Origin of the sequence: Plantibacter sp. CFBP 8798 (assembly GCF_014841195.1) — a bacterium.
Lineage (GTDB): Bacteria > Actinomycetota > Actinomycetes > Actinomycetales > Microbacteriaceae > Plantibacter > Plantibacter auratus.
Genome location: NZ_JACYTS010000001.1, coordinates 338551 through 395764 on the forward strand (window position 1 = coordinate 338551; position 57214 = coordinate 395764).

The window sequence follows — 57214 nt, forward strand, 5'->3', positions numbered from 1 at the left end:
TGCGTCTTCGGTCCCGCGGCGTTCGGCTCGTACCCGAGCCCGGCCAGGAGCGGTCCGAGGGCGAACGGGTCGACGCCTGCCATCGCTCTCGCGGCGAGGTCGATGATCGGCTTGGCGACGAGACCAGGGACGGCGGTGCTCCCGATGTGCTCGATCGCGTCGACACGTCCGTCGAGGACGTCCGAGAGTCGCGCCGCCTCGTGTCGGAACGCCGTCGCCCACGCCGTCCGGTGCGGGCTCAGCTCGATCATCGGATCGAGCGTACCCCGCGGTCGGTCCCCGGGCGAGGGACCGTCCCGGTCCCTGAGCCCACCCCGGTCCCTGAGCCTGTCGAAGGGCTGGGTGACGGCGGGGATCAGTCCGAGGGCGGCGGAGCGGTCGACTCGCGCATGATGAGCGTGGTCGCGAGGTCGGTGATGGTCGGGACGGCGGTGCCCCCGAGGTGCGCGAAGAGGGTCTGCACGGCGTAGGAGCCGGAGGCGATGTGCGGGCTGCGGATCGAGGTGAGTGCCGGTGTCGTGAAGTCCGAACCGAAGATGTCGTCGAAGCCGATGAGGCTCAGCTGGGTGGGCATCTCGACACCACGTGAGCGCAGCTCCAGCATGATGCCGATGGCCAGGAGATCGTTGTACGCGAGGACCGCGGTGGCACCCGTCTCGAGCACGGCCGTCGCTGTCGCCCTGCCTGCGGCCATGTCGGGCTGTGTCGACGGAACCCGCACCGTCTCGATGCCGCGCTCCGCGCACAGTTCCCGTGTCCGGCTCCACCGATGCCGCGACATCCAGGACCGACCGGGGCCGGAGACGAACGCGAGCCTCCGGTGCCCGAGCTCGGCGAGGTGGTCGATCGCCGCGGTGAGGCCCGGGTCGATGTCGGCGACGATGCTGTCGACGTCGTCGACCTGACGGTTGATCACGACGACGGGCTTTTCCTGGCCCAGCGCGCGCACGTCGTCGGGCAGAAGCCTCGAGGTCGCGAGGATGAGACCGTCGACCGACGGCATGAGCCGCCTGGCGGTCAGCAGCTCCATCTCCGCCGACTCCTTGAACTCCGCGAGCACGAGCGTGTAGTTGCGCTCGGCGGCCTCACGCTCCGCGCCGCGGACGACGTCGAAGAACATCGGGTTCGTGATGTCGGCGACGATGAGGCCGAGCGTGCCGGTGCGCCCGGTGGGGAGCGCTCGGGCGGCGGGGTTCGCGACGTAGTTGAGCTGCTTGGCGGCGTCGTGGATCTTCTGCGCCGTCTTCTCGTTGATGCGGCCAGGGCGGCTCAGCGCCCGCGAAACGGTCGACGGGTTGACGCCGGCGAGCTGTGCGATGTCGTAGATCGTCGCGGCACGTTTCGTCCTCGCGGCCCCTGCCGTGGGTTCGGGCGTTCCGGGCTCGGGAGCGACCGTCTCCGCGGATGCGTCAGAGGTGCTCATGGGGCCCGCTCCTCTCGATCGCCGCCCTCGGCGACCTGAGCCATCGTACTGCCGCGGCCTCGGCGTGCGGGTTCAGGCCGGCCTGGTCAGCGGGTCGCGACATCGAGTGCGTGGCTGGCCCATTCGTACGACAGGCGGTGCGACTCGTAGACGCTCTCGACGCTCGGGAAGTCGACCTCGATCATGAAATCCCCGTCGTAGTCCGCGGGCATCGCCGCGACGATCGCGTCGAAGTCGAGCACACCGAGCCCGGGTTCCGCCCACAGCCGCTTCGTCTGCGACGTCTCGTGGTAGCTCAGCGCGCCGTCCGCTGCGCCGTCGAGGTGATCGGCGTACACATCTTTGATGTGGATGCCGCCGACGCGGTCGCGGTAGTCGGTGATCATCGCGACCGGGTCCGCTCCCGCCCAGCGAAGGTGCCCGGTGTCGGGCCCGAACCCGATGAGGTCCGGTCCGAGGGTGTCGAGCAGACTGCGGATCTCGTGCTCGGTCTCGAAGACACCACCGACGTGCGAATGGTGCAGGGGGCGGATCCCCTCGGCGAGCAGGACCTCGCAGGTGCGACCGACGTTCTCGACGGCCAGGTCGAGGCGCTCCTGGGAGAAGTCGGCGCCGGTCGCCGGCGTCGCCATGCGCGCCGGGATCGCCATCGAGGAGATCATCGTGCGGTCGAGTCCGAGGGAGGCCTGGGCCGCCCCGAACGCCTTCGCCGCCTCGAGGACCTCGGCCAGGTCGACCGTCTCGTCGAACGCGCTGCTGAACAGGCTGAGCGACGGTGCGAGGCCGTAGCCGCCGATCCACATGCGGTACTCGTCCGCGGTCATGCCCTCGGGGATGTCGGCCTTCACCGCGGTGAACCCGATGCGCTGGAAGTCGGCGAAGGCCTCCTCGAACACCTCGCGGGTCTTGCCGCGCGCACTCCAGTACGGGATGGGGTTCGCCGCCACCCGGTTCGTCCGCCGGGCGCTCATCGTGACACCGCCGCAACGGCGTCGAGGCGGACCGGCTGGCCCGTGCGTGCGGATTCGTAGAGACCGGTGATGATCGAGATCGCCTGGCGGTTCTCGGCCAGCGTCACGCGGAGCGGCTCCTCCCCGCGGATCGCGGCGAGGACGTTCCGGTACTGGCGCAGGTGCGCGTCCGACATCTGTCCGGCGACGCTCGAGCCCGCCTGCGTCTCGTCGGCGAACTGCGCCGCCTGGTTCGTGTCCTTGCCCTGCGAGCCGAAGAAGGCCTCGGCGCGCTCCATCCCCGCGGGGGTGGAGTGGAAGTACGTCAGCTGGTCGTTCTCGATGACCGCGGAGCCGCGGTCACCGTGGACCTGCAGCCGCGCGACGAGGCCCGGGTAGACGGCCGTCGAGCCGTGGATGACGCCCAGCGCGCCGGATGCGAAGCGGACGACACCGACCGCGACGTCCTCGGTCTCGATGCGCTCGTGGGCGAGGAGCGCGGTGTAGCCGAAGACCTCGACGGGGCGTCCGAGGAGGGCGACCAGCAGGTCGACCGTGTGCACGCCCTGGTTCATGAGCGCGCCGCCGCCGTCGAGCGCCCACGTGCCGCGCCAGTCGCCGGAGTCGTAGTAGCTCTGCCCGCGCCACCAGTCGACCGATGCGATGCCCGAGGTGATGCGCCCGAGGTCTCCGCGTTCGGCGGCGGCGAGGACGATCTCCGTCGAGGGGTCGAAGCGGTGCTGGGAGATGACGGTCACGACGGTACCGGCGCGCTCCTGGGCGGCGATGATGTCGTCCGTCCGCGAGACGGTGACGTCGGCCGGCTTCTCGATGATGACGTGCTTGCCGGCCTCGAGCGCCTCGATGGCGAGGTCGGCGTGCAGACCGGTGGGCGTGCAGACGACGACGATGTCGGGGTCGGTCTGCGCCAGCGCCTCCGTGAGGGTCGTGAACGCCCGTCCGCCGCGCTCGGCGACGAGGGCCTCCGCCTTCGCGAGCTCCGGGTCGGCGACGGCGACGAGTTCCAGCTCGTCGCGCAACTGGTCGATGACGATGCCGTGCTGCTTCGAGATGATGCCGGCGCCGGCGATGACGATGCGGTGCGGTCGGGACATGCGGGGGTTCGCTCCAGTTCTGTGCGTGGGGTGCGTCGGTGTCCGTGCCGGCTCAGGCGAGCTGGCGGAGGTGCGCGAGGGCGGCCTCGAGCTCCGGTTCGAAGTCCTCGAAGAGGCACTCGACGGTGATGGGGCCGTCGTAGCCGCCGTCTCGGAGGGCCGTGATGAATTCGGTGAGTGGCCAGTCGCCCTGGCCGGGCGGCCGTCGTCCGGCATCGGCGATGTGGGCGTGTCCGATGCGGGCGCCGAGGGCCTGGACGACGGCGAACGGCTCCTCCTCCAGCATGATGTGGAAGAGGTCGGCGACGACGGGCACACGGTCGATCCCGAACTCGTCGAGGAAGGCGACCGTCTCCTCGAGCGAGTTGAGCAGGTTCGTCTCGTCACGGTTCAGCGGCTCGAGGACGATCTGCAGTCCGTTCCGCTCCGCCGCGTCGCGCGTCTCGACGACGACCTCTGCGAACCTCGCGCGGGCGGCCGCGACGTCCACCCCGGTGGGGATGGTGCGCGCCGTACCGCTCCCGAACACGATCTTCGCGCCGGGCTCCGAGACCGAACCGATGATCGGCATGACGGCGTCGAGGTACGCGGTGACGCGTTCCGTCGGGAAGCCGGGGTCGGCGAGCGACAGGTCGCCGGGGAACAGGATCGCGAACGAGCCGCGTCGGACGCTCACGTCGTAGTCGGGGTGGCGCGTCCACCCGGCTCCGTCGGCGACGACGAGGTTGCCGACGATGGTCGGTTCCGCGTAGTCGGCTCCGGACGCGAACGCACCGGGGATGCGTTCGGAGGGGACGATCACGCCGTACCCCGTGAGCGGGTGCCGCTGGGCGGTCGCGATGTCGATACGAACGCTGCTTGCCACTGCAATCTCCTGTGATAGCCGGGTCTGCTCCTCGCGTCGCTGACGCGTTCCAGTGGTCCTGGACCACGACGGTTCCGGTCGGAAGCGGGATCAGTCTCGCAGACGGTCGGCGTTCCGGCAAGCGATTGCCAGCAGGGTGTGGCAATCGGTTGACAGACGGAGGCCTCACCGTTTCAATGGAGGCGTGCCGACGACGCTGCAGAACGATCCAGACCGCCTCCTCCCCGCCGACCCCGGGACGCGCGACGTCGCCAGGGCGCTCTACCGCTCGGTCGAGGCCCTGCCGATCATCTCGCCGCACGGGCACGTGGATCCGGCGATCCTCGTCGAGGACACCCCGTTCGCGAACGCCACCGAGCTGTTCCTCCGGCACGACCACTACGTCACCCGCCTGCTGCACGCCGCCGGGTTCTCCCTCGCGGACGTCGGCGTGCCCGACCTCGCGGAGGGTGGTGCCGTCGCCGCGCCGCGGGACGCCTGGCGACGGTTCTGCGAGCACTGGCACCTGTACGCCGGCACCGCCTCCGGGTACTGGCTGAGCTCGATCCTCGGTGAGCAGTTCGGCGTCACGGAGCAGCCGGACGGAGCGAACGCCGACCGGCTCTTCGACACGATCCACGAGGCGCTCCAAGCGCCGGCGTTCCGTCCGCGTGCGCTGTTCGACCGCTTCCGCATCGAGGTGCTCGCGACCACCGACGACCCGATGGACGACCTCGCCGCGCATGCCGCCCTCGCAGCGGACCCCACCTTCAGCGGGCGCGTCCTGCCGACCTTCCGGCCTGACGCGTACCTCGATCCGTCGAAGGCCGGGTGGGCGGAGCGGGTCGCTTCGCTCGCCGCCTGGAACGGGACGCCGGAGGGCAGCTACCGTGGCTATCTCGAAGCGCTCGCCGGGCGCCGTCGCCACTTCATCGAGCACGGCGCGGTGTCGGCCGACCACGGTGTCCCGCAACCACTCACGCTCGAACTCGACGAGGCGGACGCCGCAGCGCTGTTCGACCGCGCGCTGTCGGGGACCGCCGATGAGGCCGATCTCGAGCGGTTCGCCGCGCACATGCTGTTCGAGAGCGCCCGGATGAGCGTCGAGGACGGCCTCGTCATGACGGTGCACCCCGGCGTGCACCGCAACCACCACGCGCCGACGCTCGCCCGCTTCGGACCGGACACCGGGCACGACCTCCCGGTCCGCACCGACTACGTCCGCCCCCTGCGTCCGCTGCTGGAGCGCTTCGGCACGGCTCCGGGGTTCCACCTCGTCCTCTTCAGCGTCGACGAGACGAGCTACTCGCGGGAGATCGCGCCGCTCGCCGGGTTCTACCCGAGTGTCTTCATCGGCGCGCCGTGGTGGTTCCTCGACGCGCCCGACGCCGTCCTGCGCTTCCGGTCCGCCGTGACGGAGACGGCAGGGTTCTCACGCGGATCGGGGTTCATCGACGACACGCGGGCGTTCCTCTCGATCCCCGCCCGACACGACATGTCCCGGCGCCTCGACGCGTCCTTCCTCGCGCGACTCGTGCGGGAGGGGCGCATCGACGAGGCGACGGCCGAACGCATCATCCTCGACCTCGTCGTCGAGCAGCCGCGACGGGTGTTCAAGCTGTGAGCACCGTGACGAACGTGGACAGCGCTGCCGGAGCGCCGGGGGAGCAGGCGGTCCAGCGTCTGTCCCGCGCGCGGCTGCCCGAGTTCCCATCGGCACCGGTCCGGATCGTCCACCTCGGACTCGGCGCCTTCCACCGTGCCCACCAGGCCTGGTACACCCAGCTCGTCGACCCCGATCACGAGTGGGGCATCGCCGCCTTCACCGGCCGGAGCCCGCAGGCCGCAGTCGACCTGGACGCCCAGGACTGCCTCTACACGGTCGTCGAGCGCTCGGCGGACGGCGACTCGGCCACGATCGTCGGTTCGATCGTCGAGGCGCGGGACGGCGCCGACGTCGCACGGCTCCATGACCTCCTCGCCGCTGAGACCACCGCCATCGTCACCCTCACCGTCACCGAGTCCGGGTACCGGCTCGATGCCGAGGGCAAGCCGGACGCGTCGGATCCGGCGGTCGAGCGGGACGTCACGCTGCTGTCGGACGCCTTGGACGGCGGGGCGGAACTCCGCGATGCCCGACCGACGACGACGCTCGGCAGACTGCTCCTCGGCCTCGAAGCCCGTCGTCGTGCCGGGGCCGGTCCGATCGCGATCCTGCCGTGCGACAACATCGCCGACGGCGGTGCACTTGTCCGTCGCGCGATGCTCGCCCTCGCCGACCGGGTCCGCCCGGAGACCGCTCGGTGGATCGCCGACGAGGTCTCGTTCGTCTCGTCCTCGGTCGACCGCATCACGCCGCGTCCCACGCCTGCCGACGAGGCGACGGCCGCGACGCTCACCGGATTCGCCGATGCCAGCCCCGTCGTCACCGAGCCCTTCACCGACTGGGTGCTGAGCGGCGACTTCCCTGCCGGGCGGCCGGCGTGGGAGTCCGCGGGTGCCCGGTTCGTCGACGACCTCGAGCCCTACGAGCAGCGCAAACTGCGGCTGCTCAACGGCGCCCACAGCCTCCTCGCCTACGCGGGCCCGCTGCGCGGTCATGTGACGGTCGCCGAGGCGGTCGGCGACGAGCAGTGCCGGGCCTGGGTCGAGGAGTACTGGGACGAGACGGAGCGTCACCTGCCGGCCGACCTCGGGCTGACGGCGTATCGCACCGCACTCCTGGAGCGCTTCGACAACGCGCGCATCGAGCATCGGTTGCAGCAGATCGCCCTCGAAGGGGTCACCAAGCTGCGGGTGCGGATCGTGTCGACCCTCCTCGCGGAACGGGCCGCCGGTCGGCCGGGAACCGGGTCCCTGCGCGTGATCGCCGCGTGGGTGGCGGCCGTCCAGGGCGACGACCGCCCGGGCGATGCGAGCGGTGCCGCGGTCGCCGAGGCACTCCGGTTCCACGGCCGGGAGCGGACCGCGGCGCTCGTGCGCCTGATCGATCCCCGCATCCTCGACTCGGAGCCGGATGACGGTTCCACGCTCGTCACCGAGCTGGAGCACCTGGTCGACGAGCTGACCGGACGCCCACGGAACCCCTGACACCCGCCGCTGCAGCCGACCCGCAGTCCGTCGGAACCACCCCGGCCACATCGGCCGCAACGCACGAAGGAGTAGTACCCATGAACATCGACAAGGCCGAGGTCATCGTCACGAGTCCCGACCGGAACTTCGTGACGTTGAAGCTCACGACCGACGACGGCCTGACCGGCCTCGGGGACGCGACGCTGAACGGGCGCGAGCTCGCGGTGGTGGCGTATCTGACCGAGCACGTCGTCCCGCTGCTGCTCGGGCGCGATGCGTCGCGGATCGAGGACACCTGGCAGTTCCTGTACCGCTCGGCGTACTGGCGGCGGGGTCCGGTGACGATGGCGGCGATCGCGGCGGTCGACATGGCGCTGTGGGACATCAAGGGCAAGGCTGCGGGCATGCCGGTGTATCAGCTGCTGGGCGGGGCGTCCCGGACGGGGCTGCTCGCCTACGGGCACGCGTCGGGCAAGACGAACGAGGAGCTGTTCGACAGCGTGCGCGAGCACCAGGCGCAGGGCTACAAGGCCATCCGGATCCAGACGGCGGTGCCGGGGCTGAAGTCGATCTACGGGATCGCCTCCAACGCCACGTTCGAGGGCAACACCGGTGTCCGGTACGACCACGAGCCGGCGCAGCGCGGTGGCCTGCCGAACGAGGAGGACTGGGACACCCGGTCGTACCTGCGTCACCTGCCGACGGTGTTCGAGGCGGTGCGGAACGAGTTCGGGCCGGAACTGCCGTTGCTGCACGACGGGCACCACCGGATGACGCCGATCCAGGCCGCGAAGCTCGGCAAGAGCCTCGAACCCTACGACCTGTTCTGGTTGGAGGATTGCACGCCGGCGGAGAACCCGGAGGCGTTGCGTCTCGTGCGGCAGCACACGACGACGCCGCTGGCGATCGGGGAGATCTTCAACACGGTGTGGGACTACCAGCAGATCATCCGCGAGCAGCTCATCGACTACGTCCGCAGCGCGGTCACGCACACCGGCGGGATCACGCATCTGAAGAAGGTGCTCGACTACGCCTCGCAGTATCAGATCAAGTCGGGCATGCACGGGCCGACGGACATCTCGCCGGTCGGGATGGCCGCCGCGATGCACCTGGGCTTGTCGATCCACAACTTCGGCATCCAGGAGTACATGAAGCACGGCGAGAAGACCGATGCGGTGTTCCAGCAGTCCTACACCTGGGAGAACGGCATGCTCCACCCCGGAGATGCGCCCGGCCTCGGTGTCGACTTGGACGTCGACGAGGCGGGCAAGTACCCGTACCAGCGCGCCTACCTGCCCTACAACCGTCTCGCCGACGGCACCGTCCACGACTGGTGATCCCTGCGGCCAGCGCGGCGCGCTGACCCGGCCGCGCCCCTGTGGCGTGAGTGCGCCCCTCCGGAGGCCCGCGCTCACGTCACAGGGGGCGCGCTCACGAATGCCTCGAAACAGGGTCAGCCCGCGAGGAGGGCGACGCCGATCACGACGACGGTCGCCGCGGCGATCCGGCGCACCGGTCGGCCCTCGCGGAGCACGAGCGCGCCGAACAGGCTGACGAGGATGACGCTCACCTCGCGCATCGGTGCGACGAGCGCAACCGGCGCCATGGTGATGGCGACCAGTACGAGGATGTACGACATCGGTGAGAGCACCCCGAAGGCGAGGATGCGCGGCCAGTGGGCGCGCAGGACCGCCGGCAGCTCGCGTGCCCGTCGCCCGAGCGAACCGGAGAACAGCACGACCTCGACCGCGGTGCAGCCGACCATGTACGCGACGGGCGAGGCGCCCCACGTGCGGACGGCGTGCGCGTCCCAGATCGTGTAGGCCGCGATCGCGACCCCGGTGAGGAGTCCGAAGGCGACTGCAGGGTCGAGGCGTCGTCGCGTGGCGCGTACGTCGACGGCGACCGGTGACGGGTCGCTCCCGCGGTCGACGAACCCGATCGCGACGACGCCGACGACGATCGCCGCGACGCCGAGGAGCGCGAGCAGTGACGGGCGCTCGCCGAGCAGGAGGACGGCGATGATCACGCTGATCGTCGGGCCGGTGCCGCGTGCCGTGGCGTAGACGGTGGAGAGGCCCCCGCTGGCGTAGCCGCGTTGCAGCACGAGCATGTAGACGTAGTGCAGCACGGCGGAGACCACGACGCCGATGGCGAAGCCGGCGAGGTCGTCCGTACCGAGTCCGCCCGTGAACGGGACGACGACCGCCCACAGCGCGGTGCTCGCCACCGCTCCCCACCAGAGGAAGGGCATGCCGATCCGGCTGACGCCGTGGGCGACGATGTTCCACGCCGCATGGCAGACCGCGGCGGCGAGGACGATGGTGACGGCGAGCAGAGACACGTGAGACCCTTCCGATCCTCGCGGGCGCGACGATCAGGGTCCTCCGGGCTTTTATCCTGTCAGATGACGGTCGTCGGCTGGCCGCCGACCGTGGCGCCGCTCGGACCAGTCGAGCTGTCGCTCCGGAACCCTAGGCGCTATCGCGCACCACGCTACCAGCCTCCCGGCGAGGCGTGTTCGCTCGCCCGAAGATGGGCGAACGAACGCTCGGTCGCCCAGAAACGGGCGAACGGCCTGCGTCAGTCGACGATCGCGATGGCGTCGATCTCGACGAGCATCTCCTCGCGCGGCAGGCCGGTGAAGACCGTGGTCCGGGACGGCAGCACGCCACCCTGCACGCGCGAGCCGACGAACTCGCCGTAGGCGTCGTTCATGATCGCGAAGTCCTCGCGCTTGGTGAGGTAGACGCGCAGCATCATGACGTCGTCGAAGGTCGCGCCGCCGGCCGCGAGGATCGCCTCGACGTTCTGGAGCGTGCGGGTGGTCTGCGCGGCGACGTCGCCCGGGAACAGGTACTCGTTCGTCGCCGGGTCGACGGGGCCCTGGCCGGAGACCTGGACGAAGTTGCCCTTGCGGACACCCTGGGAGAAGGTGTGCGCGGGAGCCGGGGCGTCGGTGGTGGAGATGGCGGTGCGGTCGGTCATGGGGGTGTGTCCTTCGGTTGGTGGCCCTTCGACAAGCTCAGGGGCCGGGGTGGGTGGTCAGGGACGGGGTAGGTGGCCCTTCGACAAGCTCTGGGACCGGATGGTGGGGCTCAGGGGCCGAGGTCGGCGGGGGCTCAGGGATGGGAGCGGCGGGAGGTCAGGCGGTCGCGGGGGCCTCGGCGGGCGCCGGCGGTGCGTAGCCGAGTTCGGCGGAGATCGCGGTCGTGGTGGCGAGGAGCTGCGGCAGGAGGGCGCGGACGCCGCTGTGGGGGAGCACCATCGTCGGGACCGAGATCGACACCGCCGCGGTGACCCGGCCGTCGGGCCCGAAGACCGGCGCGGCCACGCAGTTCATGAAACTCTCGTGCTCCTCGTGGTCCTCGGCCCATCCGCGTTCGGTCGAACGCTCGATCTCGGCGAGCAGGGCGTCGGCGTCGGTGATGGTCTTGTCGGTGTACCGCTCGAAGACGATGCCGGTGACGACGCGTCGACGCTCCGCCTCGTCGAGTCCACCGAGGAGGACCTTCGCGACCCCGGTCGCGTACAGGGAGGCGGGCAGGCCGACACGCGAGTACATGCGGAGGGGCTGACGGGACTCGACCTTGTCGATGTAGAAGACGGAACCGCTCTCGTAGGCGGCGAGGTGCACCGTCTGGCCCGTGGCCGCCCCGAGCGCCCGGATGTGCGGAGCGGCGACGCCGCGGACGTCCTGCTCGTCGAGCGCGGTCTGGGTCAGCTCGAACATCGCCCGCCCGAGGTGGTACCGGAACGACGCGTCGCGCGTGACGAAGCCGTGCTCCTCGAGCGTGTTGAGCAGGCGCAGCACCGTGGTCTTGTGCACGCCGGCCGTCGCCGCGAGCGCGTCGAGGGAGTTGGTGCCCGAGACGATCTCGCGGAGGAGGTTGAGGGCCCGGGACAGCGATTGACTCATGCGTCGATCATCCCGTGCGCGCCGACCGTGGTCCACGGCAGCGGGTGGTCCGCGGTGATCCGCCACGACGCCCATTCCTCATCGGACGCCTCGACGATGGTGTCCACGCCCTGCGCGTCGGGCACGAGCTCGGGGCGGTCGCCGTGGCAGATGAGCGTCGACGCCGCGACCGCGTGGCCGAGCCGCGTGCAGGCGGTGTCGGAGCGACCCGAGGCCAGGCCGGCGAGGTAGCCGGCTGCGAACGCGTCGCCCGCACCGACGGTCTCGACGACGTCGACCGACAACGACCGCACCTCGATGCCCGCCTCGGAGTCACGGTGGAGGGTGGTCGCTGCGTTCTCCTCGTCCTTGAGCACGATGCGCTGCAGGGTCGGCAGCTCGGCGAAGAGGCGGGCGGCGTCCGTGTGGCCGAAGAACAGCTCCGCTTCGTCGACGCCGAGGAACAGGACGGACGCCTGGTCGAGCAGGCGGTGCAGCGGGGCGGTCGAGCGACGCTCCCAGAGGCGCGGCCGGAAGTTGAGGTCGACGCTCAGGACGGTGTCGCGGGGGAGCGCGTCGCCCAGCTCGCCGACGAGCAGCGCCGTCGAGTCGGAGAGCGCCGGGGTGATGCCGGAGGTGTGCACGATGGCGGAGGCGGTGATGGCCGCCCGGGTCGCCTCGTGCCGCAGGGTGTCGGCGCCGAGCTGCGACGCTGCGGACTCGCTGCGGTAGTAGTGCATCCGCGGCCGACGGTCGCCGTCGGCGCTCATGACCGTCTCCTTGACGTAGAGGCCGGTGGGCCGGTGGTCGTCACGTTCGACGGCGTCGGTGAGGACACCGTCGTGCCGGGCCGTCTCGAGGATGTAGTCGCCGAACCCGTCGTCGCCGAGGCGCGAGATCCAGTGGGTGGGGACGCCCAGGCGCGCGAGGCTGGAGGCGACGTTGAACTCGGCACCGCCGACCCCCGTCCGGTATTCGCGGGCTTCGGCGACCGGGAGCTGGTTCTCGGGCAGGAGGACGACCATCGCTTCGCCGATCGTGCTCACGGTGGACGGTGACGTCGTCATCACGGTTCCCCTCGCGTCTCGGCCGGGTCCGGTTGACGGCCTGTGGACGCAATGCTAGAACAGATGTAGCGCCGGATGCAATGTACGTTGCAAGATGCGCAACGCTAGGTGCTTACGACGTCGGCGGGTGCAGCGCTCGATCGCGGAACGAGGAGTAGATGACGGACGACTTCGATGCCGGCTCGCTGGGCGTGCTCGACGGCAGCCTCAAGGGCTTCCCGCCGGCGTCCGTCGGGACCGACGCCGCCACGTTCCTCGCCGGTCGGCCGGCGCTGGCAGACTTCACGACGCCGCTCGTCACGCTCGACCGCTCGGCGGTCACCGACAACGTCGAGACCATGCGGCAGTGGTGCGACCACGCAGGAGTGGGCCTCGCGCCGCACGGCAAGACGACGATGAACCGCGCCCTGTGGCAGCGTCAGCTCGACGCGGGTGCCTGGGGCATCACCGTCGCGACCCCGTGGCAGCTCTCCGTCGCGCTCGACTGGTCGATCCCCCGCGTGATGTTGGCCAACGCCCTCGTGCAGCCCGAACACCTGCGCGCCGTCGGACGGTCCCTCGACAGCGGGGACGCCGAGATCGTCGTGTGGGCCGACTCCGTCCGAGCCGTGCAGATCATGTCGCGCGTGCTCGCCGAGCAGCCACCCCGTCGCCCCCTCCACGTGCTCGTGGAACTCGGTGCGCCGGGCGGCCGAACCGGAGCCCGGGACCAGGCCACCGCGCTCGAGATCGCCGAGGCCGTCGTCGCCTCGCCCGAGCTCGCGCTCGCCGGCGTCAGCGGCTACGAGGGGGCCCTCGCGCACCACGGCGACGACGGTTCGCTGCAGATCGTCCGCGACTACCTGGAGTCGCTCGCCGCTCTCCACGACGCGCTCCTCGCAGGCGGCCGGTACGACGAACGTGTCCGGACGCTCATCGTGACCGCCGGGGGCAGCGCCTACTTCGACGTGGTCGCCGAGGTCCTCGCCGGACTGCGCGACCTCGACGGTGCTCACGGACGCGCCGTGGAGGTGCTGCTGCGGTCCGGCGCCTACGTGACCCACGATGACGGCTTCTACCGCGGGATCACCCCGCTCGGCCGCCACGAGGGCACCGGCGACTTCCGCTCCGCGATCCACGGCTGGGCGACGATCGTCTCCCGCCCCGAGCCCGGCCTCGCGCTCGTCGACGGCGGGAAGCGCGACTTCCCGTTCGACGAGGGGCTCCCCGAGGTGCAGGGCGTCCGCCGCGCCGGGTCCGCCACCGTCGAACCGCTCCCGGGCGCGACGACCACAGCCATGAACGACCAGCACACCTTCGTCTCCCTGCCGCCCGGCAGCGACGTCGAGGTCGGCGACGTCATCCGCCTGGGCCTCTCCCACCCGTGCACCACCTTCGACAAGTGGCGTGCCCTCGTGGTCATCGACGACGTCCGTCTCGCCGAACCGAGCGCCGTCGACGCCGTCACCACCACCTTCGGCTGAGCCGAACCGAACAGGAGCCCCGCATGACGCTCGAGACCCCTCCCTCCACGCCGCACGCCCTCGACGCCTTGTACGCTGACCGTGCCATCGCCGTCGTCCGCGTGCCCGTCATCCCCGACCCGGTCGAACTCTGCCGGGCGCTCGCCGCGGGCGGGATCCGCAGTGTGGAGTTCACCTTCACCACGCCAGGCGTCGAAGCGCTCATCCGCGCCGCGGCCGACGCGATCGGCGACCACGGGGCCGTGATCGGCGCGGGGACGGTCGTGGACCGCGACACCGCGCAGCGCGCCGTCGACAGCGGTGCGCAGTTCCTGGTCACGCCCGGTCTGAGCGAGGAGGTGGCCGAGGTCGCCACCGCCGCCGGCATCCCGTTCCTGCTCGGTGCGATGACGCCGAGCGAGGTCATGCGCGCCGCGTCGCTCGGTTCCCACGCGGTGAAGATCTTCCCGGCCGCCGCCATGGGGCCCGGCTTCCTCAAGGACCTCAAGGGCCCGTTCCCGGGTCTCCGGCTCGTGCCCTCGGGCGGACTGCACGCAGGCAACGCCCGGGAGTACATCCAGGCCGGCGCAGCCGCCGTGACCGCGGGGTCGAGTGTGGTCGGTGCGGCCGACGTCGCCGCGGCGGACTGGGCCGGGGTCACCGAGCGTGCGACCGCCTTCACCTCGGCGGCCCTCCTGCCGTGACGTCGCGACCGGCGGACGATGCGCGCACGGTGGTCATCCGCGGCGCTCGCATCGTCGACGGCACCGGCGGACCGAGCGTGCACGGGTCGCTGCTCATCGACCGGGACCGCATCATCGCGATCGGGGCGTCCGCCGAGGCCGACGCGCCCGCCGACGCCCTGATCATCGACGCCGACGGTCTGATCGCGTCGCCCGGCTTCATCGACATGCACGCCCACTCCGACCTCGCCGTCCTTCGCGACCACGAGCACCTCGCCAAGGTCTCGCAGGGCGTCACCACGGAGGTCCTCGGACAGGACGGGCTCTCCTACGCCCCGACGGACGACCGCACCATGGCCATCGTCCGGCAGCAGATCGCCGGCTGGAACGGGCAACCCGGCGACGTCGACTTCGCGTGGCGGACCGTCGGCGAGTACCTCGACCGGGTCGACCGCGGAGCCGCGCTGAACGTCGCCTACCTCGTGCCGCAGGGCTCCGTCCGGATGCTCGTGGTCGGCACCGAGAACCGGGCTGCTACCGCTGACGAGATCGCTCGCATGCAGGAGCTCGTCGCGGCGGGTCTGCGGGAGGGGGCCGTCGGCATGTCCTCCGGCCTCACCTACGTGCCCGGCATGTTCGCCGACACCGAGGAGCTCGTCGCGCTGTGCCGCACCGTCGCGGAGCACGGCGGCTTCTACGCCCCGCACCAGCGCTCGTACGGCAAGGGCGCGCTCGAGGCGTACGCGGAGATGATCGACATCAGTCGTCGTTCCGGGTGCGCGCTGCACCTCACGCACGCGACGATGAACTTCGGCGTCAACGCCGGCCGGGCCGCCGAACTCGTGGCGCTCATCGACGCCGCCATCGCCGACGGGGTCGACATCACGCTCGACACCTATCCCTATCTGCCAGGTTCGACGACCCTGTCGGCGTTGCTGCCGAGCTGGGCGGCGGTCGGCGGGCCGGACGCGACGATCGAGCGCCTGGGTGACGACGACGTCCGTGCGCGGATCCGATACGAGCTCGAGGTGCTCGGCACGGACGGTTGTCACGGTGTCGTCACCGACTGGGCCACGATCGAGATCTCCGGCGTCGCGAACCCCGCGCTCGCCGGCTTCGTCGGGCGGACCGTCGCCGACATCGCCGCCGAGGATGCGGGACACGCGTGGTCGGGCGACCCGACGGCCCTGTTCTTCGCGCTGCTCGAAGCCGACCGGCTCGCGACCGGCATCCTCCAGCACGTCGGCGACGAGGCCAACGTGCGCACGATGATGGTGCACCCGGCCCACACCGGCGGAAGCGACGGGATCCTCGTCGGTGCAAAGCCGCACCCGCGTGCCTGGGGCACCTTCCCGCGCTACCTCGGCCACTATGTCCGCGAGGAGGGTGTGCTCGGGCTGGAAGACGCCGTCGCCCACCTCACCTCGCGTCCGGCCGCGCGTCTCGGTCTCAGCGACCGCGGCGTGCTCCGCGTCGGAGCCGTCGCCGACCTCGTCCTGTTCGACCCCGCGACTATCGCCGACCGCGCGACGTTCGCCGAACCCCGCCAGCAGGCCGCCGGCATCCCGTGGGTCTTCGTGAACGGGGCCGCCGTCATCGCCGACGGTCGACGTACCGACGCCGTCCCCGGTCGCTCGATCCGCCGCAGCCCGGCCTGACCGCTCCCTCGTCCCTCCCCGCGCCCACAGACACAGAAGGTCCTCCCATGCCCATCACCGCCCTCGCGCGCAGCGTCGTAGCCGCCGCCGCACCAGCCCCGAGCGATCCCATCGGATGGCTGCAGCAGACCACCCCCGGCCTGCTCATCCTGTGCGCGGTCGCCATCGCGGTGCTGCTGTTCCTCATCATCCGGGTGAAGCTCGAACCGTTCATCTCGCTCTTCATCGTCGGCATCGGCCTGGCGCTCGCGACCGGGACGAGCATCTACCAGATCGTCGGCGTGGCCGTGCCGGACCCCTTCGACGACGAGCAGATCAAGCCGGGGGCGTCGCTCCTCGAAACCGGCTTCGGCGGGATCCTCGGGCACATCACGATCATCATCGGTCTCGGCACCGTGCTCGGTGCGATCCTCGAGCGCTCCGGCGGTGCGGACGTCCTCATCCGGAAGCTCCTCGGCCGCTTCGGGGAACGCGGCGCTCCGATCGCGATGGGGCTCACCGGTCTCATCTTCGGTATCCCCGTGTTCTTCGACGTCGGCATCTTCGTCCTCGCGCCCCTCGTCTACATCACCGCGCGTCGCGGCGGGAAGTCGCTCGTGCTCTACGCGCTCCCGATGCTCGCCGGCCTCTCGATGACGCACGCGTTCCTGCCGCCGCACCCGGGCCCGACGGCGCTCGCCGGCACCTTCGAGGTCGGGCTCGGCTGGCTCATCCTCATGGGATTCCTCTGCGGCATCCCCGCCTTCATCGCGTCGGGCATCGCCTGGCCGCTCTGGATCGGGAAGCGCGTCATGGTCTCGGTTCCCGAGGAGTACGTGCTGGAGCCCGAGGACGACGCCCCCGAGCGCAAGGACGTCTCGCTCTGGAGCGTCGGTCTCATCATCATCACGCCGATCCTGCTCATCCTCGCCGCCACCTTCGGTGCCCTCGCCCTCCCGAACGGCCCGGTCCTCGAAGCGTTGACGCTCATCGGCAACCCCGCGGTCGCGCTCACGATCGCCGTCTGCCTCGCGTACTACGTGCTCGGGGTGCGGCGCGGCATGACGCTCGCCGAGCTGGGCGAGCTCTCCGGTCAGTCGCTCCGGCCGATCGGCATGATCCTGCTCGTCGTCGGTGCGGGTGCGTTCTTCGGCGCGGTCATCTCAGCGACGGGTGTGGGTGCGGCACTGGCCGAGGTGCTCGGTTCGCTCGGCCTGCCGATCATCGTGTCCGCGTACCTCATCAGCTCCGGCCTCCGCATCGCGCAGGGTTCGGCGACCGCGGCCATCGTGATCACGGCGGGGATCCTGCAGCCGGTCGTGCTCGCCGGCGACTACTCGCAGCCGCAGCTGGCGCTCATCGGCATCGCGATCGCGGCGGGGTCGATCACGCTCTCGCACGTCAACGACGGTGGGTTCTGGATCATCGCGAAGTACTTCAACATGTCGGTGAAGCAGACGCTCGCGACCTGGACCGTGCTCGAGACGATCCTCTCGGTCGTCGGCTTCGGGATGGTCGCCCTCATCTGGCTGTTCGTCTAGTCCGAGTCGTGACCGTCGGTCCAGTGCCTTTCTCAGGAGTGTCCGGGCGTGTCTGTGCCTGGTGAAGCCGGCGCGCCGGAGGACTCCTGAGAAAGGTCACTGAGCGGTAGGTGGTGCCGTTCTCAGGAGTTTCCGGGCGCGTCGGTGCTTGGCGAAGCCGACGCGCCGGAGGACTCCTGAGAAAGGGACCCAGTCGACGTCAGAAGAGGCGGGAGTCGCTGTCGTCGAGGCCGCGCATCGCGTCGTAGTCGAGGACGACGCAGCGGATCCCGCGGTCCTGGGCGAGGGTGCGCGCCTGCGGCTTGATCTCCTGGGCGGCGAACACGCCCTGCACGGGAGCGAGGAGCGGGTCGCGGTTCATGAGCTCGAGGTAGCGGGTGAGCTGCTCGACGCCGTCGATGTCGCCGCGGCGCTTCAACTCGACCGCGACGGACGCCCCGGTCGCGTCGGTGGCGAGGATGTCGACCGGACCGATCGCGGTCATGTACTCGCGGCGGATGAGCCGGTATCCGTCGCCGAGGAGTTCGATCTGCTCGGCGAGGAGCTTCTGCAGGTGCGCCTCGACGCCGTCCTTCTGGAGGCCCGGGTCGACGCCGAGTTCGTGCGCGCTGTCGTGGTGGACCTCGTGGATCGACACGATGAGGGCGTCGCCGGTCTTCTTGTGCGTGACCTTCCACAGCTCGGTGATCCCGGCCGCGGCCTGCGTCTCGTCGGGCTCGACCGTCGTGAGCACGCAGGGTGGGCTCATCCAGTTGAGCGGCTTGTAGGAGCCGCCGTCGGAGTGGACGAGCAGGCTGCCGTCGTTCTTCACCATGAGCAGCCGCTTGGCGAGCGGCAAGTGAGCCGACAACCGTCCGGCATAGTCGACCGAGCACTCCGCAATCACCAAACGCACGACGACGAGCCTACCGCGACACCGTCGCGCGTCCATTCGCCCATGTTCGGGCGACGGAACGCTGAATCGCCCGAACATGGGCGAACGAACTGCGGTCAGCGCTTGCGGCGGCTGCTCTCGCGGGCGGCCGGAGAGGCCAGGCCGGCGAACACGATGAGTACGAGCACGACGAACAGGGCGTTCAGCAGGCCGATGGCGTCGCCGAGGATGCCGATGAGCGGCGGACCGACGAGGAACGCGCAGTAGCCGATCATCGCGACGGCACTCACCCGTGCCGCAGCGCGCTTGGAGTCATCGGCCGCGGCGGACATGCCCACCGGGAACCCGAGCGAGGCCCCGAGGCCCCACAGCACGGTTCCGAGGACCATGAGTCCGGTGACCGGCGTGAGGATGAACAGGACGAGTCCGGCGATCGCCGCACCGGCCGACACCTGCAGCACCGGTACCCGGCCGAAGCGGTCGATGAGCGGCCCGCCGACGATGCGACCGACGGTCATCGCGGTGACGAACACGCCGTAGACGAGCGCGCCGGTCGTGTTGCTCTGCTCGTGGCCGTCGACCACGGCGAGTGCGAGCCAGTCGTTTGCGCTGCCCTCGGCGAAGGCCATACCGAGCATGATGACGCCGATGAGGATGAGCCGGCCGTCCGCCCAGACCGACAGGCTCTCGCGCAGCCGCTCCCGCCACGGCGCCTTCGGGGCCTCGTCGAGTTCGTCGGCGACGACCTGCTCGGCGGGGACGAAGCGCACGGCGACGACGGCGACGATCGCGATGACGACCGCCATGACGAGCGCGTGCCAGAAGACCTCGAGGCCGGCTGCGGACGCGAGTGCGCCGAGTCCTGCTCCGGCGACCGTGCCGAAGCTGAAGCACGCGTGCATCAGCGGCATCACCGTCTTGCCGAGCTCCTGCTCGGCCGCGGCGCCCTCGACGTTCATCATGACGTCGAGCGCTCCGTTCCCGAAGCCGAAGATGATCAGGCCGACGAGCACGAGGCCGGCAGTCGGGACGAGGCTCGCGCCGATCCCGATGAGGAGCAGCCCGACGGCGATGAGCCCGAGCGTCAGTTGCATCCCGTGCCGCGGGCCGAGCCGTCCGAGGATGTGCTGCGAGGCGATGAGGCCGAGGATCGACCCGATCGACATGCCGAGGATGAGGAGTCCGACCGTGCCGGTGGTGAGGTCGAGGTTGTCGCGGATGGCCGGGAGGCGGGCCACCCAGGTCGCGATGCTGAGGCCGCTCAGGGCGAAGATCACGAAGATCGCGTTGCGCCAGGCGAGGAGCTCGCGGCGTGGGCGCAGGGCGACGGGTGCGGTCGGCGGGTTGGTCGGCTCTGACACAGGGTCCTCGGGATCGGTGCTGGTGCGCCTGGGCGCTCGGTGGAGCGGGGTGGTGAGGCCCGTGCATCTGGGTGGATCTGACGAGAATCGAATCGATTCGATTCCGTCGACTAAGCTAGCAGATCGTGGACCAGGAATCACGCCCCTCGCGACCGACGCTCGCCGATGTCGCCGAGCGCGCGGGGGTGTCGCCGTCGACCGCCTCGCTCGCGTTCAGCGGCGCCGGACCCGTCTCCGAAGCGACCAAGCAGCGGGTGCTGCAGGCTGCGGCCGACCTCGACTACGCCGGCCCCGACCCCCGGGCCCGTTCCCTCCGCCAGGGACGCAGCGGCATCGTCGGAGCCGTCGTCGCCGGCCGGATCGGGCACTCCTTCCGCGACCCGGTGATGGTCCAGACCCTCGACGGACTCGCCGACGAACTCGGCGCGGTCGGTGCCGGTCTGCTGCTCCTGAACGACGCCCAGGAGGGCACGCTGCAGTTGAGCAACGCACCGATGGACGGCGTCGTCCTCATCGGCTGCAGCCCGAACCTCGACAGCTCGGTCGCGATCCTCAGCCGACGGGGGATGCCGATCGTGTCGATCGAAGGACTCGCAGCCCTCGGCGTCCCCGACATCGCCGTCGACAACCGCGGCGGCGTGCGTGAGGAGGCGCGACACCTCGCAGATCTCGGCCACGAGCGTGTCGCCGTCGTCACCCTCAACCTCGACCCGACCGAACGCCGCGGCCCGCTCACGCCCGAGTGGGAGCGATCCGCCACGACGGTCCCGGCGATCGAACGCTTGCAGGGCCTCCGCGACGTCTTCCCCGACGCGCAGGGGTTCGTCACCACGGGGTCATCGCTCGAGGAGGGACGGGTCGCCGGTCACGCCATCCTCGACGTTCCGGCGGGTGAACGCCCGACGGCGATCGCCGCACAGAGCGACCTCCTGGCCGCCGGCGTCATCCGCGCAGCTGAGGAACTCGGCATCTCCGTTCCCGCGGAGCTCAGCGTGGTCGGGTTCGACGGCATCCGGGTCGAGGGGCTCGACTACGACCTCACGACGGTGTGGCAGCCCTCCCGGGAGAAGGGGTCGGCCGCCGGCCGCGCGATCGTCGCCATGCTCGACGGCCGCGATCCGGAGTGCGAGCAGTTCAGCGTCCGCTTCCACCCTGGAGCGACGACGGCACGGGTCCCCGCTCCACAGCTCTGAGTCCTCGCCGGGGTTTCGAGCCCCCTGCCGTGCGGCTGACCCGCCCCGTAGGGTGGAGGAGACGCTCGAAGGAGACCCATGACCGACCAGCCCATCGCCACCGCAGCACTCGTCCAGCAGGAGGCGGCGTCGCTCGCCGTGTCGCTCGCACCGGTGTACCAGGATCTGCACGCCAATCCGGAGCTCTCCTTCGCGGAGCACCGGACGGCCGCCCTGGTCGCGGATCGCATCACCGGCCTCGGGTACGGGGTCGCGACGGGGATCGGCGGCACCGGTGTCGTCGGTGTCCTGGAGAACGGCGAAGGACCGACGGTCCTCCTGCGGGCCGACATGGACGGCCTGCCCGTCCTGGAGGAGACAGGCCTCGACTACGCGAGCGTCGCGCGCGGGGTCGATCCGGAGGGCAACGACGTCCCGGTCATGCACGCCTGCGGCCACGACGTCCACGTCACCTGTCTGCTGGGTGCCGCCGAACTGCTCGCCGCACGGCGCGACACCTGGTCCGGGACACTCGTCGTCCTGTTCCAGCCGGCCGAGGAAGCCGGCGGCGGGGCGCAGGCGATGGTCGACGACGACCTCTACGCACGAGTCCCGAAGCCCGACATCGTGTTCGGCCAGCACGTCGGTCCGCTGCCGGCCGGTGTCGTCGGCACGCACGCCGGTCCGTCGTTCGCCGCGACCGACGCCTACCGCGTCACCTTCCACGGCCGCGGCGGGCACGGATCCCGCCCGCAGTCGACGATCGACCCGATCGTGATGGCGGCGTCGGCGGTCGTCCGCCTCCAGAGCATCGTGTCCCGCGAGGTCGCCGGAACCGACACCGCGGTGCTCACCGTCGGCACGATGCACGCCGGCACCAAGAACAACATCATCCCCGACACCGCGCAGATCGGCGTCAACATCCGCAGCTACGAACCGCACGTGCGCGACCGCGTCGTCGGCTCCATGGAGCGCATCATCCGGGCCGAGGCCGCAGCATCGGGCGCCGAGCGGGAACCGGTGATCGAACACACCGAGGCCTTCCCGGTGCTCGTGAACGATCCCGCGGCGACCGGCGCGGTGACGGCGGTGTTCGCCGACGCGTTCGGTGCCAACCGCGTCGTCGACCCCGGTCTCGTCACGGGGAGTGAGGACGTCGGCATGCTCGCGACGGCCGCCGACGCTCCCATCGTCTACTGGATCCTCGGGGGTGCCGACCCACAGGCCTTCGCGGCGGCCTACGCCTCGGGGCGCATGGAGCAGGACCTCCCCGGCAACCACTCCTCGAAGTTCGCTCCGCTCATCCACCCCACCCTCGACACCGGCATCGCAGCGCTCTCGCTCGCGGCACTGTCGCGTCTGGCCGGAACGGCGGCCACCGCATGATCGTCGTGACGACGGACACCGTCGCCGGACACCGCATCGACGCCGTCCTCGGCGAGGTCGTCGGGCTCACCGTGCGAGCTCGCGACTGGGGCTCCTCGATGTCGATCGGCTTCTCGGCGCTCGGCGGCGGCGAGGTCCCGGGGATGACCCAGCTGCTGTTCGAGTCCCGCCAGGAGGTCATGCGACGCCTGGTGGCCGACGCGGAACAGCGCGGCGCGAACGCGGTCCTCGCGATGCGTCTCGAGACCACCGACATCGGCGGTGCGTGGACGCAGCTGACCGCCTACGGCACCGCGGCGTACCTCGTCCCGATCCCCGCAGGCGAGCCCGGAGCGACCGGCCAGTCCGCCTACGCGGCGAAGCAACCGGACGCCCCGAAACCACGCGGCGACGTCTGACGGTGGAGCCCCATGACCGCTTGGATCGACGAACTCATCACCGAGGTGACCACGGCTGTGCGGGAGCGCAGTGACGAACGGGTGGCCGAGATGTTCGAGCGCTGCTTCGCCGACACCCTGCACAGCACGATGACGCCCATGCCGGACGGCACCGTGTTCATGCTCACCGGCGACATCCCCGCGATGTGGTTGCGCGACTCGAGCGCCCAACTCGCTCCCTATCTCCACTTCGCAGCCGACCACCCCGAGCTGGCCGAGCTGCTCGTCGCCGTCAACCGCCGGCAGCTGGATGCGATCGCACTCGACCCCTACGCGAACGCGTTCAACGCCGAGCCGAACGGGCACGGCCACCGCGACGACCGCACCGATGCGTCGCCCTGGGTGTGGGAACGCAAGTACGAGATCGACTCGCTCTGCTACCCGCTCCAGCTCGCACACGACATCTGGCTGGCGACGGGGCGCCGCGACCACCTGGATGCGCGGTACCGCTCCGCCGTCGTCGCGGCGATGGAGGTCTGGCGCGTCGAGCAGCACCACGAGCAGCGCTCGCCGTACCGGTTCCAGCGGTTCGACGCGCCGCTCTCCGACACCCTCGTCCGCGACGGACTCGGGCCGGAGACGGCGTGGACCGGGCTCTCGTGGTCGGGGTTCCGGCCGAGCGACGACGCAGGGCGGTACGGCTACAACGTTCCCGGCAACCTCTTCGCCGCGGTGACGCTCGCCGGGGTCGAATCGATCGCTGCCGAGGTGCTCGACGACGCGGCACTCGCCGCGGAAGCCGGTGCCCTCCGACGCGAGCTCGAGACCGCCATCGACGCCCACGGAGTCGTGACGACCGATCAGTACGGCGACGTCTACGCCTACGAGGTCGACGGGTTCGGCAACGCGCTCCTGATGGACGACGCCAACGTGCCGAGTCTGCTCTCGCTGCCGTTCCTCGGCTGGTGCGCGCCCGATGACGCCCGGTACCTGGCCACGCGACGGTTCCTCTTGAGCGGAGACGACCCGAGCTACTTCGTCGGGTCCGCCGCCCGTGGGATCGGGAGCCCACACACGCCCGACGACCACATCTGGCCGATCGCCCTGTCCATCGAGGGCCTCACCTCGCAGGACGAGCAGGATCGCGCCCGCCTGCTCGACACGCTGCTGCGGACCGACGCCGGCACCGGGGTCATGCACGAGTCGTTCCACAAGGACGACCCCGACACCTTCACCCGCCCCTGGTTCTCCTGGGCGAACGCGATGTTCTGCGAGTTCGTCCTCGACGTGGTGGGTCTGCGCACGCACGTGCGGCGTCCTGTGCCCCGAGGTGACTGAACGGACCCGCAGCCTCGTGCGCCGGCTCAGAGCAGCCGCAGCTCCTGTGCACGGGTGACGGCCCGGGTCCGGTCGGCCACCTCGAGCTTCTCGAAGACGTGCAGCAGGTGCGTCTTCACCGTCGACTCCGAGATGAAGAGTGCCGCCGCGATCGCCCGGTTGCTGTTGCCGGCGGCGACGAGCGCCAGGACCTCGAGTTCGCGAGCGCTGAGCTGCGGGCGGGCTGGGGTCCCACCCTGCATGCGGCCGACGAGCGTCGCCGCGATCGTGGGCGCGAGCACCGTCTGACCGGCGACCACCGAACGGATGCCCGCCAGGATCTCCTGCTCGGGCGCCGCCTTCAACAGGTAGCCGCCGGCTCCGGCCTCGATCGCGCCGAGGATGTCGTCGTCGGTCTCGTAGGTCGTCAGCACGAGCACCCGGACGCCTGGCACGCGCTGCACGATGCGCGCCGTCGCCTCCGCACCGCCGAGGACCGGCATGCGCAGGTCCATGAGCACCAGGTCGGGCCGGTGCTCCTCGGCAGCCGCGACCGCCGCAGCGCCATCCGCCACCTCGGCGACGACCTCGAGGTCGTCCGCGCGCCCGAGCAGCGCGACGATGCCCGATCGCACGATGGGGTGGTCGTCCGCGACCACGATCCTGATCCGTGTCATCGTCCGTCCTCCACGGTTCTTGAGCCTGTCGAAGGGCTGCCGACCGAGAGGCCGTCCGTGGTCCCTGAGCCCGTCGAAGGGCCCGCTTCGATCGTCACCGGCACTCGCACCCGCACCGTCGTCCCCGCTCCGGCGGCACTCGTGAGTTCCACCGTTCCGCCGAGCAGCGTCACCCGGTCGTGCATGCCGTGCAGCCCGAAGCCTGCGCCCGGACTGGTCCCGAGCAGCGCGCCTTCCGGGTCCGCGATGCCGACCCCGTCGTCGGAGATCCGCAGTTCGGCCCAGCCGTCGTCGACGGTGAGTACCAGCTCGACGCGGTCGGCGGCGGCGTGCTTCCGGATGTTCGCGAGACCCTCCTGGGCACTCCGGAGCAGCACGACCTCGGGTGCTCGCTCGAACCGTTCTGACGGGGCGTCGACCTCGACGACCAGGCCAGTCTCACGGCTGAACCGCTCGCCCAGGCGCCGCAGGCTGTCACCGAGGGTGGTGTCGGCGGCCGGCATCGCGGCCAGCGTGGCCACGAGGGATCTCGCCTCGCGCAGGGCGTCGCGTGCCGTGCTCTCGATGAGGTCGATGCTGTCGAGGGCGGCGATCGGTCGACCGTCCAGCGGGGAGGCGTCCGGCGTGCCCGCGACGGTCTCACCGACCTCGGAGCGGGCGCGTTGCGCGAGCAGCACCACACTCGTGAGGCTCTGCGCGATGGTGTCGTGGATGTCGCGAGCCATGCGTTCGCGTTCGGCGGCCGCTCCAGCCTCCCGGCTCGCCCGTTCCGATTCTGCCTGAGCGGTCTGCAGACTCACGAGGAGTCGTGCCTTCTCGTCGCCGAGCTCGGCGATCCGGGTGATCCAGAGCCCGAGGGACAACGCGAAGACGAGCGAGACGCTCTGGATCGCGAGCCCCTGCAGGATCGCCTCCGGGGCGGCGCCTTGTCCGACGATGAAGCCGACGGCGAGGGCCGCGGCGCTCGCGATGTTGAGGATGATCGCGTTCCGGGTGTTCGGCGTCAGCACCCACAGCAGCGGGAACACGAGGCACTGGAGGGTCAGGACGTTCGGGGAGAACGCCGTCCCGACTGCGGTGAGGGCGATGAGGGTGATCGCGAACCAAAGCCCGCCCTGCGGACGCTCGAGGGTGCGTCGCCCGGCCGTGTAGTAGACGAGGCAGAGCGCCGCCAGCACGATCCAGACGCCGACGGCCCGCTCCGGTGCCCCGGCCGCGCTGACGCTCACGAGCGCACCGACGATCACGCACCCCGCGCCGAACGCGACATCCCACCACCGTCGTCCGTCCATGTCCCAACCCTCCCATCCCTGCTCGCGAACTGTCACTTCCTGCCAGTTCCGGCGGCGTACACCCACCGGAACTGACAGTTCGCGGGCTAGGAGCGGCGGACCCAGCGGAAGGTGAGGCGGGTGAGGACGAGGCCGACGATCGCCCAGACGACGAGGACGAGCGCGACCGTCGGGAGGTCCCAGCCACCGGACGGCTCCTGCGAGGCGAACCCCTCCGGCAGGAAGACGGAGCGCATGCCCTGCGCGATCCACTTGAGCGGGAAGACACTCGCGACGTTCTGCAGCCACTCGGGGAGCATCGTGAACGAGAGGTAGACGCCGGAGATGAACTGCAGCACGAGCACGATCGGGATGATGACGGCCGTCGCGCTCTTGCCCGTGCGGGGGAGTGCCGACAGGGCGATACCGAGGACGGCCGAGGTCGCGATGCCGAGCAGGTAGATCCAGGCGAAAGTGAGCCACCGCTCGGGCTCGGTCGGCAGGGTGACGTCGAACAGGAACCGCGAGACGAGGAGCAGCAGCGCGATCTGGAGCACCGAGGTGACGAGGACCTGCCCCATCTTCCCGAGGAAGTAGGAGATCACCGGGAGCGGGCTGCCGCCGAGGCGCTTGAGCGTGCCGTCGCTCTTCTCCGTCGCGATGTCGGTCGCGAGGTTTTGGACGCCCGAGAGGAGGATGCCGGCGGCGATCATGCCGGGGAGGTAGAAGGCGGCCTGGCTGACCCCGCCGGTGCCGTCGGGTGCCTCGCCCACGTTCCCCATCGCGCTGAACGCGGTCGAGAAGATCGCGAGCATCACGACGGGGAAGAGGAAGGTGAAGAACACCTGGTCGCCGGAGCGGAAGTAGATGCGGGTCTCGTAGCCGATCCTGCTGGCTCCGAGCCGGAGGGTGCGTCCGCGGGGGAGTGCCGGGACGAGCGTGTTGGTGGTGCGGTCGATGGTGGTCATGCGCCGACTCCTGTCGTGGTGACCGTCGTGGCCGGTGACGGTGCTGCTGATGGGGTGGCTGACGACGCAGCGGCGTCGGCCGCGTGGACGAGCCCGAGGTAGATGTCCTCGAGGCTCGGACGGATGACCTCCAGGTCGCGCGGCTCTCCCCCCAGTGTCGCCGTGAGATCGGCGACCCGTGCGGCCGGCACCTCGGTCCGTTCCTCATGGAGGCCGTGCTCGTCGCGCCAGCGCACCACGGGGATCCGGGCCTCGGCGCCGCCGATCTCGTCGACCGCGCCGATCTCCACGAGTCGACCCGCCGCGATGACGGCGACGCGGTCGGCGAGCTGGGCGGCTTCGTCGAGGTAGTGGGTGGTGAGGAGGATCGTCGTGCCGTCGCGTTTGAGCGAGCGGATGAGCTCCCAGAACTGCCGACGCGCCTCGGGGTCGAACCCGGTCGTCGGCTCGTCGAGGAACAGGAGGGCTGGGCGGCCGACCACCCCGAGCGCGACGTCCACCCGACGACGCTGGCCGCCCGAGAGCTTGCCGATGCGCGTGCCCGCCTTGCTCGTGAGCCCGACCGCCTCGATGACCTCGTCCACATCCCGCGGGTCCGCGTAGTACCGGGCGAACTGTGCGAGCTGCTCCCGGACCGTGACGTTGGCGGCCTCGGCACTCGACTGGAGGACGATGCCGAGGCGGGCCTTCCAGTCGAGACCGCCCTTCGCCGGGTCGACACCGAGGACGCTCGCCTCGCCGCCCGTCCGGTGCCGGTAGCCCTCGAGGATCTCGATCGTGGTGCTCTTCCCGGCACCGTTCGGGCCGAGGAGGGCGAAGGTCTCGCCCGGGTGGATGTCGAAGGAGACCCCGTCGACGGCGGTGAAGTCGCCGTACTGCTTGCGCAGCTCGCGGACCTCGATGATCGGTCGTGTGCTCATGGTGTCCATGCTCGTCCGCTGCGGCGCGCACCGGTAGCGGTGGAGGGGCTGATCCTCGTATCCACCGATCGGTTGATGCGCGAGCCGCCTGACGCACGGGGGCGTCTGCTCGGTTGGTCGACACGCACGAACGCCCACCCGCCCGACGAGGGCGGATGGGCGCTGCCGTGACGCTGCGGCGGCCTAGCCGAGTGCCGCGGTGGAGACGACGACGACGAGGTCCTCGACGTTCTCGAACCCGGCGGTCTCCTGGGTGAGCTGGGTGAACGGGATCCCGATGATCGTCAGCCCGTCGAGCGATCCGGTGAACGTGCCGGCGGCTTCGGTCACGCTCGCGCCACCGGCCGTCGCGTTCGCGGCCGCTGCGGTGAGGGAGGCAGCGCCGCCGGAGAGGACGGCGTAGCTGCCCGAGGCGTCACCCGCTTCGTAGCTGAGGATGCACACGGTCGGCAGGTCGCCGAGGACGGCGGCCGGAGCGAAGGTGGCCTTCGCCGCGGCGACAGCGGCCGCCGGGACCGCGACGCCGCTGGCTGCGCTGAGCGTGTTGACCTGCTCTTCGGTGCACTTCGTCGCGCCCGATGCCGGCTCTTCCTGGGCAGCGTCCTCCGTGGCCTCGGGCGCGGTCGTGGCGCTCGTCGAGGGCTCGGAGTCGGCCGGTGCGTCGCCACTACTGCAGGCGGCGAGCCCGAAGAGCCCGATGACGGCGACGGCGGTCACCGCGGAGACGCGGAGACGGTGGTGAGCGGAGCGAAGTGACATGGTGGTTCCCCCTGGAATCGTGAGCGTTGACGGATGCTCGCGTCCAGGATGGGGGACCGAGGCGGCAGCCTCAATGGGGACAACTCCCCAGTTGTCGGTCAGGCCCCGGTGCGCATCCACGCCGTCGTGCGGGCTCGAAGCCCGAGTGTGGTCGCGCGCGCACCGAGGTAGCCGACGAAGAAGGTGAGCGCCAACCAGGTGAGCCCGGTCTGCCCGCCGGGTGCCCAGGCGAGGACCGCGAGCGCGAACGGCAGGAAGACGAGCGTGTTGAGCAGCCCGGTGATCGCGAGGTACTTCGCGTCGCCGGCGCCGATGAGGACGCCGTCGAGGACGAAGACGACACCGCCGAGCGGGGTGGTGACGGCGAGCACGATGATCGCGGGCACGATGAGCGCCGCGAGGTCGGGGTCGCTCGTGAAGAGCAGGCCGATGACCGGGCTCGCGAGCGCGATGACCAGGCCGAGCACGATCCCCGAGCCGACGCCCCACTGCAGACAGCGGACGAGGACGGCACGCACACCGGCCACGTCGCCCGCCCCGAGTCCCTTGCCGACGAGCGCCTGCGCGGCGATCGCGAGGGCGTCGAGTGCGAACGCGAGGGTGGCGAAGAGGGTCATGACGAGCTGGAACCCGGCGAGTTCGTCGGTGCCGAGGTCGGTCGCGACGAACACGGCGATGAGCATCGCGGCGCGGAGGCTGACGGTGCGGAGGAACAACCAGCCGCCGGAACGGGCCGCGCCACCGAGGCCGGCGCGGTGCGGGCGGAGACTCGCTCCTGTCCGACGCACGTGGCGCAGGACGACGACGAGATAGGCGACGACCATGCCCCACTGCGCGATGACGGTGCCGATTGCGGATCCCGCGATGCCGAGTCCGAGGCCGTAGATGAAGAGGAAGTTGAGGCCGATGTTCGCGGCGAACCCGGCGCCGGCGACCACGAGGGGCGTGGTGGTGTCCTGCAGGCCGCGGAGGAGCCCGGTCGCACCGAAGACGAGCAGCATGGCGGGGATGCCGAGCATCGAGATGCCGAGGTAGGTGTCGGCCTGCTGGGCGACGGCGTCCGTCGCGCCGAACAGCCCGACGAGCGTGGGGGAGAGGAACCATCCGGCCGCACCGATCACGACACCGAGCCCGAGCGACAACCAGAGGCCGTCCACCCCGAGCGACACCGCGCCGCGCTCGTCGCCGTGACCGAGACGCCGGGCGACCGCGGGCGTCGTCGCGTAGGCGAGGAACACCATGAGCCCGATGACCGTCTGCAGGACCGCGCTCGCGACCCCGAGGCCGGCGAGCGGCACGACGCCGAGGTGACCGATCATCGCGGAGTCGGCGAGCAGGAACAGCGGCTCCGCCATCAGCGCCCCGAGCGCCGGGACCGCGAGCCGGAGGATGTCGCGGTCGACGGGTCGCAGTCGTCGCCTGTCCGGTCCCGTGGTCACCCGCCGAGCCTAGCCGCGGGTGGTGACACGCCGCGTCGCCGTCCGAGGCGGGACGAGTCGACGTCCTACCGCGCGAGCAGCGACCCGCTCAGGCCAGGGAGGTCGCGGAGACGGATGCCCGTGAGGAAGCCGGCCGCGGCGGCGTAGGCGACCCGCGGTTGGTCGGCGTCCTCGCGGCAGGCGAGGAACAGCGGCACGGCGGTGGCGCCCAAGCGCTCGGCGACGTCGGCGATCTCCGCGAAGCCGACGAGCGGGTCGACCCGGTGGGCGATGCCGGCCATCGTGCGCACGGCGACGCCGTCGGGCTCGGTGCCGTCCTGTGCCAGCCCGGAAGCAGCGAACGAGACCATGGCTGCGCCTTCGGACGCGAATCGTCGGCAGGCGTCGGTCAGGGCCCGCTCGACGGCTCGGCTGGTGTGTTCCTCCGACGCTGTACTCGCACTCGCACCCGCAGCCGTGCCGACGTCGTCGTCCGGTAGAGCACGACGGACCGCGTCGAGCGCCCACCCGTGCACGGTGCCGTCGGTCCCGGGGACCGGCAACCAGGACACCGCCGCGAGCACGGCGCCTGCGGCGTCCGTCACGACGGAGACCCGGACCGCGGCGGTCGGCTCCCGGTCGTCGCCATCGGGGGCGTCGATGCTCGAACCCACGGTGAGACCGAGTTCGGGCACGTGCCGGTCGGACACCCACACCGACGACAGCGCGCGGATCTGGCTGCGGAGCTCCCACGGCAGTTCGCGAGCGGGCACCAGGATCGAGGTCGTCGGATCCGCGCCGGCGGCTCCCGTCGCATCGTCCGGACCAACGGGTTCTGATGCATCCGCCCCGCTGAGGTCGAGCACGAGGTCTCGGCCGAGTGGCGACACCCGCCACCCCTCGGGCACGATGCGCGCGTCGCGAGCGGCGAAGACCGCCGGTGTGAGCCCCTCCTGCTCGGCGGCCGTCGCGAACGCCGACACCGCTGCTGCTGCACCGCCGGGGTCGCCGATCGGCTCGCCGAGAGCCAGCGCGACGCCGGCATGCTGCTGGTAGGCGACCGCGTGTCCACCGTCGGCCGTGACGAACACCCGGTTCTCGCGCCGGAGTGCCGAGGCCGCCAGCGGTCCGCCGCCGTGTTCGCGCAGCAGCTGGGCCGCCCTGGCGCGTGCTCGCCGCGCACCGGGTCCGATCGCCCCGGGCAGGCGGCGCCTGGTCTGGTTCGCCGCGACCCGGAACGCGTGGCGCGCCAGCACGAGGACCACCGCCTGTCCCGCCCACAGGACGCTCGCGGAGATCCAGATGGTCGACGCCACGACCGGCACCTGGGCCAGCCAGGCGAGGGCGATGAGGGCGAGCGTGACCAGCAGGTTGCCGACGGTGAGCACCATCGCCGCCCACCAGGCCCAGCGGTGTCCACGGCGGAGCCAGTTCGTGATCACCAGGATCGCGATGGTGTCGACCCCGACGTCGAGGATCGAGCCCTGCGTCAGGGTGGTCGAACCGAGCGGCCCGTCGAGCGGCACGAGGGTGACGAGCAGCTGCACCGCACCGATCGTGAGCAGTCCGGAGACGGCGAACAGCCGCCAGTCGCGCATGGTGGGTCGCGGGGTCGACCGGTGCTCGCCGAGGAGGAGGCGGGCCACGATCACGAAGACGACCGTCGTGATGAAGTGCTCGAGGTTGTCGATCTTCCCGACGTAGAGGAGCGCGATCGACACCCACGACAGGAGCAGCAGCCGCCAGCGCAGCCGATAGGGGGAACGCATGAACGCGGTCGCGGTCGCGACGCAGGCGAGGATGCCGCAGCTCGGACCGACGTCGAGCGTCGTCACGAGGGACTGCGCCCACGGCCAGTCGAGCCGAGCCAACGCCCGGGCCGCACCGAGGGCCCCGAAGACACCGACGAGATGGCCGGCCACGAAGATCGCCGACGCCCGCAGCGTGCCGAATCGGACCTCGACCCACCCGCCGAACACGGCCGCGCCGACGATCGCGATGAGGTAGGCGAGCGGGTCGGCGGTGATGAACATGCCCGTCAGGACCGTCCACCAGCGCCCGGCTTCAAGGCTCGGCACCCCGTACGCGAACGCCGGGTACCAGGCGGCCTGGTCGATCGGGCGCCACAGGCCACCGGTCACGACCCCGAGGGCGACGAAGACGGTGACGAAGGCGGTGGTCGCGGGGGTCGTCCGCAGGGCCCAGCGCAGCGGCGTCAGGACGACAGCGATCGCGGCGCGCAGATCGGTGCGGACGGGGGCCGAGCTGGCGGCCCGGGTGGTCGGCGTGTCCATTCGGGCGTCGGCGTCGGTCGTGGCCGGGACCGACCCGGATGGAGACAGCAGTTCGTCGAGCTCCGCCTCGGTCATCGACACGGGCGCGCGATCGGCGGCCGGCCGGGCGGCCCGACGACGGATCCGGAACACGACGACCACCGCGATCACGACGGCCGCGGCACCGGCCAACGCGAGCGCCGCCCAGGAGAAGCGGTGCAGGAACTCGGTCGCGGCACTCCCCAGGACGGTGACGACCGTCACCACGAGCGAGGCCCAGGCGATGCCACCCGCCGCGTTGGCGACGAGGAAGTGCGGGTACGTCATGCGGAACATGCCCGCGAGCGGTCCGGAGAAGATGCGGAGGACGGCGATGAACCGTCCGACGAACACCGCCCACGGCCCCCACCGCCGCATGAGGTGCACCGCGGCGCCCAGTCGCTTCGGCCCCACGTGCTTCGGGAATCTGCGGTTCAGCACCGACAGGAGCCGCCGGCCGTACCGCTTGCCGATCCAGTACCCGATCGAGTCGCCGAGGATCGCACCACCGGCGGCCGCGGCGGCGACGAACACCGGGTTCAGGCCGCTCGACGCGGCGAGGAGGGTCGCCCCGATGAGCACGGTCTCTCCCGGCAACGGCACGCCGAGGCTTTCGACCGCGACGACCAGGAAGACGACGAGGAGCAGGACGCCGGGCGGAAAGTCGGCCAACCAGTCCACGCGGGCTCCTTCCGGCCGGGTGGGTCAACGGTAGTCCCTCGTTCCCCGAAGCGCTCGCGACGCTCCTCCACAGGACTCGGTCCAGAGCGGCACGCCCGCTCTGAGAGAACACCCGAGCCGTGGTCAGGTGCCGTCGCTAGGCTGATCCGCATGACTGACGCGCAGCTCGCCTCCGGCATCGACCGCTCCGAACTCGACCCGGCCGTGCGGCCGCAGGACGACCTCTTCCGCCACGTGAACGGCAAGTGGATGGACCGCACCGAGATCCCCGATGACAAAGCTCGCTGGGGTTCGTTCCACCAGCTGGCGGAAGACGCCGAGAACGCCGTCCGCGACATCATCGAGGAGTCGCAGACGAACCCCGACGGCGAGGAGGGCGTGAAGATCGGCGCCCTGTACGCCAGCTTCATGGACGTCGACCGGGCCAACGCCCTCGGAGCGACCCCGCTCGCCGACCAGCTCGCCCGCGTCGCAGCGGTCGACTCCATCGAGTCCTTCCTCCGCCTGTCCGGCGAGTTCGAGGCGGAGGGGGTCGGCGGCTTCCTGCAGCTCTTCGTCGACAACGACCCGGGCAACCCCGAGCGCTACCTCGTCTTCGCCGAACAGGGCGGCATCACGCTGCCCGACGAGTCCTACTTCCGAGAAGACACTTTCGCCGACATCCGCGACGCCTACCGCGCACACCTCCAGACGATGTTCGAGCTCGCCGGCATCGACGACGCCGCCGCGCGCGCCGACCGCGTGTTCGCCCTCGAGACGGCGATCGCTTCCAAGCATTGGGACAACGTCGCCACCCGCGACAGCGAGAAGACGTACAACCTGTACTCGTGGGACGAAGCGGCGGCGCTCGCCGCGGGCGCCGACCTCGACGGCCCGGACCTCGCCGTCTGGCGCGATGCGATCGGCGCCGCCGACGCGGTGTTCGCGGAGATCGTCGTGCGTGAGCCGAGCTTCCTCGAGGGCCTCGGGGAGCTCCTCGTCGCCGAGCAGCTCGAGTCCTGGAAGGACTGGCTGGCCTGGAAGGTCGTCCACGGTGCCGCACCGTACCTCTCCGAGGAGTTCGGTCGCGCCAACTTCGACTTCTACGGCAAGACCCTCACCGGCACGCCGCAGCAGCGCGAGCGCTGGAAGCGCGGCGTCTCGCTCGTCGAGGGCATGCTCGGCGAGGCCGTCGGCCGCATCTACGTCGACCGGCACTTCGGCGCCACGTCGAAGGACGAGATGGACGTCCTCGTCGGCTTCCTCGTCGAGGCGTACCGCGACAGCATCGAGAACCTCGAGTGGATGAGCCCCGAGACCCGCACGCGGGCGCTCGAGAAGCTCGACAAGTTCACGCCCAAGATCGGTTTCCCCGTCAAGTGGCGCGACTACTCGGCGCTCGAGCTCGAAGCCGACGACCTGCTCGGCAACGTCCGTCGCGCCAGCCGGTTCGAGATGGACCGCGAACTGGGCAAGATCGGCAAGCCGCTCGACCGCGACGAGTGGTTCATGACGCCGCAGACGATCAACGCCTACTACAACCCCGGTTTCAACGAGATCGTGTTCCCGGCCGCCATCCTCCAGTACCCGTTCTTCGACGCCGGCCGCGACGCCGCCGCGAACTACGGGGCCATCGGCGCGGTCATCGGTCACGAGATCGGGCACGGCTTCGACGACCAGGGATCGAAGTTCGACGGCGACGGCCGACTCACCGACTGGTGGACCGAGGCCGACCGCGCGGCGTTCGAGGAGCGCACCGCGTCGCTCATCGAGCAGTACAACGCGCTGGCTCCGGCCCAGGTGCCCGACCACCACGTGAACGGCGCCCTGACGATCGGCGAGAACATCGGCGACCTCGGCGGGCTCGGCATCGCCTGGAAGGCCTACCTGCTGTCGCTCGAGGGCGCGGAGCCACCGGTCATCGACGGCCTCACCGGCGCGGAGCGGTTCTTCCTCTCCTGGGCGCAGGCCTGGCAGCAGAAGGGACGCGACGCGGAGGTCATCCGACTGCTGTCGATCGACCCGCACTCGCCGAACGAGTTCCGCTGCAACCAGATCGTCCGGAACATCGACGCCTTCTACGAGGCGTTCGGCGTCACCGAGTCCGACGCAGCCTGGCTCGCCCCCGAGGAGCGCGTCACCATCTGGTAGCGCCGCGTCTCGCGGAGCCTGTCGCCCCCTACCGATGACCCCAGTAGTGGGACATGCGGAAGACCGACAGACGCTGCGAGAATCGCTCTGGAGTCGACGAATCGTCATCCCGATGCACTCGTGAAGCTCATGGCGCGAGACCCGAACAGCGCCTGAGCGGACCTGGTCCGATCCGTCCGGTTCACAGCAGCGTCGCCGTCGATATCGCCACAGCCCCCGCCGTCCCCCGGCCCGGGCGAGGCGGTACCGGCGGCGACGTGCTCCACTCCCCGCGAACCCGTAGAATCGCAGGCGTGTCTAAAGTCTTGAGCAGCCTCCCCGTCGGCGAGCGCGTCGGCATCGCCTTCTCCGGAGGTCTCGACACCTCCGTCGCCGTCGCTTGGATGCGCGAGAAGGGTGCCATTCCGTGCACCTACACCGCCGATATCGGCCAGGCGGACGAGCCGAACATCGGCGCCGTCCCCGACCGCGCCAAGGAGTACGGCGCCGAGATCGCGCGCCTCGTCGACGCGAAGTCGGCGCTCGTCGAGGAGGGCCTCGTCGCCCTCCAGTGCGGTGCGTTCCACATCCGCAACGCCGGCAAGACGTACTTCAACACGACGCCGCTCGGTCGCGCCGTGACGGGCACCATGCTCGTCCGCGCGATGAAGGAGGACGGCGTCGACATCTGGGGCGACGGCTCCACCTACAAGGGCAACGACATCGAGCGGTTCTACCGCTACGGTCTGCTCGCCAACCCGCGCCTGCGCATCTACAAGCCGTGGCTCGACGTCGACTTCGTCAACGAGCTCGGTGGCCGCAAGGAGATGAGCGAGTGGCTCGTCGCCCGCGACTTCCCGTACCGCGACTCCACCGAGAAGGCGTACAGCACCGACGCCAACATCTGGGGCGCCACCCACGAGGCCAAGCGCCTCGAGGAGCTCAGCTCCGGCATGGAACTCGTCGAGCCGATCATGGGCGTGCCGTTCTGGCGTGAAGACGTCGCGATCGCCTCCGAGGTCGTCACCGTCACCTTCGAGGCCGGTCGCCCGGTCGCGCTCAACGGCGTCGAGTACGCCGACGCGGTCGCGCTGGTCCTCAAGGCCAACGCCATCGGTGGTCGTCACGGCCTCGGCATGAGCGACCAGATCGAGAACCGCATCATCGAGGCGAAGAGCCGCGGTATCTACGAGGCCCCCGGCATGGCGCTCCTCCACATCGCGTACGAGCGTCTGCTCAACGCGATCCACAACGAGGACACGGTCGCCAACTACCACAACGAGGGTCGCCGTCTCGGCCGCCTCATGTACGAGGGCCGCTGGCTCGACCCGCAGTCGCTCATGCTCCGCGAGTCCATCCAGCGCTGGGTCGGCTCCGCCGTCTCCGGCGAGGTATCGATTCGTCTGCGCCGCGGTGACGACTATACGATCCTCGACACCTCGGGCCCCGGCCTCAGCTACCACCCCGACAAGCTCTCGATGGAGCGCGTCGGCGACGCAGCGTTCGGTCCCGACGACCGCATCGGTCAGCTCACCATGCGCAACCTCGACATCGCGGACTCGCGCTCGCGGCTCGAGCAGTACGCAGCGGCCGGCATCGTCGGCGGCGCGACCGCCGACCTCGTCGGCAAGCTCGAGCAGGGTGAGGCGCAGGAGATCCTGGGCGGCGAACTCCTCGACCCGACCGCCGACGCCCTCGAGCGCGCGACCGATCTCGCTTCCGAGGGTGCCGCGTTCGACTCCGGCACCGACTAGTCNCTCCCGTTCCGTTCTCAGGAGTGCTGCGGTGCGTCGAGCGGGAGCGCTTGCGACGCGCCGGACGACTCCTGAGTTGGGGACGGCAGGGGTTCACAACTCAGGACCGGTGCGGCGCGTCCCGCCGGACACGCCGGGTGGTCGATGCGACCCGCCGGGGCCGTCCTGAGTTGTGAACCGGCCAGGCCTACGCGGGGACGGGCGACTCCGCGTACCGCTCGGGCCGGAAGGTCGCGAGCAGCGGCGAGGGTTCGCCGTCGACGATCTCGTCCGCGAGGAGTTCACCGGCGATGAGCCCGAGTGTCGCACCGCTGTGGCTGAAGGCCGTGAAGAGCCCCGGCAGCTGCGGGACCGCACCGAAGACCGGCTCGCCGTCGCCGGGGATCGGCTTGTAGCCAGCCCCGATGTGGTCGAGTTCGAGGCTCGGGTTGCCGGCGAGCACCCGCGATCCCTCGGCCAACAGCCGCTCCACGGTCGAGTCCGAGATGTGCAGCGAACCGTCGTCGCGGACCTCGATCTCCTCCTCCGACCACGCGGAGTCCAGCGCGAAGCCGCCCTCCCTGGTGCGACGGACGGCCACCTTCGGCGTGTTGAGGACGGCGACGAGCTCGGCTGCGACGGGCTTCGTGAACGCGACGAATGCGGCCGGGCTCTGGTCGCCGATCGTGATGCCGAGTGCGGCGAGCTGGGCCGGGACGTCGGGACCCGTGGCCAACAGGACCGCGTCGGCCTCGATGCGGTCGCCGTTCGCGAGCACCGCACCCACGGCACGTCCGCCGGACGAGGCGATCTCGGCGCCGGCGTCCGTCACGATCCGTCCGCCGCGGGCGACGAACTCGCGGGACAGCACCTCGATCACGGACGGCAGCTCGACCCAGCCCTCGCCCGGATTGAAGATCGCGCCCTCCGCAGCCACGGCGGCCGGATCGACACCCGGCGTGACCGAGGCGACCTCCTCCGGAGCCAGCCACCGGGCGTCGTAGCCGATGCCGCGCTCGTAGGCGAAGGTCTCCGCGTAGGACTCGCCCTCCGGTGCCCACATCAGTCCGCCGTCGAAGCGGAGGAACTCCGCGCTCGGGATCTGCGCGGCGAAGGTCCGCCAGCGGTCGATCCCGAGGACACGGAGCGCGTGGTACTCGCTCGACCGCTGGGCCGCGGAGTTCAGCCAGGCGAGCGATCGTCCCGAGGCGCCGCTGGCGAGGGAGCGGTCGGTCACGAGGGTCACGTCGGCACCTCGGCGGGCGAGGGCGACGGCGCTGGACGTTCCAAGGATGCCGCCGCCGATCACGACGACGCGTCGGCTGGTCTGGGTGGTGCTGCTCATGCTGTCTGCTCTTTCTGTTCTGGAGTGCTGCGCTGGTGAGGTGCTGCGGCCGCGTGGACGGCCTCGATGATCTCGAGGACGGCGATCGCGTCGGCCGGATCGACCGGTGGAGGACCGCCGTCGCGGAGGGCGGTCGCGAGGAGGCGGGTGAAGGCGGCGTAGTCGCCGTCGGCCATGGGGACGGGCTCTGTTGCACCGTCGACCCCGATCGCGCCCCAACCGGACGGTTCACGCCGACCGAATCCGTCGTCACGCGGATCAGCACCGGCCTTCAGTGCGGGCTCCTGGCCGTCGAGTCCCCACGAGGTGTAGGCACCGGAGGAACCGAGGATGCGGAACCGCGGGCCGGCCTGGGCGACGAGCGACCCCATCCACAGGTGCGACCGGACCCCCGAACGGTGACGGAGCGCCACGAAGGCGTCGTCGTCCGCGACCGCTCCGGGCCGGACAGCACCGAGTTCAGCCTGGACGTCCTCGACCTCGCCGAACAGTTGGATGGTCTGATCGATCACGTGCGTGCCGAGGTCGTAGAGGATGCCGCCGCCCTCCGCGGCGGTCGCGGCCGTCTTCCACGATGCGGGCGGATCGGGCTTCCACCACTCGAAGCGTGACTCGAAGCGGTGGACGTGCCCGAGCATGCCCTCGTCGAGCAGCCGCCGCACGGTCAGGAAGTCGCCGTCCCAGCGGCGGTTCTGGAAGACCGTGACGAGGCGGTCGGCGGCTGCAGCACGATCGACGACCGCGCGGCCCTCGGCCGCGGTGACGGCGAACGGCTTGTCGACCACGACGTGCAGGCCGGCGTCCAGGGAGGCTGTCGCGAGCGTGGCGTGCGTGCCGGACGGCGAGCCGATGACCACGAGGTCGAGCTCGTCGGCTCGGGCGAAGAGCTCCTTGGCGGTCGACACGACCTTGACGCCCGGGTACCGCCCGAGCGCCTCGGCCCGTCGATCCGGGTCGGAGGTCACGACGAGGTCGAGCGAGTAGTCGGGATCCGCGGCGAGGAACGGCGCGTGGAACACCGCGCCGGAGGTGCCGAAGCCGATGACACCCGTCCTGATCGTGCCGGAGACGCGCGCCGCCATCAGAGGACCTCGGAGAGGAAGCGCTGCAGGCGGGGGCTCTGCGGGGCGTCGAACAGCTGCGTCGGGGTCCCCGCCTCGACCACGCGGCCCTCGTCCATGAACACGACCTGGTCGGCGACCTTGCGGGCGAAGCCCATCTCGTGGGTCACGACGAGCATCGTCATGCCGCGCTGCGCGAGACCGGCCATGAGGTTGAGGACGCCCTTCACGAGTTCGGGGTCGAGGGCGCTCGTGGCCTCGTCGAACAGCATGACCTCGGGCTCCATCGCGAGTGCGCGGGCGATCGCGACGCGCTGCTGCTGGCCTCCCGAGAGGTCGCGCGGCCGGTGGTCCGATCGTTCGCCGAGTCCGACGTCGTCGAGGCGCGCTGCCGCGACTCGGAGTGACTCGCTCTTCGACATGCCCTTCACGTTGCGGAGTGCGAGTGCCACGTTCTCGAGCGCGGTGTGGTCGGGGAAGAGGTTGAAGTGCTGGAAGACGAGGCCGACCCGCGTCCGGAGCCGTTCGGGCTTCATCTTCAGGGCGCTCTCACCGGCGAGGAGGACGTCGCCGGAGGTGGGCTCGTGCAGGCGGTTCACCCCGCGGAGCAGTGTCGACTTGCCCGAGCCGGACGGCCCGATGATGCAGGTCGTGGTGCCGGGTTCGACGTCGATGCTCACCTCGCGGATGACCTCGATGTCGCCGTACGCCATCGAGACGTCGCGGAGTTCGAGGCTCGAGCCGCGGTAGAAGTGTCCGTCGGTGACGGGCAGGGGAGAGGTGTAGGTCATGTGTTGCTCCCGGTGGTGGCTGGCAGGGGTGGCTGCACCTCGTCGAGCTCGTCGAGGCCGCTCTTCGGCGGGGTGGCCTTGCGGCGTCCCGTCCGGAAGCGGTTGTCGAAGAAGTTGACGAGGTGGGTGAGGGGCACGGTGATGACGAGGTAGAAGAGGCCCGCCATGACGAGCGGGGAGAGGTTGCCGGTGAGGACGGCGGCGTCCTGACCGACCCGGAACAGCTCGCGTTCGCTGACGAGGAGCCCGAGGAAGTAGACGAGGCTCGAGTCCTTCACGATGGCGATGAACTGGTTCACGAGCGCGGGGAGGACCCGGCGGATGCCCTGCGGCACCACGACGAGTCGCATCGCCTTGCCGTAGCTCATGCCGAGCGCCCGGCAGGCCTCGAGCTGGCCGCGGTCGACGCTCTGGATGCCGGCGCGGAAGATCTCGCCGATGTAGGCGGAGGCGATGAGGCTGAGCGCGAGGATGCCCAGCGGATAGGGCGAGGGGCCGAACAGCTGCTGGCTGAAGCGGGCGAAGCCTTGGCCGATGAGGAGGATGGTGAGGATCGCCGGCAGGCCGCGGAACACGTCGGTGTAGATCCGCGCGGGTACTCGGAGCCAGCGTGAGGGCGAGATGCCCATGATGGCGATGATCATGCCGAGGATGACCCCGATCACCGTGGCGGCGATCGAGATGACGAGGGTGTTGACGAGTCCCACGCCGAGCAGCTGCGGGAACACCTGCCACATCGCGTCGAAGTCGAAGAAGGTCTTGATGATGCTGTCGAGCCAGTCCATGCTGTCTGCTCCTGAGGGGTGGGATGGTGTGGTGCGGGCCGGTCCTCGGCCCGCACCACGAGACGGGGACTACTCGGTCGACGAGGTCGGGCTGGGGCTGGAGGTCTGCTCCGCCTTCGGGAGGTACTGCTCGGGCATCGGAGAGCCCGGGAACCACTTCTGGTAGAGCTTCTTCCAGGTGCCGTCCTCCATCGCCTCGGCGAGGGCCTTGTCGAGGGCCTTCTTGAATTCGGGCTTGTCCTTCGCGATCGCGAACCCGGCCGGTGCGTCGAAGGACGGGATGTCGATGGCGTTCACGAGCCCGTACTGTGCCGCGTACTCCTTCGCCGCCTCGTAGTCGAGGAAGTGGGCGTCGATGCTGCCGCTGTTGACGGCCGAGATGGCCGAGTTGTTGTCGGGGAAGCGCACGAGTTCGGTGTCGGTGAAGTGCTTGACGGCGTAGGCCTCTTGGAGGGTGCCCTGTACGACGCCGAGGCGCTTGCCGGCGAGGCTGTCCGCGTCGGTGATGCCGGAGTCCTTCGCCGCCATGACCGTGAGGTACCCGGCGAGGTAGCCGTCGGAGAAGTCGACCGTCTGCTCGCGCTCCTTGGTGATGCCGATGGCCGCGACGCCGACGTCGAACTGACCGTTCGCGACGGCGGAGAGCAGACCGGAGAAGTCCTGACCGGTGAACACGACGTCGTCGATCCCGATCCGCTTCGCGACGTCGGTGAAGAGTTCGACGTCGAAGCCGGTGAACGTCCCGTCGGCGTCGGTGAAGGTGTACGGCTTCGAGTCGCCGAGGCTGGCGACGCGGATCTGTCCGGGGGTGATGAGTCCGTACGGGTTGTCCTCGGTGCTGCTCGCGGTTCCGGCACCACCGGAGCACGCGGAGAGGATGAGGGCGGTCGCCGCAGCGACGGCGAGGAGGGCCGTCCTGCGGAGGGTGAAGCGATTCGTCACGGCGAGTCCAATCGTGGGGAGGAGTTCGTGGTGCGTGGAGGGAACCGTCGGCTCGTGTCTTGTGGACGCCGCCAGCTCCATTGCTGTCGTTCTGCTGGTGAGACCGGTCTCAATGTCGTAGGTTGAGACCGGTCTCAACAGGTTGTCCAGGACAGTACCCTGGTTCTCGGACAACGTCAACGACGCAGCAGACCCCATCGGAGGGCACATGGCAACGGATCCGGGTACCGGCAGACGCGAGGCGACGGTGTCGGACGTCGCGAAGGCCGCACGGGTGTCGAAGGCCACTGCGGCCCGCGCGCTCGGCGACTACGGGGCCGTGAGCGAGGATGTGCGGGACCGTGTGCAGGCCGCCGCGGAACGCCTCGGTTACCGCCCGAACGCCCTCGCGAAGAGCATGAACACGGGGAAGTCGAACACCATCGGGGTGGTCATCGGCGACATCGAGAACCCCTTCTTCGCCCGTGCGACCCGGGGGATCTCCGACGTCGCGCAGGCCGCCGGATTCGACCTGATCCTCGCCAATTCCGACGAGGAGGTCGACGCCGAGACGGCCGCGATCGAGCTCCTCCTCGACAAACGTGTGGACGGGTTCATCGTCACGCCGGCCTCCTCGATCGAAACGAGAAGTTTACAAACGGCGCTCGCCGAGGGGCGTCCCGTGGTGCTCCTCGACCGTCGTGCGGCCGGCATGGAGGCCGACACGGTCGTCGCCGACAACGCCTCCGGGGCGGCCGCGGCCACCCGGCACCTCCTCGCGGCCGGACACCGTCGGATCGCGTTCATCTCGACCCTCGGCCACGGGGAGCCGTATGCCTCAGGGGACGATGTCGGCTCCTCCTCGGTGGGCGATCGGATCGACGGCTTCACGGGTGCCCTCCGTGATGTCGGCGTCGAGGACCCGGCGGCGTCTGTCCACCTCAATGCGCGCGCGGAGGGGATCGACGTCATCACCCGGAAGGTCCTCGGCGACCGGGACCCCGTGACCGCGATCATCGCCTCCGACAGCCTGGTCGGTTCCGCGGTCTTCCGGACCATCCGCGAACTCGGCCTCGCGATCCCCGACGACGTGTCGCTCATCGCCTTCGACGACGCAGACTGGACGAGCCTCACCACGCCGCCGATCACCGTCGTGTCGCAGCCGATCTACGAACTCGGGGCCGAGTCCGCACGCCGGTTAATCGCCCGGATCGGTGGGGCGGGGGCCGACGCGGAGGAGTTCGTGCTCGCCCAGACGCTCATCGAGCGCGGCTCCGTGGGTGCGCCTCCGGCTCGCTGACCCCTGATCGCTGACCCGATTCGACCTCAGTCCTGTCCCTAACTCAGGAGTGCTGCGGCGTGTCGGTTGAGACACGCCGGCCGCGCGCCGCGCCGCGCCGGGACACTCCTGAGTTAGGGACGGGGGGAAGGCCGTCGGCCCGGGGTGCGTGGCAGGTGTCGTTGTGTCCCTGACTCAGGATCGCTGCGGCGTGTCGGGCGCGACGCGCCGGCCGGGCGTCGCGACGCGCCGGGACGCTCCTGAGTTAGGGACGGCGACGGAGGACGAGGACGCTGTCGTCGAGCTCGGCGGGCTCGCCGTCGGGCCCGATCGCGGCGCGCGCGACGAGGCTCGCGGTGACGATCTCCCACTCGGACGACGCAAGCTCCAGCGAGGCGTGGACCTCCTCGGGCGTCGGGAAGTGCGCGTGCGCGATGTGCTCGGTCGCCCAGGGCGGCGGGCCGGCGTGGCCGACGATGAGCAGCGTGCCGCCGGGAGCGACCGCGGACGCCGCACGGCGCAGGACCGCCTCGCGGGGAAATTCGACGGGGGAGTGCAGGAAGGTCGCGGTGACGAGATCGAACGACGCCGACGGTTCCCACCCGACGAGGTCGGCCTGCACCCAGGTGACGCGATCCGCGACCCCCGCCTCGCTCGCGGTCGATGCTCCGAGGGCGAGCGCGCTCGGGGAGATGTCGACGGCGGTCACGGACCAGCCCTGCCGGGCGAGCCACACGGCGTCGGCACCCTCCCCGCTGCCGAGCTCGAGCGCGGTGCCGGGCACCAACCCGCCCACCTCGCGCTCGAGTGCGGCGTTCGGCTTGCCGCTCCACACCTGGCCGCGGCTGCTGTAGCGGTGCTCCCAGAAGGCGGCGGGATCGGTGATGGCGGGCTCGTGCTCGGAGGTCATGGCATCAGCCTGCCGTGACACCGGCTGCGAACACGTGATTCTTGCCGGAACGGCAACGGAGGTTGTCGCTGGGTGGCCTTCGACACTTCGACAGGCTCAGTGACCGGGTTGCGGCTCAGTGACCGGGTTGCGGCTCAGTGACCGGGTTGCGGATGGGCTGATCCGGTCACTGAGCCTGTCGACGTGCTCGCGGGGAAGGTGGTCCGGTCGCCGCCCTTCGACAGGCTCAGGGGACCGGCCATCGACGCCGCGTCCTGCGTCAGGCGCGGAAGTTGAGCGCCAGGTCGATCAGCAGGCGCGTGCCGTACCCGGTCGCACCCTTCGACCGCCAGGACTCGTCCGACTCCACGAGCATGGTGCCGGCGATGTCGAGGTGCGCCCACGGGATGTCGCCGACGAACTCCGCGAGGAACAGCGCGGCGAGCGTGGAACCGGCGAACCGGCCGCCGATGTTGGCGAGATCCGCGACGTCCGAGTCGAGCTGCTTCCGGTAGCTGCGTTCGAGCGGCAACTGCCACAGCTGCTCGTCGGTGGCCTTCGATGACGCGAGCGTCTGGTCGACGATGCCCTGGTCGGTCCCGTGCACGGCCGCCGTCTTCGTGCCGAGCGCCATGATCGCGGCACCGGTCAGCGTCGCGATGTCGACGATCGCGTCGGGCTCCTCCTCGACGGCGAGGCTCAGGCCGTCGGCGAGGACGAGGCGACCCTCGGCGTCGGTGTTCTTGATCTCCACGGTGGTGCCGTTGCGGAACGTCAGCACGTCGCCGAGCATCGTGGCCGAGCCCGAGGGCATGTTGTCCGTGCACATGAGGAACGCCGTGACGCTGCTCGTGCAGTGCAACTCCTCCAGCGCCGTCATGGCGGACAGGATCGCTCCGGCGCCCGCCATGTCCATCTTCATCGCCGCGTGGGACGGGTCGGACGGCTTGAGCGAGATGCCACCCGAGTCGTACATGATGCCCTTGCCGACGAGCGCGAGATGTCCTGCGGCTTCGATCGGCGAGCCGTCGTCGTCCTTCGGGGTGTACCGGAGCTTGATCATGCGCGGTTCCTCGACGCTGCCGGCGTTGACGCCGAGCAGGCCGCCGAGACCGAGCTCGATGAGCGCGTCCTTGTCGAAGACCTCGACGTCGAGCCCGTTGGCGGCACCGAGCGTCTCGGCCACCTCGGCGAGGTCGGTCGCCGTGAGGTGTCCGGGAGGGGTGTTCGCGAGGTCGCGGGCGAGGTTCGCCGCGCGGGCGAGGACCTCACCGCGGTGCGCGCCGGTCGCGGTCTCCGGGAGGTCTTCAGCACCGGCGACGAGGTGGAGCGCGACGAGCGGGGTGCGCTTCGTCTCCCGCTTCAGCTCGGTGTAGCGGTACCGGGCGAGGAGCGCGCCCTCGACGACGAGCTGGCCGGCGGAGGCCGGGTCGAGGTCGAACGAGCGCGCCACGTCGAGGCCGATGCTCGCGAACGAGGATGCCGCACGGGCGAAGGCAGCAGCGATGTCGCGGAGGGCTGACGGGGTGCGCTTCTCGGGGGCACCGACGCCGACCGCGATGTACGTCGGGGCGTCCTGGCTGGGGATGACCAGCGTCTGGCCGATCTCGCCGGTGAAGCCGGCGCGGGTCAGGGCCGCACGGTCGAGTCCGAGCGCGGCGGGGATGTCGTCGCCGGCACCGTCGGCTGCGGGGGCGACGGACAGGCCGATCGCCTCGACGCCCTCGGGGAGTTCGATCGCGATGCTCAACTCGACCGCCTCGGCGTCGAGTGAGGGGGTGCGGGAGAAGGTCGGCGGGATCAGCTTGGTGGGGCGGGATGGCATGCAGCGTCCTTCGTCTCGGAGTCGGGCTGGATCCATCGTATGGGCCTCACCTGGCCGCTGACGCGAGGGGTCTGGCAGGATGCCGGGATGGGTGCATGGGGAACGGCGATCTTCTCGAACGACACGGCGTCGGACATCCGCACCGAGTACCGCGAGTACGTGCAGGACCGGGTGCCGGACGACGAGGCGACGCGACGGACCATCGCGTCGTTCGCCCACCTGGTGGAGCGCGAGGACGGCGAGCTCTGGATCCCGCTCGCGGCCGCGCAGAGCGAGGTCGGCCGGCTCGATCCCGACGTGCGGACGCGGGCGCTCGCGGCGATCGATCGCGGTGCCGACCTCGAGCTGTGGGCTGAAGCAGGCCCGGGGGAGGTCGCGAGGCGGACCGCGGGCCTCGACCGTCTCCGCGAGAAGCTCCTCGGCCCGCAGCCCGCCCCGAAGCGCCTCCGTCGATCGTGGCGCCACGTGGAGGACGACCTGACGCCGGGCGACGTCCTCGCGTTCACTGCGCCGAACGGACGGACCGCCCTGTTCCGGGTCGCCGGCATCCATCGGTCCCGATACGGCGACTCACCCGAGCTCGACGTCCTCGACTGGGTGGGTGAGCAGGTCCCCGGGCCGGAGACCCTGGCGACGCTGGGGGCGAAGCGCGAGCCGGCCTCGGGCAGTCTGCCGGAGCGTCCGGTCGTCTGGCAGCCGCACCGCTTCCGGAAGACGGACCCCGTGTGGCACGAGGTCGGTTTCGTCCGTGTCGCACGCGTCGAGGGGTGGCCGAACCGGCCGGGCCAGACGCCGGGCCACTCCGGCCTCTGGCGGGTGCTCAACCTGGTCGCGACCCGCGACCTCCTCGACGGCACCTGGTGAGGTGAGGCGGATCGTCGCTCGGGGGGTGCGCGGGCGACGGTCCGCCTCACCTCAGCGGGAGGTGACGAGCGCGGCCCGGACGTCGGCGCGCGGCTCGGCCTCGATCGCCCGCGTGTGCGCCTGGGCGAGCACGTCGGCGATGACCACGCGCTCGCCGGACTCGGCGGACCGCACGGCGGCCTCCACCATCGCGAGGCTCAGCACGTTGGCGTGCACCTCACCCGACGGGACACGCCCCGTGCGCAGGGCATCGACGAACTCGACGAGCGAGCCAGCGATCTCCTCCGGTACGTCCGGCTCGAGCTCAGCGGTCTCGACCGCCGACGGAGATCCGCCCTGCGGCGCGAGCTGCCGCTGCGGAGCGGAGTCGCCGTCCCAGACGGCCGTGCCGTGCTCGCCGTTCACCCGCCAGCTGCCGTTCCACGAGGTCTCCACGCCGTCCGCACACCAGCTGCCGCTGTAGGTGTACCGGACGCCTCCGGCGAACTCGAAGACCGCGGTCGCGGCGGCGTCGGCGGAGAACCAGCTCCACCCCGGGTTGTACTCCTCGCAGTACACGGCGATCGGGTCGCTGCCGAGGACGTAGCGGGCGGCGTCGAAGGCATGGATCGCCATGTCGACGAGCAGCACGTGCGCCATCTCCTCGCGGAAGCCGCCGAAGTGCGGTGCCTTGAAGAACTCGGTCGTCGCGGATCCGAGCCGACCGAGCGTGGCGACCTGCTTCCGGAAGGCGGCGATCGATGCGTAGTAGCGACGCGACTGGCTCGTCATGAGCAATTGCCCGCTGGCCTCGGCCGTCGCCGCCAGGGAAAGCGCCTGCGCCACCGTCGGCGCGATCGGTTTCTCACAGAGCACCGGCAACCCGGCGAAGAGCGCCTCGGTGTTCACCGGGTGGTGCGCGGCGGGCACGGTGACGTTGACGACCGCGTCCGCCCCCGTCCCCTCGGCGACGACCGACACGCTGGTGCCGACGACGACACCCTCGGGGCCCACCCGGAGCCCGGCGTCGGTCACCGCCGACTCGGCGAGGGCCGTGTCGAGGTCGACGACGCCCACGAGTTCCGTGTCCGGGTTCGCGAGGATCGTCCGCAACCAGGCCCGTCCCATCCCGCCCGCACCGACGAGCACGAGCCGGACCGGCCTGGTGGCGTCCGCGAGCGTCGCGAAGCCACCGTCGACAGGAGCACTCATCGCGCGAGCGCCCCTTCGTACCCGCGGCCGTTGTAGAAGTCCTCGGTCTCGTACCGAAGCAGGACCGGCACCGCGCGTTCCGGACGCAGCGTCTGCGCCCAACGGACGCCGTTCGCGAGGACGCGACGGACGTGCTCGTGGTGGTAGACCGGGTAGTCCTGGTCGCCGGGGGAGAAGAAGAAGATCTTGCCGAAGCCGCGCTTGTAGGTCATGCCGGAACGGAAGACCTCGCCACCGGTGAAGGTCGAGAGGAAGACGAGCTCGTCGGGCGCGGGGACGTCGAAGAACTCGCCGTACATCTCCTGCGCCGGGATGATGAACGGGTGCGGGATACCCTGGGCGATCGGGTGGGTCGGGTCGACGGTCCAGACGATCTCGCGGTCCTCCTCCGACCGCCACCGGAGCGTGCACGAGGTCCCCATGAGCTTGCCGAAGATCTTCGACCAGTGGCCGGAGTGCAGCACGAGCAGGCCCATGCCGGCGAGCACGTGCTGGTGCACGCGCTCGACGACCTCGTCGGCGACCTCACCGTGAGCCGCGTGGCCCCACCAGACGAGCACGTCGGTCGCGGCGAGCACCTCCTCGGTGAGCCCGTGCTCCGGTTCGTCGAGCGTGGTCGTGGTCACCACAGCCTCGGCGCCGAGGTGCTCTTCGATGCCCTCCTTGATGGTCGTGTGCATGCCGTCCGGGTAGATGGCGCGGACCTTCTCCTCGATCTGCTCGTGGCGGTTCTCGCCCCAGACGAGGACGCGGATGGGGGTGCTGCTGTCGGACATGGTGGTGCTCCTTCGAGGATGCGTTGCGTGGTCGGAGAGGGTGTCGGAGTGGTCGTCGGTCATTTCACGGCACCGCCCGTCGCACCCGCGGCGATGAACCGCTGGGCGATGACGAGCAGCAGGATCGCGGGCAGGGACGAGAGGACGGCGGTCGCCATCACCGCGCTCCAGTTCGAGACCTGTGAGCCGAGGTACTGGTAGATGCCGAGCGTCACTGGCCGGACGTCCTCCGTGGTCGTCAGCGTCAGGGCGAACAGGAAGTCGCTCCAGGAGAAGAGGAAGGCGAACAGGCCGGCGGTGATGAGCACGTTGCGGCTCACCGGGAGGACGATCGAGACGAAGGCCCGCACGTGCCCCGCGCCGTCGACCCGTGCCGCCTCCACGATCGACGGCGGGATGGTCTGCATCGACGCCCGCAGGATGAGGATCGCGAACGGGATGGCGTGCGACGCGTCGGCGAGGATCAAGCCGGGGATCGAGTTGAGCAGGCCGAGGTCGTTGTAGGCGGAGTAGAGCGCGTTGGCGATCACGATGCCGGGGATCATCTGCGCGATGAGGATCACGAGCAGGGCGATGCTGATCCAGCGGAACCGGAACTGCGCGAGGGCGTAGGCCGCCGGGGCCGCGATCGCGAGCGACAGGACGACGGTGCCGAGCGAGATGACGAGGCTCGTGACGAGGTGCCCGCCCTGGTCGGCGATCGCCTTCTCGTACCCGGCGAAGCTCGGGATCACCGGGAAGAAGTCCCCGGTGAGCGTGTTTCCGGAGGGCTGCAGGGACGCGTTCACCATCCAGTAGACGGGGAAGAGCATGATCGCGAGGATGATGACGCCGACGACGGTGTAGCCGAGGTGGCGTCGGTCGCCGCGGTGTCGACGTGGGCCGACCGGAGCGAAGCGGCGCGTCTGCCGGCCGCCGGTCACGATGCTGGTCGTGGTCATGAGGGTCCGTGTCCTTACTCGTCGACCGCGCGTCGGTTCACGCGCAGGTAGACGATGGCGAAGAGGAGCGAGATGACGATGAGGATGTTGCTGAAGGCCGCACCGACACCGAACTCGAAGTTGACGAACGACTCCTGGTACGACCGCACCGCGAGGGTCTGGGTAGCGTTCGCCGGCCCGCCGTTCGTGAGGCCGAGGATGATGTCGAGCACCTTGATCGTGTAGACGACGCCGAGCACGAGTACGACGCTGACGACGGGGCGGAGGTTCGGCCAGGTGATGTGGCGGAACGCCTTCCAGCCGGTCGCGCCGTCGAGCGCTCCCGCCTCGTAGAGCTCGTCGGGGATGTCCTGGAGGCCGCCGTAGAGGATCGTGACGTTGAACGGGATGCCGATCCAGATGTTGACGAGGACGACCGCGAACAGGGCCACCGACGGGCTCGTCAGCCAGGGGACGCCCGACAGGCCGATGGATCCGAGGGCGGCGTTCAGGACGCCGCTGTCCTGGTCGAGGATCGACCGCCAGGTGGCGCTCGACACGATCAGGGGGAGGAGCCAGGGGAGCAGCAGCATCGCGCGGAGGAACGAGCTCAGGGGGAAGCGTCGCTTGAAGAAGACGGCGAGCGCGAGCCCGATCACGAACTGCCCGGCGATCGACCCGATCGTGAACAGCGCCGTGTTGAGCAGCGCCGGTGTGAACAGTTGGGAACTGAACACGGTCACGTAGTTCGCGAACCCGACCCACGGCGCCTCGCCCGTGAAGAACGTCTTCGTCGTGTACTCCTGGAAGCTCATCGTGACGTTCTTGACGACCGGATAGCCGAAGAAGAGCACGATGTAGAGCGCTGCTGGGAGGACGAAGCCGAGCTTGATCAGGTCTTCCCGACGGAAGCGTCGGGACCGGCGGCCGGCCCCGGCGGGGGTGCGCTTGGTCGGCGCACCCCCGTCGGTGCCGCTGGACCGCTGGTCGGTCTTCCGGTCCTGGAGGGATGCTCCGGCGATGCCACTGCTCATCGGGATCAGCCCGCGGCCGCCTGCTTGAACGCCTCTTCAGGCGTCGCCTGCCCGGTCAGGGCGAGCTGGATGGCGGTGTAGATCTCGGTCGCGGCCTCGGGCCACTCCTCGCCGAGCTCGCCGGTGCGCGAGCGGGCGTTGGCGACCTGCTCCGTGAACGCGGCCATCTCGGGGACCTTCGCGACGTACTGCTCGGCCAGGGCCGTCTTCGTCGGGACGGTGAAGCGGGCCTCGGCGAGGGCGAGCTGGTTCTCGTCGCTCGAGATGCACTCGACGAACTTCGCCGCCTTCGCCTGCTTGTCCTTGTCGCCGGTCACGGGGACGGTCCAGACCTCGCCACCGAGCGGGGCGACGGGCGTCTGGCCGGCCTTGTTGACCGGAACCTGCACGCTGCCGTACTTGAGGTTCGTGTCGGCGCTGAGGGCCGGGATCTGCCACGGGCCGTTGATCATCATCGCGGCCTTGCCGGCCATGAACTGGTCGTTCACGTCGGCCTGCGACCAGTTGATGACGCTCTTCGACGCCGAACCCGAGTTCACGAGGTCGACCTGCAGCTGGAGGGCCTCGGCGACGGCGGGCGTCGTGAGGTCGGCCTCGTCGCCGCCGTTGGTCCACATGAACGGCAGGAACTGCCAGCTGCCCTCGTAGGTGGCGATGGAGCTGAAGGCGAGCCCGTAGGTGTCGCCCTCGGTCAGCGCGGCGGCGGCCGTCTTGAGCTCCTCCCACGTGGTCGGCGGGGTGATGCCCTTCGCGGCCAGGAGATCCTCGTTGTAGAAGAGGCCGAGGGTGTTGACCGTCGGCGCCAGGCCGTAGACCTCGCCCTCGTAGCTCGCCGCGTCGAGGATGCCCTTCGCGAAGCCCGAGGTGTCGACGCCGTAGTCGCTGAGTGGCGAGAGGCCACCCGTCGCGGCGATCTCCTGGACGTCCGGGTTGTCGAGCATGAGGACGTCGGGCAGCGTTTTGGACGACGACTGCTGGAGCACCTTCTGGATGAGGTCCTTACCGGGGACGGTCTCGCGCTTGATCTTCACGCCGACGTCGTCCGCGCACCGGTCGAGGGCGTCGCCCACGAGGGTCTTGTCGGGTTCGTTGTTGTAGTAGTCGAGGATCGTGAGGGTGCCGGCGTCGCCTCCGGCCGCCGCGCCACCGCCACCGCTGCACGCGGTGAGGGCGAACGGGGTGATCGCGAGGATCGCGAGCGATCCGAGCACATGCGGCCGACGGATGATGCGTGGCCGGGTGTCGCGGGTGGTCGTGGATCTCATGTCATGGCTCCTTTGCCTGGTGAGTGGTGTTCGTGATGCGGTGGTGATCGTGGTGCGGTGGGTGGTTCGGTCAGTGGTCGAGTGGGATCCAGGCGGCGCCTGCGCCGGCGCTCGCCGAGACCGCGGTGAGCACACGCTGCACCAGGAGGCCGTCGGCGAAGCCAGGTTCGGGCGCCCGGCCGGTGGCGAGGTCACGGGCGAGGTCGGCGACCTCGTGGACGAAGGTGTGCTCGTAGCCGAGACCGTGTCCGGCCGGCCACCAGGCGTCCGCATACGGGTGGCCGGGTTCGGTGACGAGGATGCGCCGGAAGCCCGCCTCCTCGGCGGGGAGGGTGTGGTCGTGGAACTGCAGCTCGTTCATGCGCTCGAAGTCGAAGACGAGCGATCCGTCGGAACCGTCGATCTCGAGCCGCATCGCGTTCTTGCGACCGGTGGCGAAGCGGGTGGCCTCGAACGTCGCCAGGGCGCCGCCGTCGGTGCGGGCGATGAACACGACCGCGTCGTCGACGGTCACCCGCCCGGTGAGGGGTTCCGCCGCGTCGCCATCCTCAGGATCGTCGCCCGCGGTGGCGCTGAGGCCGCTCGACGAGGTGGGGAGCGGCCGCTCGGTGACGAAGGTCGAGGTGAGGGCGCTCACGCCGGTCAGCTCCTGCCCGGTGACGAACCGTGCGAGATCGATGATGTGGGCGCCGAGGTCACCGAGCGCACCGGAGCCGGCCTGGTCGGCGTCGAGCCGCCAGACGAGCGGGAACGTCGGATCCGCGATCCAGTCCTGCAGGTATTGGGCCCGGATGTGACGGATCGTCCCGAGGCGACCATCGGCGACGAGCCGTCGTGCATAGGCGAGTGCGGGGGTGCGCCGATAGCTGAAGCCGACCATCGCGTGAACGCCGCGCGCCGCAGCTCGCTCGGCCGCGGCGTTCATCCGCTCGGCCTCCTCGAGCGTGTTCGCGAGCGGCTTCTCGCACAGGACGTGGATACCGGCGTCGAGTGCGGCGATCGCGATCTCGGCGTGGAGGTGGCCAGGGGTGCAGATGTCGATCACGTCGATGTCGCCGCGGGTGAGGAGCGCTCGCCAGTCCGTCTCGACGTCGGAGATCCCGAACCGGTCGGCGAACGCGCGGGCGGCGTCGGCATCGCGACCGCTGACGGCGACGAGGTCGACCCCGCGGCCGAGGTCGAAGAAGCGGGGAGCGGTGGTCCAGGCCTGCGCGTGGATCGTGCCCATGAAGCTGTACCCGACGATCGCGACGCGCAGTGGCTGCTCGGACCGGCGGTCCTCCGTGGTCGGTACAGGCATCAGCACGGCTCCTTCGCCGGTCGAGGTCGGATCGCGCAGACCAGAAAGTTAACCGGTTTACTGCGCGCTTCGGGAACCAGCATGCACCGCGTCGCCGGAGTCGTCAAGGAGTAATTTAACCGGTTTACCGAATCGTGATCCGTGAGAGACTGACCGGACAGCACCGCACCTGAACGGGGATCCATGGCAACGATGCGTGACGTCGCGCGACTCGCAGGGGTCTCGGTCGCCACGGTGTCGTTCGTCGTCAACGATTCGAAGCCCGTGTCCCCGGCCACTCGATTGCGGGTGGAGTCGGCGATGGTCGAGCTGGACTTCCGCCGGAACGCGGTCGCCCGCGCGCTCGCGAGCCGGCGGACCCGCATCATCGCACTGCTGTTCCCGGTGCTCCAGCATCGACTGTCCGACAACGCGGCCCGCTTCTTCACCGGTGCTGCGGAGGCTGCCGCCGAGCTCGGGTACACCGTCGTCCTCTGGCCGGAGCCGAGCGACCCAGACGCGCTTCGCGAGTTCACCTCCGATGGCCTCATCGACGGCGTCATTCTCATGGAGGTGCGGCTCGACGACCATCGGGTCGACCGTCTGCTCGCGGCCGGGACGCCACTGACGCTCATCGGTCGGACGCGCGACCCCTCCGGTCTCGACTACGTCGACGTCGACTTCGAGGGGATGGTCGAGTTGTCCATCGACCGCTTGCAGGCTCTCGGTCACCGGGAGTTCGCCCTGCTCGAGGAGGTCGAGCGGGCCGACCTCGACGGTTACGGCCCGGTGATCCGCGTGCAGGAGACCTTCCACGCCGTGTGCGCGGCCCGTGGACTCCGCGCTCGGACGCTCCAGTGCACTCCCGATCCGGCCGGTGGTCGCGAGATCGCGGCGGCCCTCCAGGAGGAGGCGCCCGAGGTCACCGCCGTCCTCGTGCTCAACGATCGGGCGGCCCTCGGTTTCGTGAGCGAGCTCGGCAGGCGCGGCGTCTCGGTCCCCGACGACCTGTCCGTCGTCCTCGTCGCCTCCACGCGAGAGGTGTCGGAAGCGGCCGACCCGGCACTCGCCGTCACGTTGCTGCCCGCCGCCCAACTCGGCCGAATGGGCGTCGAGACCCTCGTCGGCCGTCTCGACGGCACCCTCGGTGAACTGCGTCACGAACTCGTCATGGGCGCCTTCCTCGAGGGCGCGTCCCTCGCGCCGCCGCCCGATTGAGTCATCTCGTCGCGTGCATGGCCCGCGAGCGACCGGTCACCGCACTTCGGGGGTCCGGGAGGACTCCGCCGCTCGGTTCGCGATCGCCCGGTGCCGTGCCTGCCCGATCAGTGATTGGGTGTAGCCGACGCGGTTCATGGTGTCGTGTCGGGCGAAGTCGGTCGAGATCGGGACCTGCTCGGTGTAGGTGTACGGGCCGGCCTGGACGTTCACGGAGACGAACCCCGAGACACGCCTCTCCTTCGCGAACAGGAACAGCAGGCTGAGGAAGAAGAACCAGATCAACACGATGACCAGCACGATGGCCCACGCCGGGGTGTGGGTGGTCGTCGAGGTCTGATCGCTCGACGTCACGTTGACGTCCGCGAGTGGCCACGTGCCGGCGGGCGTCATGATCACGTCCTCAGTGACCCTGATGTTGCCGATCTGGACGAGGAGGGGCTGTGGCATCGGCGGGAGCTGGGTGGTCATGGGCATCGACCATAACCAATCGGTCCAGACCGCCGCCGAAGTTCTCCACAGCCCACGATGGAGTGGAAGCCGGGTCGCGGAGCCCCGTCCCCGTCACGGTCGTTGGAGACCGATCCGCGGGTAGAGCGCACGGAGCGTCTGGTCCAGCCCGCCCGTGAGCGAGCTGGCGCCGTGGTCGCCACCCGGTATCGCGAAGGTCTGGACCTTCCAGCCGGCCGCCGTCGCGGTGGCTGCGGCGCGCCGCATCATGTCGGTGTAGACCGCGTCCGCCGTCCCCGCGGAGAAGTACGCCTCGGTGTCGGCGTACGTCGTCTTTGCCATGATGGTCGCCGGTTTGATCGCGTCGTACGCGTTCTGGTCGCCGTTGAATATCACGCGCAGGTTGTCCGCCGGGAGGCCGGCTCCGGGATACTCCTCGCCCGAGACACTGACGACGTTGCCGAAGGTCTGCGGGTACTTGGCTCCGTAGTAGATCGCACAGCTGCCGCCGGCCGAGTACCCGGCGACCGTCCAATCCTTCGGCGACTGGAGGATGTGCAGGTTCGCCTTCGCCCAGGGGAGGACGTCCTGCGTGACGTAGGTCTCCACCTTCCCGTACCGCCCGTCGATGCACAGCGGATCCACCGAGGGGTCGCCGAGCTGGTCCACGACGAGCGCGATGGGGGCGAGCCCCTGGTGGTCGGCGGCGATCGCGTCGAGCGCCTCGCCGATCCACTTCGCGTCGGGGTCACCCGGTTGTCCCATCATCATGAGGACGAACGGGAGCGCCGGGGGATCCTTCACGAGTGCGGCGGGTGGGTAGTAGACCTGCGCCGGGCGGGCGTTGAACCCGGAGTTCGTGTTCGGGATCCGGTCGCCCGTGGGAAGCGGGCCGAACCTGCCTGTCTTCGGCAGATCGGCCGGCGGCTTCCACGTCTCGTACAGCGGGCGGGCCGGATCGCCGGTGGGCGTGCTGGTCGGCGTCACGAGGGTGATCGGCTTGCGGTTCTGGACGTGGAACATCGACCCGAGGGTGGTCTGGACACCGTACGCGCCGTTGACGCCCAGCGCCGCGGTGGCGCCGAAGACGAGGATGCACGCGACGGCGATGACGCGCCGCTGCCATGAGACGCGCCAGCAGATCGTCAGGACGGCGAGCGCGATGCCGGCGAAGACGCCGATCAACCAGGGCTCCGCGGAGCGGATCAACGGCCCGCCGAAGAGGTTGAGCACGTCGAAGACCAGCCACACCGTCCCCAGGGCGAGGAGCGCGCCGGCCAGGAGGGCGATGGCGGCGCTCAGGTACCACAGCAGCCCGGACCGACGGATGACGAGGTACAGCAGGCCGGCGATGCTGAGCCCGTCGAGCACCCAGACGAGTGGACCGTCGATGACGTCGAGGTTCCACAGCCAATCCATCGATGCTCCATCCTGCGTACCGCGATGGTTGTCAGGCTAGGCGGCCGCCCTGAGCGGGACAAGGGCCGTTGGGCGTCCTCACGGGCTCGCCCATAGGATTGAGGGGTTCCGGGAGCGGGCGCCAGCCAGGCGTCAGCACCGGAAGGTACCGCCGCGTGGCAAGCGGCACGGAGGATCCACACCCATGGCAGAGCAGTCCCATCTCGAGTCCGTCATCACCCTGGCCCAGCACCGCGGCTTCGTCTTCCCGTCGGGAGACATCTACGGCGGCACGCGGTCTGCGTGGGATTACGGGCCCCTGGGTGTCGAGCTCAAGGAGAACATCAAGCGCCAGTGGTGGAACGCGTTCGTGCGTGGCCGTGGCGACATGGTCGGTCTCGACTCCGCCGTCATCCTGCCCACCCCGGTCTGGGAGGCGTCCGGTCACGTCAAGGTCTTCAGCGACCCGCTGACCGAATCGCTCATCACCCACAAGCGGTACCGGGCCGACCACCTCTTCGAGGCGTACGAGGCCGAGCACGGCCACCCGCCGGAGAACGGCCTCGCCGACATCCCCGACCCCGAGCACCCCTCGAAGGTCGGCCAGTGGACCGAGATCCGTCAGATGTCCGGCCTCCTGAAGACCTTCCTCGGCGTCGTCGACGACGAGTCCGGTCTCCACTATCTGCGTCCCGAGACCGCCCAGGGCATCTTCACGAACTTCGCGAACGTCCTGCAGACGGCCCGCAAGAAGCCGCCGTTCGGCATCGGCCAGATCGGCAAGGCGTTCCGCAACGAGATCACGCCCGGTAACTTCATCTTCCGCACCCGCGAGTTCGAGCAGATGGAGATCGAGTTCTTCGTCGAGCCCGGCACCGACGACGAGTGGCAGCAGACCTGGATGGACCTCTGCTGG

At 70.3% G+C, this 57214-nt stretch carries 50 protein-coding genes (2 of these 50 running past the window's edge); 17 read left to right on the plus strand and 33 right to left on the minus strand.

Going from position 1 to position 57214, the window contains the following annotated elements; all coding sequences use genetic code 11:
• The 5 genes from IFU30_RS01625 to IFU30_RS20805 all read right to left on the minus strand — a co-directional run.
• On the minus strand, positions 1–251 hold the start of the coding sequence (locus tag IFU30_RS01625) for a GrpB family protein (RefSeq protein ID WP_124767931.1). The gene continues 274 nt to the left of window position 1, outside the view; only the first 251 of its 525 coding nucleotides appear in the window; the start codon lies at positions 249–251; the stop codon falls past the left edge of the window.
• A gap of 104 nt (positions 252–355) precedes the next feature.
• On the minus strand, positions 356–1423 hold the full coding sequence (locus IFU30_RS01630) for a LacI family DNA-binding transcriptional regulator (RefSeq protein WP_192004082.1): 1068 nt from the start codon (positions 1421–1423) through the stop codon (positions 356–358).
• Positions 1424–1509: 86 nt separating this feature from the next.
• Complete coding sequence (locus tag IFU30_RS01635) at positions 1510–2394, minus strand: sugar phosphate isomerase/epimerase family protein (protein WP_192004083.1); 885 nt, start codon at positions 2392–2394, stop codon at positions 1510–1512.
• Entirely contained in the window at positions 2391–3488 is a 1098-nt protein-coding gene (locus tag IFU30_RS01640) for a Gfo/Idh/MocA family protein (protein ID WP_192004084.1), read from the minus strand. Before IFU30_RS01640 ends, IFU30_RS01635 begins: the two co-directional genes overlap by 4 nt.
• A 52-nt stretch (positions 3489–3540) precedes the next feature.
• Complete coding sequence (locus tag IFU30_RS20805; RefSeq protein WP_124767935.1) at positions 3541–4353, minus strand: sugar phosphate isomerase/epimerase family protein; 813 nt, start codon at positions 4351–4353, stop codon at positions 3541–3543.
• A 184-nt stretch (positions 4354–4537) separates the two neighbouring features.
• Here IFU30_RS20805 and uxaC point away from each other — a divergent pair, with 184 nt between their 5' ends.
• The 3 genes from uxaC to manD all read left to right on the plus strand — a co-directional run bounded on the left by uxaC (position 4538) and on the right by manD (position 8741).
• Positions 4538–5956 (plus strand): glucuronate isomerase, encoded by a 1419-nt coding sequence (gene uxaC / locus IFU30_RS01650; RefSeq protein ID WP_192004085.1) that lies wholly within the window; start codon positions 4538–4540, stop codon positions 5954–5956.
• A 5-nt stretch (positions 5957–5961) separates the two neighbouring features.
• Positions 5962–7422: a mannitol dehydrogenase family protein gene (locus IFU30_RS01655; protein ID WP_342450784.1), complete on the plus strand. Its 1461-nt coding sequence runs from the start codon at positions 5962–5964 to the stop codon at positions 7420–7422.
• Between the two features lie 80 nt (positions 7423–7502).
• A complete protein-coding gene (manD, locus tag IFU30_RS01660; RefSeq protein ID WP_192004086.1) occupies positions 7503–8741 on the plus strand; it encodes a D-mannonate dehydratase ManD in 1239 nt (412 codons plus the stop codon).
• 116 nt (positions 8742–8857) lie between these two features.
• Here the strand turns inward: manD and IFU30_RS01665 are convergent, their stop codons facing one another.
• The 4 genes from IFU30_RS01665 to IFU30_RS01680 form a co-directional block, all read right to left on the minus strand.
• Positions 8858–9748, minus strand: coding sequence for an EamA family transporter (locus IFU30_RS01665; RefSeq protein ID WP_192004087.1), 891 nt, complete (start codon positions 9746–9748; stop codon positions 8858–8860).
• A gap of 239 nt (positions 9749–9987) precedes the next feature.
• Entirely contained in the window at positions 9988–10392 is a 405-nt protein-coding gene (locus IFU30_RS01670) for a RidA family protein (RefSeq protein ID WP_079704451.1), read from the minus strand.
• A 157-nt stretch (positions 10393–10549) separates the two neighbouring features.
• A complete protein-coding gene (locus IFU30_RS01675; protein WP_192004088.1) occupies positions 10550–11323 on the minus strand; it encodes an IclR family transcriptional regulator in 774 nt (257 codons plus the stop codon).
• Positions 11320–12369, minus strand: a complete 1050-nt coding sequence (locus tag IFU30_RS01680) for a sugar kinase (RefSeq protein WP_192004089.1) — start codon at positions 12367–12369, stop codon at positions 11320–11322. The genes IFU30_RS01675 and IFU30_RS01680 overlap by 4 nt, the downstream gene beginning before the upstream one ends.
• 158 nt (positions 12370–12527) lie before the next feature.
• Between IFU30_RS01680 and IFU30_RS01685 the strand changes: the two genes are divergently transcribed.
• Genes IFU30_RS01685 through IFU30_RS01700 form a run of 4 tightly spaced genes read left to right on the plus strand, consistent with a single transcriptional unit; the run spans position 12528 to position 17672 of the window.
• Entirely contained in the window at positions 12528–13832 is a 1305-nt protein-coding gene (locus IFU30_RS01685; protein WP_192004090.1) for an amino acid deaminase, read from the plus strand.
• 23 nt (positions 13833–13855) lie between these two features.
• Positions 13856–14515: a bifunctional 4-hydroxy-2-oxoglutarate aldolase/2-dehydro-3-deoxy-phosphogluconate aldolase gene (locus tag IFU30_RS01690; protein WP_124767943.1), complete on the plus strand. Its 660-nt coding sequence runs from the start codon at positions 13856–13858 to the stop codon at positions 14513–14515.
• Positions 14512–16152, plus strand: coding sequence for an N-acyl-D-amino-acid deacylase family protein (locus IFU30_RS01695; protein ID WP_342450785.1), 1641 nt, complete (start codon positions 14512–14514; stop codon positions 16150–16152). The genes IFU30_RS01690 and IFU30_RS01695 overlap by 4 nt, the downstream gene beginning before the upstream one ends.
• Before the next feature lie 47 nt (positions 16153–16199).
• Positions 16200–17672: a GntP family permease gene (locus IFU30_RS01700; protein WP_086472615.1), complete on the plus strand. Its 1473-nt coding sequence runs from the start codon at positions 16200–16202 to the stop codon at positions 17670–17672.
• A 199-nt stretch (positions 17673–17871) separates the two neighbouring features.
• Here IFU30_RS01700 and nucS read toward each other — a convergent pair whose 3' ends face one another.
• Both nucS and IFU30_RS01710 read right to left on the minus strand, forming a co-directional pair.
• Positions 17872–18567: an endonuclease NucS gene (gene nucS / locus IFU30_RS01705; RefSeq protein ID WP_064294112.1), complete on the minus strand. Its 696-nt coding sequence runs from the start codon at positions 18565–18567 to the stop codon at positions 17872–17874.
• A 95-nt stretch (positions 18568–18662) separates the two neighbouring features.
• Positions 18663–19907, minus strand: coding sequence for an MFS transporter (locus tag IFU30_RS01710; RefSeq protein WP_192004091.1), 1245 nt, complete (start codon positions 19905–19907; stop codon positions 18663–18665).
• 125 nt (positions 19908–20032) lie between these two features.
• On the opposite strand from IFU30_RS01710, the gene IFU30_RS01715 reads away from it, so the two are divergent.
• The 4 genes from IFU30_RS01715 (at position 20033) to IFU30_RS01730 (ending at position 24180) form a co-directional block, all read left to right on the plus strand.
• The gene (locus IFU30_RS01715) at positions 20033–21100 is read left to right on the plus strand and encodes a LacI family DNA-binding transcriptional regulator (protein WP_274498961.1); all 1068 of its coding nucleotides are present in this window, start codon (positions 20033–20035) and stop codon (positions 21098–21100) included.
• A gap of 78 nt (positions 21101–21178) precedes the next feature.
• A complete protein-coding gene (locus IFU30_RS01720; RefSeq protein WP_079704463.1) occupies positions 21179–22465 on the plus strand; it encodes an amidohydrolase in 1287 nt (428 codons plus the stop codon).
• Positions 22462–22863 (plus strand): YbjQ family protein, encoded by a 402-nt coding sequence (locus tag IFU30_RS01725; RefSeq protein WP_124767949.1) that lies wholly within the window; start codon positions 22462–22464, stop codon positions 22861–22863. Before IFU30_RS01720 ends, IFU30_RS01725 begins: the two co-directional genes overlap by 4 nt.
• 12 nt (positions 22864–22875) lie before the next feature.
• Positions 22876–24180 (plus strand): glycoside hydrolase family 125 protein, encoded by a 1305-nt coding sequence (locus IFU30_RS01730; protein WP_192004092.1) that lies wholly within the window; start codon positions 22876–22878, stop codon positions 24178–24180.
• A 26-nt stretch (positions 24181–24206) separates the two neighbouring features.
• Here the strand turns inward: IFU30_RS01730 and IFU30_RS01735 are convergent, their stop codons facing one another.
• The 7 genes from IFU30_RS01735 to IFU30_RS01765 all read right to left on the minus strand — a co-directional run bounded on the left by IFU30_RS01735 (position 24207) and on the right by IFU30_RS01765 (position 33165).
• Positions 24207–24836, minus strand: coding sequence for a response regulator (locus IFU30_RS01735; protein WP_079704466.1), 630 nt, complete (start codon positions 24834–24836; stop codon positions 24207–24209).
• Positions 24833–26128 carry a sensor histidine kinase gene (locus IFU30_RS01740; protein WP_192004093.1) on the minus strand — a complete coding sequence of 432 codons (1296 nt, stop codon included), beginning with the start codon at positions 26126–26128 and terminating at the stop codon, positions 24833–24835. Before IFU30_RS01740 ends, IFU30_RS01735 begins: the two co-directional genes overlap by 4 nt.
• Before the next feature lie 86 nt (positions 26129–26214).
• A complete protein-coding gene (locus IFU30_RS01745) occupies positions 26215–27075 on the minus strand; it encodes an ABC transporter permease (protein ID WP_192004094.1) in 861 nt (286 codons plus the stop codon).
• A complete protein-coding gene (locus IFU30_RS01750; protein ID WP_192004095.1) occupies positions 27072–27995 on the minus strand; it encodes an ABC transporter ATP-binding protein in 924 nt (307 codons plus the stop codon). Before IFU30_RS01750 ends, IFU30_RS01745 begins: the two co-directional genes overlap by 4 nt.
• A 183-nt stretch (positions 27996–28178) precedes the next feature.
• The gene (locus IFU30_RS01755; protein WP_124767954.1) at positions 28179–28754 is read right to left on the minus strand and encodes a hypothetical protein; all 576 of its coding nucleotides are present in this window, start codon (positions 28752–28754) and stop codon (positions 28179–28181) included.
• A 98-nt stretch (positions 28755–28852) separates the two neighbouring features.
• Positions 28853–30193, minus strand: coding sequence for an MATE family efflux transporter (locus tag IFU30_RS01760; protein WP_342450786.1), 1341 nt, complete (start codon positions 30191–30193; stop codon positions 28853–28855).
• A 65-nt stretch (positions 30194–30258) separates the two neighbouring features.
• Positions 30259–33165 (minus strand): VTT domain-containing protein, encoded by a 2907-nt coding sequence (locus IFU30_RS01765; RefSeq protein WP_192004096.1) that lies wholly within the window; start codon positions 33163–33165, stop codon positions 30259–30261.
• A 150-nt stretch (positions 33166–33315) separates the two neighbouring features.
• On the opposite strand from IFU30_RS01765, the gene IFU30_RS01770 reads away from it, so the two are divergent.
• Positions 33316–35295: a M13 family metallopeptidase gene (locus IFU30_RS01770; protein WP_192004097.1), complete on the plus strand. Its 1980-nt coding sequence runs from the start codon at positions 33316–33318 to the stop codon at positions 35293–35295.
• Between the two features lie 293 nt (positions 35296–35588).
• Positions 35589–37028 (plus strand): argininosuccinate synthase, encoded by a 1440-nt coding sequence (gene argG / locus IFU30_RS01775; RefSeq protein ID WP_192004098.1) that lies wholly within the window; start codon positions 35589–35591, stop codon positions 37026–37028.
• A gap of 187 nt (positions 37029–37215) precedes the next feature.
• On the opposite strand, the gene IFU30_RS01780 is transcribed toward argG, so the two are convergent.
• From IFU30_RS01780 to IFU30_RS01800, 5 genes are all read right to left on the minus strand, one after another.
• Positions 37216–38352, minus strand: a complete 1137-nt coding sequence (locus IFU30_RS01780) for an NAD(P)/FAD-dependent oxidoreductase (RefSeq protein WP_192004099.1) — start codon at positions 38350–38352, stop codon at positions 37216–37218.
• Positions 38349–39434, minus strand: coding sequence for a Gfo/Idh/MocA family protein (locus IFU30_RS01785; protein WP_192004100.1), 1086 nt, complete (start codon positions 39432–39434; stop codon positions 38349–38351). Before IFU30_RS01785 ends, IFU30_RS01780 begins: the two co-directional genes overlap by 4 nt.
• Positions 39434–40204 carry an amino acid ABC transporter ATP-binding protein gene (locus tag IFU30_RS01790; RefSeq protein ID WP_124767959.1) on the minus strand — a complete coding sequence of 257 codons (771 nt, stop codon included), beginning with the start codon at positions 40202–40204 and terminating at the stop codon, positions 39434–39436. Before IFU30_RS01790 ends, IFU30_RS01785 begins: the two co-directional genes overlap by 1 nt.
• Positions 40201–40989, minus strand: a complete 789-nt coding sequence (locus IFU30_RS01795; RefSeq protein ID WP_079704476.1) for an amino acid ABC transporter permease — start codon at positions 40987–40989, stop codon at positions 40201–40203. Before IFU30_RS01795 ends, IFU30_RS01790 begins: the two co-directional genes overlap by 4 nt.
• A gap of 69 nt (positions 40990–41058) precedes the next feature.
• Positions 41059–41931 carry an ABC transporter substrate-binding protein gene (locus IFU30_RS01800; RefSeq protein WP_071261542.1) on the minus strand — a complete coding sequence of 291 codons (873 nt, stop codon included), beginning with the start codon at positions 41929–41931 and terminating at the stop codon, positions 41059–41061.
• A 208-nt stretch (positions 41932–42139) separates the two neighbouring features.
• On the opposite strand from IFU30_RS01800, the gene IFU30_RS01805 reads away from it, so the two are divergent.
• Positions 42140–43210 carry a LacI family DNA-binding transcriptional regulator gene (locus tag IFU30_RS01805; protein WP_192004101.1) on the plus strand — a complete coding sequence of 357 codons (1071 nt, stop codon included), beginning with the start codon at positions 42140–42142 and terminating at the stop codon, positions 43208–43210.
• A gap of 244 nt (positions 43211–43454) precedes the next feature.
• Here IFU30_RS01805 and IFU30_RS01810 read toward each other — a convergent pair whose 3' ends face one another.
• Complete coding sequence (locus IFU30_RS01810; protein WP_192004102.1) at positions 43455–44099, minus strand: SAM-dependent methyltransferase; 645 nt, start codon at positions 44097–44099, stop codon at positions 43455–43457.
• 259 nt (positions 44100–44358) lie between these two features.
• Entirely contained in the window at positions 44359–45903 is a 1545-nt protein-coding gene (locus IFU30_RS01815) for a leucyl aminopeptidase (RefSeq protein ID WP_192004103.1), read from the minus strand.
• An 87-nt stretch (positions 45904–45990) separates the two neighbouring features.
• Between IFU30_RS01815 and IFU30_RS01820 the strand changes: the two genes are divergently transcribed.
• Positions 45991–46767, plus strand: coding sequence for a hypothetical protein (locus IFU30_RS01820; protein WP_192004104.1), 777 nt, complete (start codon positions 45991–45993; stop codon positions 46765–46767).
• A gap of 51 nt (positions 46768–46818) precedes the next feature.
• On the opposite strand, the gene IFU30_RS01825 is transcribed toward IFU30_RS01820, so the two are convergent.
• From IFU30_RS01825 to IFU30_RS01850, 6 genes are all read right to left on the minus strand, one after another.
• Positions 46819–47958, minus strand: coding sequence for a Gfo/Idh/MocA family protein (locus tag IFU30_RS01825; protein WP_192004105.1), 1140 nt, complete (start codon positions 47956–47958; stop codon positions 46819–46821).
• Positions 47955–48734, minus strand: a complete 780-nt coding sequence (locus IFU30_RS01830) for a ThuA domain-containing protein (RefSeq protein WP_159876781.1) — start codon at positions 48732–48734, stop codon at positions 47955–47957. Before IFU30_RS01830 ends, IFU30_RS01825 begins: the two co-directional genes overlap by 4 nt.
• 59 nt (positions 48735–48793) lie before the next feature.
• A complete protein-coding gene (locus tag IFU30_RS01835; protein WP_192004106.1) occupies positions 48794–49675 on the minus strand; it encodes a carbohydrate ABC transporter permease in 882 nt (293 codons plus the stop codon).
• A 14-nt stretch (positions 49676–49689) separates the two neighbouring features.
• Positions 49690–50688 carry a carbohydrate ABC transporter permease gene (locus IFU30_RS01840; RefSeq protein WP_079704484.1) on the minus strand — a complete coding sequence of 333 codons (999 nt, stop codon included), beginning with the start codon at positions 50686–50688 and terminating at the stop codon, positions 49690–49692.
• Between the two features lie 5 nt (positions 50689–50693).
• The gene (locus IFU30_RS01845) at positions 50694–51953 is read right to left on the minus strand and encodes a sugar ABC transporter substrate-binding protein (protein ID WP_192004107.1); all 1260 of its coding nucleotides are present in this window, start codon (positions 51951–51953) and stop codon (positions 50694–50696) included.
• Positions 51954–52023: 70 nt separating this feature from the next.
• On the minus strand, positions 52024–53253 hold the full coding sequence (locus tag IFU30_RS01850; RefSeq protein WP_192004108.1) for a Gfo/Idh/MocA family protein: 1230 nt from the start codon (positions 53251–53253) through the stop codon (positions 52024–52026).
• A 183-nt stretch (positions 53254–53436) separates the two neighbouring features.
• Between IFU30_RS01850 and IFU30_RS01855 the strand changes: the two genes are divergently transcribed.
• Positions 53437–54450 (plus strand): LacI family DNA-binding transcriptional regulator, encoded by a 1014-nt coding sequence (locus IFU30_RS01855; protein ID WP_249404621.1) that lies wholly within the window; start codon positions 53437–53439, stop codon positions 54448–54450.
• 36 nt (positions 54451–54486) lie between these two features.
• Here IFU30_RS01855 and IFU30_RS01860 read toward each other — a convergent pair whose 3' ends face one another.
• Both IFU30_RS01860 and IFU30_RS01865 read right to left on the minus strand, forming a co-directional pair.
• On the minus strand, positions 54487–54921 hold the full coding sequence (locus IFU30_RS01860; RefSeq protein WP_192004109.1) for a hypothetical protein: 435 nt from the start codon (positions 54919–54921) through the stop codon (positions 54487–54489).
• A gap of 93 nt (positions 54922–55014) precedes the next feature.
• Entirely contained in the window at positions 55015–56319 is a 1305-nt protein-coding gene (locus tag IFU30_RS01865; protein WP_192004110.1) for an alpha/beta hydrolase, read from the minus strand.
• Positions 56320–56503: 184 nt separating this feature from the next.
• Between IFU30_RS01865 and IFU30_RS01870 the strand changes: the two genes are divergently transcribed.
• Positions 56504–57214, plus strand: partial view of a glycine--tRNA ligase gene (locus IFU30_RS01870; RefSeq protein ID WP_064295424.1) — the 5' portion only. 681 nt of this gene lie beyond the right edge of the window; the window shows 711 of its 1392 coding nt (coding positions 1–711); the start codon lies at positions 56504–56506; its stop codon lies beyond the right edge, outside the window.

Excerpts from the sequence above, each read along its gene's own strand:
- IFU30_RS01865 (WP_192004110.1), bottom strand. The coding sequence starts at position 56,319 with ATGGATTGGCTGTGGAACCTCGACGTCATCGACGGTCCACTCGTCTGG.
- IFU30_RS01730 (WP_192004092.1), top strand. The coding sequence starts at position 22,876 with ATGACCGCTTGGATCGACGAACTCATCACCGAGGTGACCACGGCTGTG.
- IFU30_RS01860 (WP_192004109.1), bottom strand. The coding sequence starts at position 54,921 with ATGACCACCCAGCTCCCGCCGATGCCACAGCCCCTCCTCGTCCAGATC.
- IFU30_RS01805 (WP_192004101.1), top strand. The coding sequence starts at position 42,140 with ATGGCAACGGATCCGGGTACCGGCAGACGCGAGGCGACGGTGTCGGAC.
- IFU30_RS01780 (WP_192004099.1), bottom strand. The coding sequence starts at position 38,352 with ATGAGCAGCACCACCCAGACCAGCCGACGCGTCGTCGTGATCGGCGGC.
- IFU30_RS01700 (WP_086472615.1), top strand. The coding sequence starts at position 16,200 with ATGCCCATCACCGCCCTCGCGCGCAGCGTCGTAGCCGCCGCCGCACCA.
- IFU30_RS01790 (WP_124767959.1), bottom strand. The coding sequence starts at position 40,204 with ATGACCTACACCTCTCCCCTGCCCGTCACCGACGGACACTTCTACCGC.
- IFU30_RS01735 (WP_079704466.1), bottom strand. The coding sequence starts at position 24,836 with ATGACACGGATCAGGATCGTGGTCGCGGACGACCACCCCATCGTGCGA.
- IFU30_RS01830 (WP_159876781.1), bottom strand. The coding sequence starts at position 48,734 with ATGTCCGACAGCAGCACCCCCATCCGCGTCCTCGTCTGGGGCGAGAAC.
- IFU30_RS01825 (WP_192004105.1), bottom strand. The coding sequence starts at position 47,958 with ATGAGTGCTCCTGTCGACGGTGGCTTCGCGACGCTCGCGGACGCCACC.
- IFU30_RS01720 (WP_079704463.1), top strand. The coding sequence starts at position 21,179 with ATGACCGACCAGCCCATCGCCACCGCAGCACTCGTCCAGCAGGAGGCG.
- IFU30_RS01785 (WP_192004100.1), bottom strand. The coding sequence starts at position 39,434 with ATGGCGGCGCGCGTCTCCGGCACGATCAGGACGGGTGTCATCGGCTTC.
- manD (WP_192004086.1), top strand. The coding sequence starts at position 7,503 with ATGAACATCGACAAGGCCGAGGTCATCGTCACGAGTCCCGACCGGAAC.
- IFU30_RS01670 (WP_079704451.1), bottom strand. The coding sequence starts at position 10,392 with ATGACCGACCGCACCGCCATCTCCACCACCGACGCCCCGGCTCCCGCG.
- IFU30_RS01745 (WP_192004094.1), bottom strand. The coding sequence starts at position 27,075 with ATGACCACCATCGACCGCACCACCAACACGCTCGTCCCGGCACTCCCC.
- IFU30_RS01835 (WP_192004106.1), bottom strand. The coding sequence starts at position 49,675 with ATGACCACGACCAGCATCGTGACCGGCGGCCGGCAGACGCGCCGCTTC.
- IFU30_RS01755 (WP_124767954.1), bottom strand. The coding sequence starts at position 28,754 with ATGTCACTTCGCTCCGCTCACCACCGTCTCCGCGTCTCCGCGGTGACC.
- IFU30_RS01635 (WP_192004083.1), bottom strand. The coding sequence starts at position 2,394 with ATGAGCGCCCGGCGGACGAACCGGGTGGCGGCGAACCCCATCCCGTAC.
- IFU30_RS01725 (WP_124767949.1), top strand. The coding sequence starts at position 22,462 with ATGATCGTCGTGACGACGGACACCGTCGCCGGACACCGCATCGACGCC.
- IFU30_RS01680 (WP_192004089.1), bottom strand. The coding sequence starts at position 12,369 with ATGACGACGTCACCGTCCACCGTGAGCACGATCGGCGAAGCGATGGTC.
- IFU30_RS01855 (WP_249404621.1), top strand. The coding sequence starts at position 53,437 with ATGGCAACGATGCGTGACGTCGCGCGACTCGCAGGGGTCTCGGTCGCC.
- IFU30_RS01640 (WP_192004084.1), bottom strand. The coding sequence starts at position 3,488 with ATGTCCCGACCGCACCGCATCGTCATCGCCGGCGCCGGCATCATCTCG.
- IFU30_RS01690 (WP_124767943.1), top strand. The coding sequence starts at position 13,856 with ATGACGCTCGAGACCCCTCCCTCCACGCCGCACGCCCTCGACGCCTTG.
- IFU30_RS01845 (WP_192004107.1), bottom strand. The coding sequence starts at position 51,953 with ATGAGATCCACGACCACCCGCGACACCCGGCCACGCATCATCCGTCGG.
- IFU30_RS01850 (WP_192004108.1), bottom strand. The coding sequence starts at position 53,253 with ATGCCTGTACCGACCACGGAGGACCGCCGGTCCGAGCAGCCACTGCGC.
- IFU30_RS01840 (WP_079704484.1), bottom strand. The coding sequence starts at position 50,688 with ATGAGCAGTGGCATCGCCGGAGCATCCCTCCAGGACCGGAAGACCGAC.
- IFU30_RS01740 (WP_192004093.1), bottom strand. The coding sequence starts at position 26,128 with ATGGACGGACGACGGTGGTGGGATGTCGCGTTCGGCGCGGGGTGCGTG.
- IFU30_RS01820 (WP_192004104.1), top strand. The coding sequence starts at position 45,991 with ATGGGTGCATGGGGAACGGCGATCTTCTCGAACGACACGGCGTCGGAC.
- IFU30_RS01685 (WP_192004090.1), top strand. The coding sequence starts at position 12,528 with ATGACGGACGACTTCGATGCCGGCTCGCTGGGCGTGCTCGACGGCAGC.
- IFU30_RS01630 (WP_192004082.1), bottom strand. The coding sequence starts at position 1,423 with ATGAGCACCTCTGACGCATCCGCGGAGACGGTCGCTCCCGAGCCCGGA.
- IFU30_RS01675 (WP_192004088.1), bottom strand. The coding sequence starts at position 11,323 with ATGAGTCAATCGCTGTCCCGGGCCCTCAACCTCCTCCGCGAGATCGTC.
- IFU30_RS01815 (WP_192004103.1), bottom strand. The coding sequence starts at position 45,903 with ATGCCATCCCGCCCCACCAAGCTGATCCCGCCGACCTTCTCCCGCACC.
- IFU30_RS01770 (WP_192004097.1), top strand. The coding sequence starts at position 33,316 with ATGACTGACGCGCAGCTCGCCTCCGGCATCGACCGCTCCGAACTCGAC.
- IFU30_RS01750 (WP_192004095.1), bottom strand. The coding sequence starts at position 27,995 with ATGAGCACACGACCGATCATCGAGGTCCGCGAGCTGCGCAAGCAGTAC.
- IFU30_RS01795 (WP_079704476.1), bottom strand. The coding sequence starts at position 40,989 with ATGGACTGGCTCGACAGCATCATCAAGACCTTCTTCGACTTCGACGCG.
- IFU30_RS01810 (WP_192004102.1), bottom strand. The coding sequence starts at position 44,099 with ATGACCTCCGAGCACGAGCCCGCCATCACCGATCCCGCCGCCTTCTGG.